This is a genomic window from Mesorhizobium sp. CA4 (assembly GCF_020165075.1).
In the GTDB taxonomy this organism is placed as follows: Bacteria; Pseudomonadota; Alphaproteobacteria; order Rhizobiales; family Rhizobiaceae; genus Mesorhizobium.
Genome location: NZ_JAIUHK010000040.1, coordinates 1 through 52854, shown reverse-complemented (window position 1 = coordinate 52854; position 52854 = coordinate 1). Strand labels below are relative to the sequence as shown.

The 52854-nt window shown below is 62.9% G+C and carries 41 protein-coding genes and 1 pseudogene; 21 read left to right on the top strand and 21 right to left on the bottom strand.

Annotation, left to right across the window (positions count from 1 at the left end):
- Positions 1-134: 134 nt before the first annotated feature.
- Positions 135-515, top strand: a complete 381-nt coding sequence (locus LB528_RS25760) for a DUF2285 domain-containing protein (RefSeq protein ID WP_224716760.1) — start codon at positions 135-137, stop codon at positions 513-515.
- Between the two features lie 247 nt (positions 516-762).
- Here the strand turns inward: LB528_RS25760 and LB528_RS25755 are convergent, their stop codons facing one another.
- The gene (locus LB528_RS25755; RefSeq protein ID WP_224716759.1) at positions 763-1068 is read right to left on the bottom strand and encodes a hypothetical protein; all 306 of its coding nucleotides are present in this window, start codon (positions 1066-1068) and stop codon (positions 763-765) included.
- Between the two features lie 344 nt (positions 1069-1412).
- On the opposite strand from LB528_RS25755, the gene LB528_RS25750 reads away from it, so the two are divergent.
- The 3 genes from LB528_RS25750 to LB528_RS25740 all read left to right on the top strand — a co-directional run bounded on the left by LB528_RS25750 (position 1413) and on the right by LB528_RS25740 (position 14553).
- The gene (locus tag LB528_RS25750) at positions 1413-1835 is read left to right on the top strand and encodes an AraC family transcriptional regulator (protein WP_224716758.1); all 423 of its coding nucleotides are present in this window, start codon (positions 1413-1415) and stop codon (positions 1833-1835) included.
- A gap of 702 nt (positions 1836-2537) precedes the next feature.
- Positions 2538-13892 carry an autotransporter-associated beta strand repeat-containing protein gene (locus LB528_RS25745; RefSeq protein WP_224716757.1) on the top strand — a complete coding sequence of 3785 codons (11355 nt, stop codon included), beginning with the start codon at positions 2538-2540 and terminating at the stop codon, positions 13890-13892.
- 115 nt (positions 13893-14007) lie between these two features.
- The gene (locus tag LB528_RS25740; RefSeq protein ID WP_224716756.1) at positions 14008-14553 is read left to right on the top strand and encodes an invasion associated locus B family protein; all 546 of its coding nucleotides are present in this window, start codon (positions 14008-14010) and stop codon (positions 14551-14553) included.
- Positions 14554-14743: 190 nt separating this feature from the next.
- Here the strand turns inward: LB528_RS25740 and LB528_RS25735 are convergent, their stop codons facing one another.
- The 5 genes from LB528_RS25735 to LB528_RS25715 all read right to left on the bottom strand — a co-directional run bounded on the left by LB528_RS25735 (position 14744) and on the right by LB528_RS25715 (position 18439).
- A complete protein-coding gene (locus tag LB528_RS25735) occupies positions 14744-15220 on the bottom strand; it encodes a DoxX family protein (RefSeq protein WP_224716755.1) in 477 nt (158 codons plus the stop codon).
- Entirely contained in the window at positions 15217-16014 is a 798-nt protein-coding gene (locus LB528_RS25730; RefSeq protein WP_224716754.1) for a DNA-binding domain-containing protein, read from the bottom strand. Before LB528_RS25730 ends, LB528_RS25735 begins: the two co-directional genes overlap by 4 nt.
- Positions 16001-17035 carry a DUF692 domain-containing protein gene (locus LB528_RS25725; RefSeq protein ID WP_224716753.1) on the bottom strand — a complete coding sequence of 345 codons (1035 nt, stop codon included), beginning with the start codon at positions 17033-17035 and terminating at the stop codon, positions 16001-16003. The genes LB528_RS25730 and LB528_RS25725 overlap by 14 nt, the downstream gene beginning before the upstream one ends.
- Before the next feature lie 43 nt (positions 17036-17078).
- On the bottom strand, positions 17079-17348 hold the full coding sequence (locus LB528_RS25720) for a DUF2282 domain-containing protein (RefSeq protein WP_140700495.1): 270 nt from the start codon (positions 17346-17348) through the stop codon (positions 17079-17081).
- Positions 17349-17581: 233 nt separating this feature from the next.
- Positions 17582-18439: a patatin-like phospholipase family protein gene (locus LB528_RS25715; RefSeq protein ID WP_224716752.1), complete on the bottom strand. Its 858-nt coding sequence runs from the start codon at positions 18437-18439 to the stop codon at positions 17582-17584.
- A gap of 193 nt (positions 18440-18632) precedes the next feature.
- Here LB528_RS25715 and LB528_RS25710 point away from each other — a divergent pair, with 193 nt between their 5' ends.
- From LB528_RS25710 to LB528_RS25685, 6 genes are all read left to right on the top strand, one after another.
- Entirely contained in the window at positions 18633-18911 is a 279-nt protein-coding gene (locus LB528_RS25710; RefSeq protein ID WP_224716751.1) for a hypothetical protein, read from the top strand.
- Between the two features lie 192 nt (positions 18912-19103).
- The gene (locus tag LB528_RS25705; RefSeq protein ID WP_224716750.1) at positions 19104-19379 is read left to right on the top strand and encodes a hypothetical protein; all 276 of its coding nucleotides are present in this window, start codon (positions 19104-19106) and stop codon (positions 19377-19379) included.
- Positions 19380-19549: 170 nt separating this feature from the next.
- Positions 19550-20464 (top strand): LysR family transcriptional regulator, encoded by a 915-nt coding sequence (locus tag LB528_RS25700; RefSeq protein WP_224716749.1) that lies wholly within the window; start codon positions 19550-19552, stop codon positions 20462-20464.
- A 192-nt stretch (positions 20465-20656) separates the two neighbouring features.
- A complete protein-coding gene (locus tag LB528_RS25695) occupies positions 20657-21139 on the top strand; it encodes a cupin domain-containing protein (RefSeq protein ID WP_224518173.1) in 483 nt (160 codons plus the stop codon).
- Between the two features lie 89 nt (positions 21140-21228).
- Complete coding sequence (locus LB528_RS25690) at positions 21229-22437, top strand: MFS transporter (RefSeq protein ID WP_224716748.1); 1209 nt, start codon at positions 21229-21231, stop codon at positions 22435-22437.
- 35 nt (positions 22438-22472) lie between these two features.
- Entirely contained in the window at positions 22473-22937 is a 465-nt protein-coding gene (locus tag LB528_RS25685) for a DUF302 domain-containing protein (RefSeq protein WP_224716747.1), read from the top strand.
- Between the two features lie 61 nt (positions 22938-22998).
- On the opposite strand, the gene LB528_RS25680 is transcribed toward LB528_RS25685, so the two are convergent.
- Entirely contained in the window at positions 22999-23910 is a 912-nt protein-coding gene (locus LB528_RS25680; RefSeq protein ID WP_224716746.1) for a LysR family transcriptional regulator, read from the bottom strand.
- A gap of 253 nt (positions 23911-24163) precedes the next feature.
- On the opposite strand from LB528_RS25680, the gene LB528_RS25675 reads away from it, so the two are divergent.
- The 5 genes from LB528_RS25675 (at position 24164) to LB528_RS25655 (ending at position 29757) form a co-directional block, all read left to right on the top strand.
- The gene (locus LB528_RS25675) at positions 24164-24946 is read left to right on the top strand and encodes a 3-hydroxybutyrate dehydrogenase (protein WP_224716745.1); all 783 of its coding nucleotides are present in this window, start codon (positions 24164-24166) and stop codon (positions 24944-24946) included.
- A gap of 22 nt (positions 24947-24968) precedes the next feature.
- Entirely contained in the window at positions 24969-26120 is a 1152-nt protein-coding gene (locus LB528_RS25670; protein ID WP_224716744.1) for a patatin-like phospholipase family protein, read from the top strand.
- Between the two features lie 33 nt (positions 26121-26153).
- Positions 26154-27548, top strand: a complete 1395-nt coding sequence (locus tag LB528_RS25665; protein ID WP_224716743.1) for an NAD(P)/FAD-dependent oxidoreductase — start codon at positions 26154-26156, stop codon at positions 27546-27548.
- A gap of 19 nt (positions 27549-27567) precedes the next feature.
- Positions 27568-28914 carry a dihydrolipoyl dehydrogenase family protein gene (locus LB528_RS25660; protein ID WP_224716742.1) on the top strand — a complete coding sequence of 449 codons (1347 nt, stop codon included), beginning with the start codon at positions 27568-27570 and terminating at the stop codon, positions 28912-28914.
- Positions 28915-29055: 141 nt separating this feature from the next.
- The gene (locus tag LB528_RS25655) at positions 29056-29757 is read left to right on the top strand and encodes a peroxiredoxin-like family protein (RefSeq protein ID WP_224716741.1); all 702 of its coding nucleotides are present in this window, start codon (positions 29056-29058) and stop codon (positions 29755-29757) included.
- Here the strand turns inward: LB528_RS25655 and LB528_RS25650 are convergent.
- The 11 genes and pseudogenes from LB528_RS25650 to LB528_RS25600 all read right to left on the bottom strand — a co-directional run bounded on the left by LB528_RS25650 (position 29741) and on the right by LB528_RS25600 (position 39778).
- On the bottom strand, positions 29741-30646 hold the full coding sequence (locus LB528_RS25650; RefSeq protein WP_224716740.1) for a LysR family transcriptional regulator: 906 nt from the start codon (positions 30644-30646) through the stop codon (positions 29741-29743). The two genes, LB528_RS25655 and LB528_RS25650, sit on opposite strands and share 17 nt — an antisense overlap.
- Positions 30647-30910: 264 nt before the next feature.
- Positions 30911-31045, bottom strand: a pseudogene (locus LB528_RS25645) (transposase); the annotation flags it as partial.
- A 118-nt stretch (positions 31046-31163) separates the two neighbouring features.
- Complete coding sequence (locus LB528_RS25640) at positions 31164-32075, bottom strand: ABC transporter permease (protein ID WP_224716739.1); 912 nt, start codon at positions 32073-32075, stop codon at positions 31164-31166.
- Entirely contained in the window at positions 32072-33172 is a 1101-nt protein-coding gene (locus tag LB528_RS25635; protein ID WP_224716738.1) for an ABC transporter permease, read from the bottom strand. Before LB528_RS25635 ends, LB528_RS25640 begins: the two co-directional genes overlap by 4 nt.
- The gene (locus tag LB528_RS25630) at positions 33169-34692 is read right to left on the bottom strand and encodes an ABC transporter ATP-binding protein (protein ID WP_224716762.1); all 1524 of its coding nucleotides are present in this window, start codon (positions 34690-34692) and stop codon (positions 33169-33171) included. The genes LB528_RS25635 and LB528_RS25630 overlap by 4 nt, the downstream gene beginning before the upstream one ends.
- A 2-nt stretch (positions 34693-34694) precedes the next feature.
- Positions 34695-35789: a BMP family ABC transporter substrate-binding protein gene (locus LB528_RS25625; RefSeq protein WP_224716761.1), complete on the bottom strand. Its 1095-nt coding sequence runs from the start codon at positions 35787-35789 to the stop codon at positions 34695-34697.
- Between the two features lie 26 nt (positions 35790-35815).
- Positions 35816-37195, bottom strand: a complete 1380-nt coding sequence (locus tag LB528_RS25620; protein WP_224518151.1) for an amidohydrolase — start codon at positions 37193-37195, stop codon at positions 35816-35818.
- A 1-nt stretch (position 37196) separates the two neighbouring features.
- Positions 37197-37856: a glutathione S-transferase family protein gene (locus LB528_RS25615; protein WP_224716737.1), complete on the bottom strand. Its 660-nt coding sequence runs from the start codon at positions 37854-37856 to the stop codon at positions 37197-37199.
- A complete protein-coding gene (locus tag LB528_RS25610) occupies positions 37853-38698 on the bottom strand; it encodes an aromatic ring-hydroxylating oxygenase subunit alpha (RefSeq protein ID WP_224716736.1) in 846 nt (281 codons plus the stop codon). Before LB528_RS25610 ends, LB528_RS25615 begins: the two co-directional genes overlap by 4 nt.
- The gene (locus LB528_RS25605; protein WP_224716735.1) at positions 38695-39345 is read right to left on the bottom strand and encodes a Rieske 2Fe-2S domain-containing protein; all 651 of its coding nucleotides are present in this window, start codon (positions 39343-39345) and stop codon (positions 38695-38697) included. The genes LB528_RS25610 and LB528_RS25605 overlap by 4 nt, the downstream gene beginning before the upstream one ends.
- Positions 39346-39508: 163 nt before the next feature.
- Positions 39509-39778 (bottom strand): acylphosphatase, encoded by a 270-nt coding sequence (locus LB528_RS25600; RefSeq protein ID WP_224716734.1) that lies wholly within the window; start codon positions 39776-39778, stop codon positions 39509-39511.
- Positions 39779-40222: 444 nt separating this feature from the next.
- On the opposite strand from LB528_RS25600, the gene LB528_RS25595 reads away from it, so the two are divergent.
- The 3 genes from LB528_RS25595 to LB528_RS25585 all read left to right on the top strand — a co-directional run bounded on the left by LB528_RS25595 (position 40223) and on the right by LB528_RS25585 (position 42621).
- A complete protein-coding gene (locus LB528_RS25595) occupies positions 40223-40531 on the top strand; it encodes a hypothetical protein (RefSeq protein ID WP_224716733.1) in 309 nt (102 codons plus the stop codon).
- Positions 40532-41228: 697 nt separating this feature from the next.
- Positions 41229-42203: an alpha/beta fold hydrolase gene (locus LB528_RS25590; RefSeq protein WP_224716732.1), complete on the top strand. Its 975-nt coding sequence runs from the start codon at positions 41229-41231 to the stop codon at positions 42201-42203.
- Between the two features lie 148 nt (positions 42204-42351).
- Positions 42352-42621 carry a hypothetical protein gene (locus tag LB528_RS25585; protein WP_224716731.1) on the top strand — a complete coding sequence of 90 codons (270 nt, stop codon included), beginning with the start codon at positions 42352-42354 and terminating at the stop codon, positions 42619-42621.
- An 820-nt stretch (positions 42622-43441) separates the two neighbouring features.
- Here LB528_RS25585 and LB528_RS25580 read toward each other — a convergent pair.
- Complete coding sequence (locus LB528_RS25580) at positions 43442-44320, bottom strand: hypothetical protein (RefSeq protein ID WP_224716730.1); 879 nt, start codon at positions 44318-44320, stop codon at positions 43442-43444.
- A gap of 125 nt (positions 44321-44445) precedes the next feature.
- Here LB528_RS25580 and LB528_RS25575 point away from each other — a divergent pair, with 125 nt between their 5' ends.
- Complete coding sequence (locus tag LB528_RS25575; protein WP_224716728.1) at positions 44446-45174, top strand: glycosyltransferase family 25 protein; 729 nt, start codon at positions 44446-44448, stop codon at positions 45172-45174.
- A 30-nt stretch (positions 45175-45204) separates the two neighbouring features.
- Here the strand turns inward: LB528_RS25575 and LB528_RS25570 are convergent, their stop codons facing one another.
- A complete protein-coding gene (locus LB528_RS25570) occupies positions 45205-46344 on the bottom strand; it encodes a glycosyltransferase (protein WP_224716727.1) in 1140 nt (379 codons plus the stop codon).
- Positions 46341-50081 (bottom strand): glycosyltransferase, encoded by a 3741-nt coding sequence (locus tag LB528_RS25565; protein WP_224716725.1) that lies wholly within the window; start codon positions 50079-50081, stop codon positions 46341-46343. Before LB528_RS25565 ends, LB528_RS25570 begins: the two co-directional genes overlap by 4 nt.
- Before the next feature lie 1042 nt (positions 50082-51123).
- Between LB528_RS25565 and LB528_RS25560 the strand changes: the two genes are divergently transcribed.
- Both LB528_RS25560 and LB528_RS25555 read left to right on the top strand, forming a co-directional pair.
- Positions 51124-51438, top strand: a complete 315-nt coding sequence (locus tag LB528_RS25560; protein WP_224716724.1) for a hypothetical protein — start codon at positions 51124-51126, stop codon at positions 51436-51438.
- A gap of 91 nt (positions 51439-51529) precedes the next feature.
- Positions 51530-52854: DUF4347 domain-containing protein (locus LB528_RS25555; protein ID WP_224716723.1), on the top strand; the 1325-nt coding region annotated here is incomplete at its 3' end.

The following is a 52854-nucleotide window of genomic DNA, read 5'->3' as shown; positions in this document are numbered from 1 at the left end:
ACCAGTTCCTATGCTGCCTTGCCACTTATGTCAACTTTTGGTTTTTCGGGTCATCGATTGCAACTTATTGATGTGCAGGCGAGGCGATACGAACTTCGGATTTAGCGTCTGCACCGGAGATCAACCCTGGGGTCGTGAACCTTGTCGAGGTTCCGCCGGATGTGCAAACGCGGGAGGGCAGCGGCATCATACCGCTGGACGACATGGCGCATGATCGGCTGCAAGCCATCGAGCGGTTCATCCGCTCGATCCACAGGCAGTACCTTCCCGACGCACTCTTGACCGCAACCCAGCGGCGGCGCCTTGTTCACATGCTGCGATGCCTCGATGGCCGGCAAGAGCGGGCATCCCATTTTGAAGTCGCGACCGCCTTGTTCGGTCGGCGACTGGTCAGCGCCGCCGACTGGCACGACTCGGCTTTTCGCTATCAGACGCGTCGATTAGTGCGCGACGGCTTGAAGATGGTCGAGCGCGGCTATCGCCAATTGCTGCGCGCGCGACGGCGCCTTTTCTGAAGAGAACCCGACGTCCCCTGGTTCATTTTTGCGTTGTCTGCAGGGCCGCCCTGGATCCTGAAGTGAACGGGAGCTTTGCGCCTCATGTCAGCCATTGAGCAAACTTTGCCTCGGCCCGGAAGCGGACACTTCAGGTGACATGCTGGAGGTCGCCGTGCGCAAAGAAGACGATGCGAAGTGAACGCCTATCCGCATGTCAGCGTTCGGGCATCCAGCCAGCCTCGATGCTTGGTTCGGCGCCTACCGCCTACTGGGCGCCAGGCGTCCATTCGGGCAGAGGGGCCAGGCTGCGGTTGAACTGCTTCCACCACATAGTCTCATCAATCTCGCAGCAGGCGCGAAGCATAGCGTGCGCCTTCTCAAAAGCCTGGGTAGCGAGATCATCGAATGTCATCTGCGCATCATATGGCACCGATACCACCAGCTCCTGACCGGTCTGTGTACCGCCTTCGTCGACTTGAAGATAAAGCCAAACGACAAAATGCGCGCCTTGGCCGCTTGCTTCCGCATTGCCGATCTTGATGCGGTCGATGCCTGCTGCGGTGACTTTCATGCAGGGCCTCTTCATTAGATTTCACAACAAACCCCAGAAGTCCGCTGCGATCGTGAAGGTTCCGTAGCAGTTGTCGGCATGGTGAAGAGCTGGTTAGGCCCCCGACCTTTCTTATGGACTTCACGTGGTTGGTGAAAATCAGGGATTGGTGAAAAATCAGGCCAACTGATTGCACCTGGGACATCCCTTGATTGCATTGGTCTGGCCGGCAACCTAGTCATGGGTCGGAAGGCATCGGGTGATTTCGGCAGATCGAGATCCGCCTCGGATCACCATTTTCTTGTCGAAGGAACCAATCGCACCCGTTCTGGTTGCTCAAACGCGGGTTGGGCATTGGAGGCGACTTGCGGCGCGACGACGACCTTCAGGAAACCCGGTCCGGGTTCCAGGCTGCCTGGCAGCCACAACAGAACATTCAAGGCGGGCTCTCAGCTCGCTGCGTACGAACCCTGCGGTCCTTCTTGACGGAGAATTTTTCCCGCAAGCTTTCGGTCGCCGAGATGGCGGCGGTGTGCGGGCTCTCAACCTCTCACTTTGCGCGCGCCTTCTCCAGAACGTTCGGGAAGTCACCCCATCAATATGTTCTCGATCTGCGGCTGGATCATGCCGAGAAACTGCTGAGCGACGGACGGCTGTCGATCGCCGATGTCGCACATCAGTGCGGCTTTGCCAGCCAAAGCCACCTCACCACGATGATGAAGAAGCATCGGGAAATAACGCCGATGCAGGCGCAAGCGGCAGCGTTTACTTTCAGGTCTCGAGCGTAACGTGGTCCGAGCATCTCGCCGGCTAAGTTACCGCTGGCTTACTAAAGCGATATCTAAAGTAACAAGGTGTTAACCGCTGCTAAGTCATCGCGATGTTTTCGAATAACACAGCAGATTCTTGAAATACTTAAGTCTTGGAATCATGTCTTTTGGAGCCAATTGAAACCATGCCGGGTTTCATACGGCTGATGCATGGGCACGCGATCATCGCCAAGCGCCTTCGCGGCCGAAACGTGCCGAGGAGGACGGGGGACATGCCGAGCTTTGCCCGACATTGCGGGTTGCGGCACGCGCCTGTCGCCGCAGATTTGCGAAGAGCCGCAGACATATTCGATGCACGGGCGCCGTCCGTTCGGGCGGCCGCTTGCGACCGTGATCGCTGAGGCGATGCTACGGCTTTCCGCAGATCCCTGGATTAGCAAGTTGTCCCAAAGGCGCGGGGTTTCCGGCAGACGCCTTCGGGGGCAGGGGCGCTCACCCGACGCCCAAACCGTGCAATTTTCTCAGGCGCCGGTTACTTGGTGCATCATTGCGCGTTGCGCTTTTCAGGGCAGGGTTTGCCGGATGGGGATTTCCGCCTGATGCCCGCGGTTGCATCCGCGGCAGCCGGCTTCGATCCGAATATCAAATTGCAATCGCATGTGCGCGCCAGATCGCGACCACTCGTCGCGAGACCCGCCAGGTTGGCGCCAAGGGGGAAGAATGAGCGTGCTCCAGGATAGTTCAGCCGAGATCCTCGGGCGCCGCAAGCGCTTGTCGGAAACCGGATCCCCTGTCACCGCATGCGGCCTGCGGCTGATGCGTGGCGGCCGGATGACCAAGTGGAAGGGCCATGTGGCGAGCTGCGCGCCGCATGTGCCGCAGTTGGCGACCGGGACGACAAAGGCGTGGGCCGTTGCGTTTTTGCCGGCTGCGCTGGTCATCGCGCTGGCTACCGGACAAGCTGGCGCCGCCAGCAGGTTCTTTGACCAGAACGGCACGACAGCCGGCCGGGGCGTCAGTGACCCCGTAAACGGTGGCAACTGGGACACGACATCGAATTTCTGGAGCCCGAACGGCGACGGCCTCAGCGGCCCTTACACAACCTGGAACAACGGCGCGCTCGACGACGCGTTCTTCGGCGGCACCGCCGGGACGGTGACGCTTCAAACCGGGATAACGGCGCACAATCTCACCTTCGAAACCGTAGGCTACACCCTCAACGGCAATACGCTGACGCTTGGGGGTGCCGCGCCGACGATCACGATGGGCAGCGGCGTCAGCGCGACTATCAATTCGGTCATCGCCGGCACTGCCGGCCTGACGAAATCGGGCGCCGGGACCTTGATTCTGGGCGGTGCCAACACGTTCAGCGGCGGCGTCATTGTCAATGGCGGCGCGCTGAACATCAATGGCGACGCCGCGCTCGGCAACCCCGGCAACGGCATCACCATGGCGAACGGCACCCTATTGCAAAGCACCGGCGCCCTGAATTCCAGCCGGGTGGTCACGCTCAGCTCCGGTAGCGTCACCATCGCCGGAGCCGGGGCAGGCTCGGCGCGGTTCACCGGCGCCGGCGGGCTCAATGTAGCTGGCGGCGTCACGCTCAACAACAATGGCAACGACTACACCGGCCGAACCAGCACGACTAACGGCGGTACGATTTCTTTCACTTCAATCGCCGACCTTGGCGTAGCGAGCGCCCTGGGTGCTCCTACAACGGTCGCGAATGGCACCGTTACCATCAGTGCTTTCCAGGGCGGAGGCGGGCAGGCAAACTATACCGGCGCGGGTAGCAGTTCCAACCGCAACTGGTTGCTACAATCCGACGGCCTAGGAGGGGCGGTTATAGCGAACGCCGGTACCGGCACGTTGACCTTGACCGGCGACATTGCGGCCACGAGCGGCGGCGCCGGTACTGGCTTCCAGGCCATGACTGCCGACCTGGTTCTGACAGGGGTGATCAGCAGCGCCAACACGCAGCAATTTGCCTTCCTGGGCAATAGCCCGTCTCGCAGCATCACGCTTGGCGCTGCCAACACCTTTGCCGGCTTGGCTACGATCGGCAATGTGACGGTGCGTGCGAGTTCGCTGGCGGATACCGGGACCGCCAGCTCACTCGGCACAGGTGCAAACGGTGGTATCAGCATCACCAATCTCGGTAATCTGGTTTATACCGGTGCGGGCGCAAGCAGCAATCGGGCCCTGGCGCTTTCGGGCAGTGTCGGCCTCGGCAATGACGGCACCGGCGCGCTGACCCTCAGCGGCGCGGCGACGTTTAGCGGGACCGGTAACACGCTTACTCTCGGTGGCAGCTTCGCGGGCGTCAACACGATGTCGGGTGTCATTTCCGGCGCCGCAAATCTCGTGATGAACGGTGGCTCTGCCGATGTTTGGCAGCTCACCGCCGCCAACAGCATGACCGGCAACACGACGGTCAATGGCGGCACGCTGCGCCTCGGCAATGCCCAGGCGCTCGGTCTGGCGCCACAGGCGCTCACCGTCAACGGCGGAAGCCTGGACCTCAACGGCAACGGCACGGCGTTCACGTCGCTGACCGGCACCGGTGGAAGCGTGGCGCTCAACGGCGGCGCCAATCTGACCGTCAACGGCACGACCAGCACGACCTATGCCGGCAGCCTCACGGGCACCGGAGGCCTCGTCAAGAACGGCACGAGTACCCTTACGCTCACCGGCCAGAGCACCTATACGGGCGCGACCACGGTCCAGGGCGGCACGCTCAAGCTGGACTTCTCGCCGGCGGGCGGGGTCACCAGCGATATGGTCTCTGCGTCGTCGACGCTGAACATGAGCGGCGGGACCCTCAACGTGACCGGGGCGGCGAACGAAGCGGATACGCAGACCTTCAACGGCACCAATATCACCGCCGGCAACAACACGATCAGCGCGACGTCGGGCGTCGGCGGCAGCGCCACTGTCAATCTCGGTGCCATCACCCACACCGGTGGCTTGGTCAACTTCACCCTTCCCACCAGCGGCAACATCACCACGACGAGTTCGACCCTGGGGGGCTGGGCCACAGTCAACGGCACCGACTACGCTCAGGTGGTCGGCGGCAACATCGCGGCGTTCACCGCTTACGCGAACAAGGATAACGCAGCCACCTGGGTGAACGGCGACGTCGTCAGCGACACAGCGGGAGCTGCCAATTCTCCGTATTTCGGAACCGTGACCGGCAGTGTGCAACTGGGCGGACTGAAATATACGGCCGCAGCAGATTCGACGGTGACCATCGGCGCCGGCAATACCCTGGGCATCGACGGCACCATCATCGTGGCGTCTTCGGTAGGGCCAAGGAACCTGTTCATCACTGGTGGTTCCCTGACCGGTCCCGCAGGCGGCGGGACGCTCGGTGTCCTGAACAACAGCAGCGCCAACTACAGAATTCAGTCGACGATCGTCGACAATGGCGGCGCGGTCGGCTTCACTGCGGCCGGCACAGGGCTGGTGACGCTGACTGGCGCCAACACCTATACCGGCGCAACAACGCTGAGCGGCGGCACGCTCGTGATCAACTCGGTCGCCAATGCCGGCGCGGCGAGCGCCATCGGTGCGGCAACGGCCAATCCGGCCAATCTCGTGCTCGAAAACGGCACCCTGGAGTACAATGGCGCCACCGCAAGTACCGACCGCGGCTTCACGCTGGTCAATGGCGGTCCATCGCGGACGATCCAGGTGGACGGCAGCGCCAACCTGACTTTCGGCGGGCTGGTCACGAGTCCTGACGATGCCGGTCTCACCAAGTCCGGCACCGGCACCCTCACTTTGGCCAACGGCGCCAACAATTATGTCGGCGTCACATCGATCACCGGCGGCGTTCTTTCCATCAGCACATTGGCCAATGGTGGCGTCGCAAGCGGCATCGGCGCATCGAGCAGCAATCCGGCCAACCTTCTGCTTTCAGGCGGTGGCACGCTGCAATACACCGGCGGAACCGCGAGTTCCGACCGCGGCTTCACGCTTGCCGGCGGCAACGGCGCGATTGATGTCAGCAACGCCGCCACTACGCTTTCCATGAGCGGCACGGCAATGGGCGCCGGCACCCTGAATAAGAACGGCGCCGGCACCCTCGTGCTGTCCGGCACCAACAGCTATTCGGGCGGGACCATAGTCAATGCCGGCACGCTGCGCGCGGGATCGGCCCAGGCTTTCGGGCATCCGTCCGCGGTAATGACGGTGAATACGGGAGGCACGCTCGACATCAACGGTGTTGCCGGTGTGGTGGTCGGAGCGCTGGCCGGTGCGGGGAATGTGGCCCTGGGCTCAGCCACGCTGACGATGGGCAACAACAACGGTACGTTCTCGGGCGCGATCAGCGGTACTGGCGGGCTTCTCAGGAACGGCCTTGGCACGCAGACATTGAGTGGCTGCAACAGCACCTACACCGGCGCAACCACCATCAATGGCGGCAGCCTGAGCGTTGACTGCCTGGCCAATGGCGGGCAGGCGAGCGCGATTGGCGCATCCTCCAGCGCTTCTGCCAATCTCTCCATTCATGGCACTCTGGCCTACACGGGCGGTTCGGTGAGCACGGACCGCGGCTTCACGGCCGGGAACGCGGCCATCAACGTGACAAACGCCGCAACCGTGCTGGAATTCACCGGGCAGGCCACCGGGGCACAAGGCCCCGGTTCTGGGTCCGTGACCAAGCAAGGTCCCGGCACGCTCGTACTGTCCAACGGCAGCAATAACTTTGCCAACGTCGCAGTCGGCGCCGGTACGATGCGCGCGGGCGCCGCTGAAGCCTTCGGGACAGGTAACCTGGATGTGACCGCCGGCGCGACGCTGGATCTCAACGGGTTCAGTCAAACTAACACTGGTCTCAGCGGCGCGGGCGCCGTGACGTTGGGCTCGGCGACGCTGACAATGAACAGCAACGGGGGCCCCTTCTCGGGTGCCATCAGCGGCAGTGGCGGCCTGCTGAAGACCGCGGGCACTCAAACCCTGACTGGCTGCAGCAGCAGCTATACGGGCAGCACGGTGATCACCGGCGGAGTCCTGGCGGTCAATTGCCTCGCCAATGGCGGCGTCAACAGCGCGATCGGGGCCTCGAGCAATGCGGCGTCCAATCTCGTGCTCAACGGCGGCACGCTGCAATATGTGGGCGCCGGCGGCAGCACGGACCGGCTGTTCACGCTCGGACCCTCGGCCACCAGCGCCCTCGATGCCTCGGGCACCGGCGCCATCGCCTTCACCAATACCGGGGGGATCGCATTCTCCACCCCGAACACCGCTCAGACGGTGACGTTGACCGGCGCCAACACCGGCAACAACAGCCTGGCGGCGCTTCTGGCCGACAACGGCACCGGCAAAACCTCGCTGACCAAAAGCGGCGCCGGCACCTGGATCCTTAGCAATCCCGCCAGCACCTATACAGGCGTCACGACGATTTCGGGCGGCGTGCTCGGCGTTAGCAAGCTCTCGAACGGCCTTCAGGCGAGCAGCCTCGGCGCTTCGTCCAGCGCGGCCTCCAACCTGGTGATCGGCAACGGTGCAACGCTGCGCTACACCGGCGCCGGCGACAACACCGACCGGCTGTTCACGCTTGCCGCCGGCTCGACGTCGATCGAATCCTCTGGCAGTGGCGCCGTCAATTTCACCAACACCGGCGCCGTGACCTATTCGGGCAGCGGGCCGCGCACGATCGGACTTGGCGGCACCAATACTGGCCTGAACACGATGGGCGGCCAGATCACAGACGGCTCGGGCGGCGCGACGACGCTCGGCAAGAGCGGTCCCGGCACCTGGGTGCTGACCGGCAACAACACGTTTACCGGCAACACGGTCATCAACGGCGGCAATCTGATGATCGGCAATGGCGGAACATCAGGCAATGCCGGCGCGGGCAACGTCATCATCGCCGATGCGACTTCGACGCTGTCGTTCAACCGCAGCGATACGTTCAACTTTACCGGCACGATCATGCCGGACAGCGGCGCCGGCAAAGGCACGATCGCGCAGATCGGCACCGGCACCACGGTGCTCACCGCGGCCGGCAATGTGGTCAACGCCACCAGGGTCGACGCCGGCACGCTGCAGGTGAATGGCCTGACCACGGCAACCGTGGCGATGAACGGCACCGGAACGCTCACCGTCAACGGCACGGTCGGCGCCGCGGCCGGCGCCGCCTCGACCTTCACCGGCGACGCGGGCGCGAGCACGATCAATATCAACAATGGCGGTACGCTGAGGGCCAATGGCGATCTCGGCGCCGGCAACGACACCGTCAATGTGAGCGGCACGCTCGCCACCGGCGCAGCAGTGCTGAACCTCGGCGCCGGCAATGACACGCTGGTCCTCAACGACACTGCGGTGTTCACTGGCGCTGGCGTCGACGCCGGCACCGGCGGCGAGAGCGGGGTGGGCGATACGCTGCAGGTGACCACCACTGCGGGGCGCTCGCTGGACGGCGCCAATGTCAGCAATTTCGAGACCCTCGCCAAGCAGGGCGCCGGCACGCTGACGCTGACCGGCAACCACAGCTACAGCGCCGGCACGACGATCTCGGCCGGCACGCTGCAGATCGGCAACGGCGCCGTCGCCGGCGCGCTGGCGACGCCGAGCGTCGTCAACAACGGCACGCTCGCCTTCAATCTGAACAACACCTACGCCTTCGACGGGGCCATCTCCGGCACCGGTTCGGTCAACAAGCTCGGCACCGGCGTGACCACGCTCACCGGCAACAACAGCTATGGCGGGGCCACCAACGTCAATGCCGGGACGTTGCTGATTAACGGCAACCAGTCGGGCGCCACGGGACCGACGGCGGTCACGAGTGGTGCGACGCTCGGCGGCACCGGCACGATCGGCGGCAGCGTCACCGTCGCCGACGGCGCCACGCTGAGCCCCGGCGGGGTCGGCAACGCTCCAGGCACGCTGAGCATCAACGGCAATCTGGCGCTGGGGAACTCCAACCTCAACGTCAACTTCGGCCAGGCGAACGTCGTCGGCGGCGCGCTCAACGACCTGATCAATGTCGGCGGCAATCTCACCCTCGACGGCACGCTCAACGTGACGCAGAGCCCGGGCGGCAATTTCGGACCCGGCACCTACCGCATCATCAGCTACAACGGCTCGTTGACCGACAATGGGCTCAACGTCACGGACCCGAACTATTTCGTGCAGACTTCCGTGGCCAACCAGGTCAACCTCGTCAACTCGGCCGGGCTGCAGCTCAGCTACTGGGATGGCGATGCCGGTCCCCATTCCAACAGCATCGTCAATGGCGGCAACGGCACTTGGCGGGCCGCCGGCGACCAGAACTGGACCGATGCCAGCGGCACCTTCGCCGCGCCCTTCGCCAACGCCAGCTTCGCCATCTTCCAGGGTGCTGCCGGGACGGTCACGGTCGACAACACCAACGGCCAGGTGCAGGCGGCGGGCATGCAATTCGCCACCGGCGGCTACCTCGTGCAGGGCGGCGACATCGGCCTGGTCGGGCCGCAATCGACGATCCGCGTCGGCGACGGCACTGCGGCCGGCGCAAGCTATGTGGCGACGATCACCTCCAACCTCATCGGCGCCAGCCAGTTGGTGAAGACCGACCTCGGCACGCTGGTGCTGTCCGGGACCAACAGCTACAGCGGCGGCACGGCGATCAACAGCGGCACGCTGCAGGTCGGCAGCAATGGCAGTCTTGGTGCCGCTTCCGGCGGTCTTTCGCTGAACGGCGGCACGCTGCACACCACCGACACCTTCACTTCTGCCCGCGCCGTAACCCTCAATGCCGCAGGCGGCACCTTCGACACCGACAGCGCGACCAAGCTGACGCTGACCAACACCGTGAGCGGCGCAGGCGCGCTGACCAAGGCCGGTGCCGGCACGCTGGTGCTGGCCAGCGATGCCACGCACAGCGGAGGCACGACGATTACGGCCGGCACGCTGCAGGTCGGCAATGGCGGCACCGCCGGCAGTCTCGCCGGCAATGTCAGCGACAACGGCACGCTGGCTTTCGACCGTTCCGATACTCTGTCATTCGGCGGCGTGATTTCCGGCACGGGTAACCTGAACCAGATCGGCACCGGCACCACCATACTGACGGGCGACAGCACCTACAGCGGCGGCACGACGATTGCCGCCGGCACGCTGCAGCTCGGCAATGACGGCACATCGGGCTCGATCCTCGGCGACGTCGTGGACAACGGCACTCTGGCCTTCGACCGGTCGGATGCCGTCACCTTCGGCGGCACCATCAGCGGCAGCGGCGGCATCAGACAGTTCGGCAGCGGCTCAACGACGCTCACCGCCAACAACAGCTACACCGGCGCGACGGTGGTCGACGGCGGCACGCTCTTCGTCAATGGCGACCAGTCGGCGGCCACCGGCCCGACCTCGGTCGATGCCGGCGGCACGCTCGGCGGCACCGGCACGATCGGCGGCGACGTCAGCGTGGCGGATGGCGGCTCGATCAACCCGGGTGCGGCCGGGGCAGCCGGCACGCTCACCATCAACGGCGCTCTTGGGCTGAGCGGCGGATCGAGCCTCAATTACGATTTCGGCCAGGCCAATGTCGTCGGCGGCGCCCTCAACGACCTGACGGTGGTCGCAGGCAACCTGACGCTCGACGGCACCATCAATGTTGCTGTCGCGCCCGGCGGCACCTTCAGCCCCGGCATCTACCGGGTCATCAGCTATGGCGGCACGCTGACCGACAACGGTCTCGATGTCGGCACGATCCCGTCGCCGGACTTCTTCGTCCAGACCTCGGTCGCCAACCAGGTCAACCTGGTCAACACCGCCGGCCTGCTGCTCAACTTCTGGGACGGCGACGCCGGACCGAAGAACGACGGCGCTGTCAACGGCGGCAACGGCACCTGGCAGAACTCGGCCGGCAATGACGACTGGACCGAAGCGACCGGTGCGATCAACGCGCCCTACCAGGACAACGCCTTCGCCATCTTCGCCGGGGCGGCCGGCACCGTCACCGTCGACAACGGCCTGGGACAGGTCAGCGCCGCGGGCATGCAGTTCGCCACGGACGGCTACCTGATCCAGGGCGATGACATCGCTTTGGTCGGGCCGCAGTCGACCATCCGTGTCGGCGACGGCACCGCGGCCAGCGCAACCTTTGTGGCGACCATCGCCTCCAACCTCACCGGCGGCACCCAACTGGTCAAGGACGACCTCGGCACGCTGGTTCTCTCGGGAACCAACAGCTACAGCGGCGGCACCGCGGTCAACGGCGGTACCGTGCGGATCTCCCAGGATGCCAATCTCGGCGCTGCCGCGGGCGGCCTGAGCTTCGACGGCGGCACGCTCAACACCACCGCGGACGTCACGAGCGCTCGCGCCGTCACGCTCGCCGGCGCCGGCACGTTCCTCACCGATGCAGCCACGACAACCACCCTGAGCGGCGGCATCACCGGCGCCGGCGCGCTGACCAAGGACGGCACCGGCACGCTGGTGCTGACGAGCAATGCCGCCCATACCGGCGGCACCACGATCGCCGCCGGCACGCTGCAGGTCGGCAATGGCGGCGCCCTCGGCAGCCTTGCCGGCAATGTCGTCGACAACGGCACGCTGGCCTTCGACCGTTCGGATGCCATCACCTTCGGCGGCGTCATCTCCGGCACCGGCGGCCTGAACCAGATCGGCACCGGCACCACGATCCTGACCGCCGCCAACAGCTATGGCGGGCAAACCAACGTCAACAGCGGCACTTTGCTCGTCAATGGCAACCAGGCCGGCGCCACCGGCCTGACCGCGGTGGCAGGCGGGGCGACGCTCGGCGGCACCGGCATCATCGGCGGCGATGTCACCATGGCGGATGGCAGCACGCTGAGCCCTGGCGGCAGCGGCAATTCCGCCGGCGCGCTGACCATCAACGGCAATTTGACGCTCAGCGGCGGCACCAGCCTGGCGTATAATTTCGGGCAGGCCAACGCGCCCGGCGGCGCGCTGAACGACGTCGTCAATGTCGGCGGCAATCTGACGCTCGACGGCACGCTCAACATCACGGCGACCGCCGGCGGCAGTTTTGGCCCCGGCGTCTACCGCGTGTTCAACTACAACGGCTCGCTGATCGACAACGGGCTCGCCCTGACGTCGCCCGACTATTCGGTGCAGACGTCGATCGCCAACCAGGTCAACCTCATCAACACGGCCGGGCAGCTGCTGACCTTCTGGGACGGCGATGCCGGCCCCAAGAACAACAGCGTGGTCGACGGCGGCAATGGCACCTGGCAGGTGGCCGGCTCCGGCGACAATTGGACGACGCCAGGCGGCGAGGTCAATGCGCCGTGGAGCAACGGCCAGTTCGCCGTCTTCCAGGGCACGCCCGGAACGGTGAGCGTCGACAACGGCAATGGGCCGGTCACCGTCAACGGCATGCAGTTTGCCGCCGACGGCTACCGCATCCAGGGCGATGCCATCACGCTGACCGGCGGACCGGCAATCATCAATGTCGGCGACGGCACCAGCGACAGCGCCGGCTACAAGGCGACCATCGCATCGGATCTTGTTGGAAATGCCGGGCTGACCAAGGTCGACTACGGCACGCTGATCCTTGCCGGCAACAGCTCCTATGTCGGGGCGACGACGGTGCAGGACGGAACCCTGGCGGCGGGCAAGGCCGGCGCCTTCAACACGACCTCCGCTTTCACGGTCGCTTCCGGGGGCACGCTTGACCTTGCCGGCTTCGACCAGACGGTGGCCTCGCTCAACAACAGCGGCGCGGTGCGGCTTGGTGCTGCGGCACCCGGCACGGTGCTGACGGTCAGCGGCGACTATGTCGGCAATGGCGGCAAAATCCTCATCAATGCCGCGCTCGACGGCGATGCTTCTGCGACCGACAGGCTGGTCGTGCATGGCAACACCTCGGGCACCGGCATCCTGGCGGTCAGCAATGTCGGCGGCGCGGGCGCGCAGACCAGCGAGGGCATCAAGATCGTCGACATCGACGGCAGCTCGGCCGGCACCTTCACGCTCGCCGGCGACTATGTCTTTGAGGGCGACCAGGCGGTGGTCGGCGGCGCCTACGCCTATCGGCTCTACAAGAACGGGGTGAGCACGCCGGCCGACGGCGACTGGTATCTGCGCTCCACGCTGATCAATCAGACCGGCCCGCTTTATGCGCCCAGCACGCCGCTCTACGAGGCCTATGAAGGCGTGCTGCAGAGCTTCAACGAACTGGGCACGTTGCAGCAGCGCATCGGCAACCGGGCCTGGGGCGAGGGCGCGACGCCGCAGGGCGCGGACGTGCCAGGCCAGGGTCCTGTAGACGGCAACGCCATCTGGGCGCGTATCGATGCCGCCCATGGCAAGTTCGAGCCCAAGACCTCGACCACCGGCACCGACTACGACGTGACAACCTGGAAGCTCAATGCCGGCGTCGACGGGCTGTTGCATGAGAGCGAGGCCGGCATCCTGTTGGGCGGCATCACCGTCCATTACGGCACCGTCTCGTCGGACGTGTCATCGACCTTCGGCACCGGCTCGATCTCGGCCACCGGCTACGGTGTCGGCGGCACGCTGACCTGGCTCGGCAACAGCGGCTTCTATGTCGACAGCCAGGCCCAGGCGACCTGGTATGACAGCGACATCAACTCGGCCGTGCTGGGCAAGCTTGCCGACGGCAACAAGGGCTTCGGCTATGCGCTGAGCATCGAGAGCGGCCAGAAGATCGCGCTGCGCTCCAACTGGTCGCTGACCCCGCAGGCGCAGCTGTCCTACTCGGCCGTCGACTTCGACACGTTCACCGATCGGTTCGGCGCGATCGTGTCGCCCGGAAGCGGCGACAGCCTGATCGGCCGCCTCGGAATCTCGGCCGACTACGAGGACCAGTGGGCCGACAGCGCCGGGCAGGTGAGCCGGGCGCATATCTACGGCATCGCCAACATCTACTACGACTTCCTCGACGGAACCGATGTCGATGTCTCGGGCGTGAAGCTTTCCAGCCAGAACCAGAAATTCTGGGGCGGCGTCGGCCTCGGCGGCTCGCTCGACTTCGGCGACGGCAAATACTCGGTCTATGGCGAGGCGCTGGCCAAGACCAGCCTGGCGAGCTTCGGCGACAGCAATGTCATCAGCGGCAAGCTCGGCTTCAGCGTGCGCTGGTAGCGGCGTCGGCGAGGCACCGGGCAAAGCCTGGTTGAGCAATAGAATGCGCGCTGTTGTGCGCATTCTCTGTCGTTCGCATTCCCGGCGGTCCGACTTTTTGAGAGATGGAAACGAGATGAAACGAAACAGACGAATTGGATATGCCACGCTGATCGCCGCAAGCCTGCTCTCGCTTGCGGCCGCATTCGCGCAGGAAACCGCGGCTCTCCCCGGAGGTGCGACCTCGCTCAGGGAAGGGCATGGCGACTGGACCGTCTCCTGCAACCTCGCCACCCAGAACGGCGCCGCCGTCAAGGTCTGCGCGCTCTCGCAGGAGCAGACCGACAGCCAGTCGCGCCAGCGTGTGCTGGCGATGGAACTGCGCCCGGCCGGCGAGGCCGTCCAGGGAACGCTGGTGCTGCCGTTCGGCCTGGCGCTGGACCAGGGAGTGACGCTGCAGGTCGACGACGGCCCGACCCTGCCGCCGCTGCGCTTCCGCACCTGCTTGCCCGGCGGCTGCATCGTGGATCTGAGCTTTGACGCCGAGACCTTGGCGACCTTGCGCGACGGCAAAAGCCTCAAGGTCAAGGTCGTTGCGGACGGCGGAAAGGAGACCAACCTGCCGCTCTCGCTGAACGGCTTTCCCAGCGCTGTCGACAGGACGGTGGCGCTGTTGAAGTAGGCGTCCTGTATCGCTGCTCCAGCGTTTCAGCAATGTGTTCGCAAAGCAGCTCCCCGGTGACGATGGTCACGCGGAGACGGATGCGTGCGCTCGCTCAGCCGCGCGGGTCAGGGCGCCGTTGAAGCTGTTGGGCTCAGGGTGAGCATGAACGATGAAGATGCGCATCGTGCTTTGCCATAGGTCGGGATGTTCACCTGGCGGATGCCGAGAGGTTTCGCTCAGCGATATAGTCGAGCGAGAAAATGCCGGCGCCGCGCGTCAGCACGAGGAGCAGCAACGAGGCCCACAACAGGTGTTCGGCCCAGTTTTCCGGATAGACGAAAATCTGGATGACGGAGACGACGCCGAGCAGCATCAGGGCCGCAAGGCGCGAGAACAGTCCAAAGAAGATCAGAACCGAGCCGGCGATTTCGGCCGCCGTCGCCAGAGGCGCGGCGATCGATGGATCGATAAGCGGCAGGTTGTATTCATTTTCAAACAACTGCAGCGTCACTGGCCACGAGGCGATTTTGCTCTGCGCCGATTGCCAGAAGACATGCGCCACCGCCACGCGCGCGGCGAGTTGGACGAGCGAAAATGGAACGTGTTCGGGCAGCTTGATGACGCGCCTGTAGAGGCCGACAAGGCCGGCCACGCCAGATGAGGAATGATATGATACTGCGATCATGACTGTCTCCATAAGTTTGAGTGGGAGTTCGCTGCGGCTCGCATAGCGGTGACGAGCCCGTCGCCGAAAAGACGCACGAGCGCGGATACGAGATCGAAGCCTGGATCGAGCGCGAGAGCGCGGCCGGCGGCGTGTTCAAGGCCGAGGCCACGCTTCAGGGAGTACAGGAAAGCGAGGTTCGCACGATCGAGCTGAACGAGCCGGATGCTGTCTCCCGCTCGCCACAGCGCCACGCGTTCGGCTCGTCTTGCCCAGGCACTATGCCCGTCGGAGGCGTCCTGCTGATGCGCCGTCCATACGGACAGGATCGACCAATGCGAAACGATCAGCCTGAGCGATGGCTGCACCAGGATGTCTAGAGAAGAGCCCAGGTCCATATTCTCGAAGTCTGCGAGACTACGGGGTGGCAAGGAAGCTGCATCGAGCGCTTCGGCGATGGCCCATTCGAGCCGTGCCGTTTCGGCAACGATCGGCATGTCGGACAGCGTGTCAATCGATTTGAGGAAGCGCGGGAAGCCGGCCCCATAGCGCGCCAGCCTCGATTCCGTTGGCGGATAGCGTCGGATGAACTCGCTCGCCGCGTAGCGGAAGAAACGTTCGTCGACCAGGCGAACCGTGACCGGAAAGACCGCCATCAGCACCGCTGTCAGCGAGCTGCGGGTGTTGTTCTGGTAGATGCGCAGGCGGGCCAGCGGATCGGCATTGCCCGCGGTCAGCAATCTCGCGGCGATCGCTGGTTCCATGGCCAGCACGGCGCGCGCCATGGTGGTCTGCAGGTGCTCAAGCGGCAGCATGGTATATATCCACAAGCGAGGGCGGCGCCGGGGAAACGGACGGTTTCGCGGCCCTGGCAGCCGCGAACGCCGCAAGGACGGGCATGCTGGTCGTCGTTTCGCCTTCGATCGGGAAGCGGATCGGCGTCGCCCGGGCTTCTGTCGTTTGCTCACGTCGCGCGGCTTGCTTGCGGTTGAACATGATCGATGCGGTCAGCATGTCGGCCCACATGGCTTCGCCAAGCAGCACATCGAGAACGGGAACGTCGGTGTCCCACTCGATCAATGTCGGGCGCGGCCCGAGCCGTTCGATGGCATGTCGATAGAGCGTCCACACGATCGGCGGCACGCGCGAGCCGTGATCGTCGATCAGCACGGTGTCGGTCCCGACCCGGTTGGTCGCGTGGCCGGCAAGGTGGATTTCGCCTATAGCCTCCGCAGGCAACGCGTCGATGAAAGCCTTGGCGTCATATTGCAGGTTGTGCGCGGAGACCTGGACATTGTTGACGTCGAGCAGCAGACCGCAGCCGGTCCGCGCCACGAGCGCCGCAAGGAACTCGGCCTCGTTCATCGAGGAGTCAGCGAATGCCAGATAGGCCGACAGGTTCTCGATCAGCACACATCGCTTCAGCGTGTCCTGCAGCGTCTCGACATTGCGGGCAACGATCGCCAGCGCCTCTTCGTCATAGCGCAACGGCAGGAGATCGTTCAGATAGGCGCCGTCCGCGACGCTCCAGGCGAGGTGCTCGGAAACCAGATCGGGCTCAAAGCGCTCGCAGACCTTGCGTAGCCTTTCGAGATGGTCGCGATCCAGGCCTTGCGCGCTGCCTAGCGACAGCCCGACGCCATGCACCGACAGCGGGTAGGTCTGGCGCAGCTTTTCCAACGCTTGGACGCCGGCGCCGTCGCCCATATAGTTCTCGGCGTGGACCTCGAGCCAGCCCGCGGACGGGCGCCGCGTCAGCATCTCAGCGATATGGGGCGAGCGAAGACCGATGCCCGCCGATGCGGGAATTGCGAGTGGCGAAAACATATTGGACATCGGTCTCCTCCTTCTGGTCTGATTGCTCGAGGTGGAAAGTCGGCTAGGCCTTGGGCTTGTCGCTGCCCCCGGAAATCTTCGCGCAGCTGCCGGCCGGCACGTAGAGCCAGGAGTCAGGCTGGTTGTCGGCGGTCGAAGTGCCGGCGCATGAATGGGTCGCGGTCTGGCAGTCATTCTGGCCGGCCTTGACGACGCCGTAGCACTTCTCGAAGGCGAAGCCGGGCTTGGCGGCGGGGCCGCTATATGCCGCCGTGGCGGCGAGCGAGGTGGCGGCCGCGAGGGCCGAGCCGATAAGGGTCTTGGTGTTGATCACAGGCTTGTCTCCTGGTTGGCGTTTCGACGGAAAGACCGGCCCTGAGGCCCGTCTGCAGATCAGTTTCCACGATCGCCCTGCCGAGCTGAAATGCTGTCTCGGCATGGAATTGATAAGCGGGCCACTATGTGCTGGAGGGCGGCGCGAAAAGGCCCTCCGGCCGGGAACCGGAGGGCCTGGCGCCTGCATTCGGGAGTATGCGAAGCAGGCGCGGCTAGGCGGGAGGGATGCGCCTAGATGTATTGGGTTCTGCAGTCGTTAGCCGGGCGCTCGTCGGTGCTGGAAAGATCAGCGGCAAGCCAGTCTTCGGCACATTGCCGTCCCCTGTCGCGAATGTCAGTCAGCTCGCCCCAGTCGATCCAGGGCCTCACAAGCAGCGGAGTGCCAGCTCGATAGTGGCTGTCGAAGATGCTGTGAACCGGGGCGCATCCGGGTACGCATTGGGTGGCGCCGAGGCTGCGATCCGGACACCGCGCCATGAATATCGACCGCTTGCCGGTGACCATCACACGATGGCAGACTCCCATCGATGCCGCAGGCGAGAATTGCGAGATGTCGCCGTCGCCCCAATAGAGATCGCCGTCGATCTCAATGGCCGCGGAAAGGAACGGAACAGTGGCTGCCGCCACGATCGCCTCGACCGACAACTGTTCGCCCGAGAATATCTTCACCGCATCTGTGCGAGCGTTGACGGCCGCCACGCGCAGCTTCACCGGGCAATCGTCGTCACGGATAGTCTTGAGCTCGATTGACTGTTCCAGCATCGATCGAAGCAGGCTCGTTCTGTCGATGGCCAACATCGAGGCATGGCTGACACGCCGCCAGAAGTTGGCGAGCGCCGTCCGCGCGCCGCGCCTTCCGCCGACGCTCAGCCCATAAGCAAAGACCGCCGCTTGCATCGCTGCAAAGCCCGACGCGGTAACCCCGCTCACGCTGCAGTTCGGCTCGTCCAGCAGCCGGTCGAGCACACCCCAGACGAAAGCGGCATGCGCGTCGTTTGCCAGCACGATCTCGATCGTCCGGGCCTTGGCATTAAAATCCGTCGCTGACGTGATCGATTGGATTGTGCTCACGGCGGACTGGGCAAGCATGGTCTGGTCTCCATCCCAAGATCGCCAGCAAAGGCGATTGGACAGAGACTGCCGTATCTTCTTGTTCACCCGAAATGCCAAGGTGGCATGAAGTCCATAGGCAGATTGCATTGGCTGCCGGACCTCACGTGCCGCAATCTTCATCCCGGTCAGGCTGGCACCATTGCCGGAGCCGCGCCTGCAAGGGAGATGAATGATGATGAGACAACCTGCGTGTGGGGTTGTGCTTGCGGGTTGTCTTGGCGCGGGCCCGGCGTCGGCTGATCCGTTCAGCGACCTCGCTGCATTGCCGACCTTCTATGCAGACGCCACGATGAAGACGATGAAACCGATGGCCGGGTTCAAGAAAGCCTGGCTTGCTCTGTCAAAGCATGACCGGGTCAAGATGACGAAGGCGTGCAACGACCCGGCGATGCGCAAGTCCCACGCACAATTCTGCGCCAACGTGCTTGCTTTGCGCGGAGCCAACTAACGAGTGCGCCCGGAAAGCATCTGCGGGATGCAGAAGCGGCATAGTCTTCATACGCAGATGGCATTGGCGAGTTGTCAGGCGATTGCGGCAAGGTTCACACCAGCAAGGAGGAACCCAGTAATTCTGAATTGCTGTCAATGCAATCAAACGGTAGTCGACAGGACGACCACCTAACCAGAGAAGGACTTGAAAATGAATCTCAAAGCTATCTGCCTCGGCGCCTTTGCCCTTTCCGTTCTTGGTAGCGTGGCCTTCGCCGGCGCGCTCGACGAGCCCTCCAACATGCAGCCCTTCTTCACCGATTCCGGCATGAAGACGATGAAGTCGAGCGCCGATTTCGAGACGGCGTGGAAGGCGACCCCCAACTCGACGCAGGGCGCAATGATGAAGGAATGCAACGACGCCGCCATGAGCAAGCCGCACGCGCAGTTCTGCGCCCAGCTCTTTGCCCTGGGCCATCACAGCTGATACCCCTCGGCATCAGCCACAATCGGACAGTTGGATGGCGGGCCTTGGCCCGCCATCGTCGCATGACGAAACGCTATCGACTTCATAGCCGCCGCGCATTGGCGTGATCCGGTTCATTGCGGCAATCTTCGAGCCGGCAAATGCATTTGTGCAGCCGAGGGACGATACGCATGGACATCCATCACATCCGCTATTTCCTGGCCGTCTGCGAGACCCGGAATTTCACGCGCGCGGGCGAGAAGTGCAACGTTACACAGCCGGCGCTCTCGCGCGCCATCCAGCAGCTCGAGGATGAGGTCGGCGGTCTGCTGTTTCGCCGCGAGCGGAACCTGACACACCTCACCGATTTAGGCGCTTTGCTCCGCCCCAGATTTCAGCAAATTCTCGATGAGGTGACCGGCGTGCGCCAGGAGGCGTCGAGATTTCTTTGCCTGGAGAATGCAAATCTCAAGGTTGGCGTGATGTGCACGATCGGTCCGCGTCGATTTACCGGCCTGCTGACGGATTTCAACCGGCGCCAGCAGGGCATTCAGCTGCAGCTTGTCGAGGGAGTGCCGGCGTCCCTGTCGCAACTGCTGGAAGCGGGTGAGATCGATGTCGCCATCATGGCGTCGAGCGACAGTTTTCCGGAAAGGTTCGATGTTACGCCTCTCTATCGCGAGCGGTTCGTGCTTGCGTTTCCCAATGGGCACCGGCTGGCCCGAAACGACAATGTCGCCATCTCGGAGCTCGACGGCGAGAACTATCTCAGGCGCCTGAACTGCGAATATCGCGACTATCTTGCGGGCCTTTGCAATGAACGTGGCGTGAAGCTCAGGATATCCTACGCCAGCGAACGCGAAGACTGGATTCAAAACATGGTCTCCGGTGGGCTGGGCATCTGCTTCATCCCGGAATTCAGCGCCGTGATCCCGGGATTGCAGATCAGGCCCGTCATAGATCCGGAGGTTTGGCGGGAGGTATCGCTTGTCGTTGTGGCTGGTCGCCGGTTCTCGCCGGCCACATCAACCTTCGTCAACAGCGTCAAGGCGCATAGCTGGCCGGAAAGCGGCATCGATCTGTCGGTAAGGAAAACGGCTGCATAGCAAGTCGAAGAAAAGAACCGACGCCATGATCTATGTCGTGGCACGAGCTCCCGCGGCGGTATGATGATCCACGATAGTTTTCAGGTATCGATTTAAGAGCCAGTCAGCATTTCTCTTTCGAGGACGCTCCGGTCACTCTCCTCGTCATGCCCCGCTTCCCGCGATTGGGCACCGACAAAGGAGAAATACCAGATGGCTACCAAGAAACTCCACCTTGCGTTCGCGCTGGGCATGCTGTCCGCGACCGCTGCATTTTCCGCGGCCCCGGCTTTCGCAGGCGACTGCCCCGCCGGCCAGGCCGCCACCACCGATATCCAGGAACATCCCAGCAAGCCGGTCGGCGTGACCGACACGGTGCTTTCCGCAATCGATCTAAGCAGCAAGGGCGACGCCTGGAAAGGCAACATGCTGCGCCTTCGCAAGCTCGTCGTTCAGCCCGGCGGCGTCGTGCCGTGGCATGAGCACAATGTCCGCCCTGCCAACATTATCGTCGTCGAAGGCTCGATCACTGAATACGCCAGCACCTGCAAGGTCGGCATCGAGCATCCGGCCGGCGACGTGACCGCCGAGTTCGGCCAGCTTGCCCACTGGTGGAAGAACAACGGCAAGGTCCCGGCCGTCCTCTATTCCGCCGACGTGCTGCCTCCCGCGATGCACGACGATCACATGATGTAAGCCGCTCGTCGCGGTGAAGATATCCCGGCATCGGAAACCAAAAAACGCGTCCTCGGGCGATGCCTGAGGACGTGGCAACGGAGCCCGTCATGACGACCAGTGAACATTCCCAACCGATGCGGCTTCGCATGGTGGCCGCGGATAGCTGGCGCTTCGGCCTGATCGCGCTGATTGCGTTCCTGACGCTCGTCGACCTGTTCGCCACCCAAGCCATTCTGCCTTCGCTGGTGGTGAAATTCGGCGTCAGCCGCGCCACCATGGGCTTCGCCGTCAATGCCAGCACCTTCGGTATGGCGGTGGCTGGTATCGCCGTCGCGCTTTTCGGGCGCGGTATTGATCGCCGCAACGGCATCTGGATCAGCCTGGCCATCCTGGCGATCCCGACGACGCTGCTGTCGCAGACAGACAATATTGTGGTCTTCGCACTGCTGCGCGTGGTGCAAGGCCTTTGCATGTCGACTGCGTTCACGCTCACCATGGCCTACCTGGCGGAGCATTTTTCGGCGCGGCAGACGACGAGCGCGCTTGCGGCCTATGTGACGGGGAATGTTGCCAGTAACTTTTTCGGCCGGTTGATGTCGGCGGCGGTGGCCGATGCGTTCGGCATCTCCACCAACTTCCTGACCTTCGCTGCGCTTAATCTGCTCGGCGCCGCTCTTGTCTGGTTCACGCTGCAAAAGACCTCGGCAATGATGCGCGCCGACCTGGACGGCCAGCCTTCCCGCGCCGCCTGGGAAGCCCCGTTGCGGAACATTGAGCTGCGGGCCTGCTTCGCGATCGGTTTTTTGATCCTATTCGTCTTTATCGGCACGTTCACCTATGTAAATTTTCAGCTCGTCGCGGTGCCGCTTTCGCTCACGCCGATGGCCTTGGGCGCCGTCTATTTCGTCTTCCTGCCATCGATGCTGACGACCCCGCTTGCTGGCCGAATCGCAGCGAGCCTTGGCCCCAGGGGAGGGATCGGAGCGACGCTTGCGCTGGCGATCGTCGGCTTGCTTCTGCTCCTCGCACCCAGTCTTCCGATCGTCCTCGCCGGGATGGCGCTGGTTGCCATAGGTACCTTCCTGGCTCAGGCGATAGCCACGGGACATGTCAGCCGGACCGCGTCGCGCGATCGCGCCGCTGCGAGCGGTATCTATCTCGCGTCCTACTACGCGGGCGGACTCGCCGGCAGCTTCCTTGTCGGGCAGATCTACGACCGTGTCGGCTGGACCGCATGTGTGATCGTGCTGGCCGCGGTTCTCGCCAGCGCGATTGCGATCGCGCGCGCGTTGCAAAGCCGAAGGCCTGAGACCTGAAATCGAAACTTAGCTATCCAACCAAGGAGACCGACATGACCAACCATATCAAAGCTCTGTTTGCAGGCGCCGCCATGCTGATGGCTACTGCCCTCCCGGGCGTCGCTTCGGACGGCGTCGTCACCGTAAGGAGCGACTATTCCGTCGCCGAAACCGTCGCTCGCATCAAGAAGGACGTGCTCAAGAAAGGCATCAAGTTCTTTGGCGTCATCGACCAGGCACAGCTTGGCAAGAATGCCGGCAACGACGTCAGGCCGTCACGGCTCGTCATGTTCGGCAATCCGGCGCTCGGCACGACCTTCATCACGTCCAATCCCGAGGCCGGGCTCGACTGGCCTGTGCGCGTGCTGGTCTATCAGACCGCGGACGGTTCGGTTTACGCCGCCTACAGTGATTTCGACTGGATCGCCAGGCGGCATGGAATCACGGATCGTCCCGCGCAGTTCAAGATGGCGACCGAAGTCATCCAGTCTGTGACCTCAACCGTCAAGAAGAACTGACGGACGGGGAGGTAGCCGGATATCCAGGGGCATGAAACGCATGCTGCCTGTCCCGGCAAACCTACTCGGCGGCGGACAGCGCCTTCACCCGCTCGCCGAACCATTTCTTCTGTGTGGCCTCTCGCACCAATGCGCCGACCGCGGGCGAATGCCTGCGGCCGCGCACCGTGACGAGATTGACCTCGCGCCAGAATTCCGGCTCCGTGATCGGCAGAGGCACCACGCCAGGATGCTTGACGGTATGCTCGGGCATGAAGCCGAAGCCAAGGCCGGCAGCGATCATCGCCAATGTCCAGTCGTCACGATCACTCCAGTAGACCGGACTGACCGTCACGCCTTGCTCGGCAAGGATGGCATCGGCGTAGCCGGCGAACTCGCAATTGTTGCGGTGGATGTAGCTTTCGTTGCTCATATCCTTCACCCGCACCACGCGCTGGTTGGCAAGGCGATGGGTCAGGTGAACAGCCATCACCATCTGCTCCTGGAACAGCGGCAGGGAGTGTACTTCTTCGTCGGGAGCGTCTGAAGGCAACGCGTAGATGGCAGCCTCAAGCTCGCCCTCGAGCAGCCTTTTCCTGAGGCTCACCGCGTCCGCATCGCAAAGATGCAACTCGACGCCTGGGTGGTGCGCGCGCACAGCCGCGATGAGCTCGATGATCTCGTCCGGAGCGATCGTGCTCATGATGCCGACCTTGAGGGGCATCTTCTTCAGGGTCACATATTGCTCGGCAATCTGCTTTGCCTGGCGTGAGTTCTCGAAGACGCCCTCGAGATAGGTCTCCACCATGCGGCCGAGCTCGGTAAGGTGAGTGAAGCGGCGCTCACGGTGGAAAAGCGGTCCGCCGAATTCATCTTCCAGGAGTTTGATCGCGCGCGACAGCGCGGGCTGCGTGACATTGCACTGCTCGGCTGCCCTGGTGAAATTCAGCTCCTTGGCAACGGCCAAGAAATATCGGACCTGGCTGATCTCCACTGCACGCTTCCCCTTGGGCGCGCGCATGGCGCACGACCCGCGTTGCCAGGCAATCTTACTAGCTGCCCTCGCGTCAAACAACCCGATCGCTCGATCGACATGCGGGGCTTGAGGCCAACGGTCTGACCGTCGGCTATCGAATCCATGTCTCAACGGCATTTCCGCAGCTTGCGGAGGTTCGTCATATTTGTCGTCACATCCAGAGCCGGCACGCACCCTGTTGCGTGTGGGGCTCAATCAGAAGGACAAGACGATGCTCAATGGCAAGACAGCGCTCATCACCGGTTCGACCAGCGGCATCGGGCAAGGGATTGCCGAAGCCTTCGCGGCCAAGGGCTGCAACATCGTTCTGAACGGCTTCGGCGACGCAGCCGAGATCGAACGCCTGCGGACAAAGCTCGCGGCCGATCATCGGGTCGCCGTTCGATACGACGATGCTGACATGAGCAAGGGCGACGCGATCACGGCGATGATGGACAAGGCCATCGCCGAGTTCGGCGCCGTCGACATACTGGTCAACAACGCCGGCATTCAGCATGTCGCGCCGATCGATGACTTCCCGATCGAGAAATGGGAAGCGGTCGTGGCCATCGATCTGATGTCCTCGTTCTATACGATCCGGCGCGCCTTGCAGGCGATGAAGGCGCGCAAATGGGGTCGCATCATCAACGTGGCCTCGGCGCACGCGCTCGTCGCCTCTCCCTATAAGTCCGCCTATGTCGCGGCCAAGCACGGTCTCGCCGGCCTGACCAAGGCCGTCGCGCTGGAGGCTGCCGAACAGGGCATCACAGTCAACGCCGTTTGCCCCGGCTACGTGCTCACGCCGCTCGTCGAGAAGCAGATACCCGACACGGCCAAAGCGCGCGGGATCACCGAGCAGCAGGTCATCAAGGATGTTCTGCTGGCTGCGCAGCCGACCAAGCACTTCGTCACGGTCGAGCAGGTTGCCGCGCTCTGCCTTTTCCTGGCTTCGGACGACGCGGCCTCGATCACCGGCGCCGTCATGCCGATCGAAGGCGGTTGGACCGCTCACTAGACCCGCACAAGGAGCGAAGGTGATGAACAAGATCACGCAAAACCTATCCGCCCCGGAAGCAGGACCGGCGATCGGCCATCAGGGCGAAGTCAAGCGTCAGACCGTCCTTGTCCTTCAAGGTGGCGGCGCGCTCGGCGCCTATCAGGCCGGCGTGTACCAGGCGCTGGTCGAAGGCAATATCGAACCGGATTGGGTCATAGGCACCTCCATCGGCGCCATCAACGCCGCGCTAATTGCCGGAAACGAGCCCGGCGATCGTCTGCCCAGGCTTCAGGAATTCTGGGATGGTGTGAGCCGGAGCAGCCCATTTGACGAGTTTTTCCGCATGATGGTTCCGAGCAACATCTTTGCCAATATGGGCACGGTGATGCGCGGCATCCCAGGATTTTTCGAACCGAACCCGAGCGCCATGTTTGGAGTGAACCGCGAGGTCGGTGTCGAGAACGCATCCTATTACACCACAGATCCGCTCAAAAGGACGCTGAACAATCTGGTCGACTTCGACTACCTCAATGGCCGCCACACACGGCTGACGGTCGGCGCGGTCAACGTCAACACCAGCGAGCTCAAATATTTCGACACGCGCGAGATGATCTTGTCGGCGGCGCACATCATGGCATCGGGCGCCTTGCCGCCAGCGTTTCCGGCGGTCTGCATCGACGGCGAGCCGTATTGGGACGGCGGCATCTATTCGAACACGCCCATCGAGGTCGTGCTGGATGAGCGACCCAGGCGAGACGCGCTGATCTTCGCGGTCAACATGTGGCAGCCCCGCGCCACCGAGCCGAAATCGATCTGGCAGGTCATGGGGCGGCAGAAGGACCTTCAATACGCCAGCCGCGGCCGGAGCCACGTTGCGCGGCAGGAGCAACTGCATCGATTGCGGCATGTCGTGCGCGAAATGGGAAGGCTCGTGCCGGAGGAGCGCCGCGAGGATCCGATGTTCAAGGAACTCGCCTCCTATGGCTGCCCGTCGGTGATGCACCTCGTGCGCCTGCTTTCGCCGCGTCTGGACGGCGAGGACCACACTAAGGACATCGACTTCACCCGCTCGGGCATCCGCACGCGCTGGCAGGCAGGATACGAGCATGGGCAGCGCGTCCTCGCCGACAAGCCCTGGGAATGCGAGGTCGACATGCTGCAAGGCATCGTCATCCATGAATCCCAAGAGTGATGCGCCGCGCCGAGGAAGATAGGGAGACCACCGATGCAGATCGTCACCCCCGGCATGCGGTTGATCCCGGAAGCCGTGCTCGCCAACAATGCTGCGCTGTTCCGCACGATCCCGGAGACTCCCTCGCATGCGGACAAGTCACTGCATCGCGTGGTCATTGTGGGCGGCGGCGCGGGCGGCTTGGAGCTGGCGACGCGCCTTGGCCGCAAGTTCGGCAGCCGGCGGCTTTCCGTCACGCTTGTCGACCGGAGCCGCATCCATATCTGGAAGCCGCTTCTGCATGAGGTAGCGTCCGGCGCCTTGAGCGCCTCGCACGACGCGGTTGAGTACATCGCCCATGCCAGCCGCCACGGCTACCGATACCGCATTGGCGAGGTCGTCGGCATCGATCGTGCCAAGCGCCAGGTCTTCGTCGCGCCCAGCTTCGACGATGACGGCCGCCAGGTCATCCCGCCACGTGTCCTGGGCTACGACACGCTGGTCATGGCCGTCGGCAGTGTCAGCAATGATTTCGGCACGCCGGGCGCCGCTCACCATGCCATTTCGCTCGACACCGCGGAGCAGGCCGCCCGATTCAACAAGCGGATGATCGGCGCATGCCTGCGCGCCAACGCGCAATATGAGCCGCTTTCGCCTGGTCAGCTTCATTGCGTCATCGTCGGCGCTGGCGCCACCGGCGTCGAACTGGCGGCGGAACTGCACAAGTCGATGCGGGAAATTGCGTCGCACAATCTCGACAACATCGATTTCGAACGGCTGATCCGCATCACTATCGTCGAAGCAGGGCCGCGGATTCTGCCTGCCCTGCCCGAGCAGATGGCGCGCGCCACGGCACGCTTGCTGATAAAGTTGGGCGTGCAGATACGCTGCGGGATCAAGGTCACTGAGGTGACCGAAGACGGCATCCGGCTGGGCGAAAAGCTCTTTGTCCCTGCCGAATTGGTCGTCTGGGCGGCCGGAATCAAGGCGCCGGAATTCCTGAAGGGCCTCGATGGTCTCGAAACCGACCGTATCAACCGCCTGATCGTCAATGAAACCTTGCGGACGGTCGCAGACGAGAATGTGTTCGCGATTGGCGACTGCGCGAACTGCATGCTGCCGGGCGAGGAAAGCGCCTTGCCGCCCCGAGCCCAGACGGCCCATCAGCAGGCAGACCACATGGCCAAGGTGATTGCAGCACGTCTCGCAGGGCGGGCCCCGCCGGCGTATCGCTACCGCGACTATGGTTCCCTCGTCTCACTTGCCGACTACGGTGCGTTCGGCAGCCTGATCGGCGGACTGAAGATCGAAGGTCTCGTTGCGAGGCTCGTCTATCGCTCGCTGCACAAGATGCATCTCAGGGCGGTTCACGGCTTCGCGAAGACAACGCTTGCTTCGATCGGCGAGATGATCGTCAGGCGCGTCAAACCGCGGATCAAGCTTCACTGAGCGCGGCGGAGGCGATGCGATGGAAAAGTATGACGTCGTGATCCTGGGCGGCGGTAATGCCGGAATGGGCGCCACGGTCGCGACGCGCGCCGCCGGACTCTCCGTCGCCATGATCGAGGCTCGCGATCTCGGTGGAACCTGTCCCAATCGCGGCTGCACGCCGAAGAAGGTGCTGGTTGCGGCGGCCCACGCGATCGACGAGATCGGAAGAGTCGGCACCCATGCAATCAAGATCGATCCGCCGAGGCTCGATTGGCGAGCCTTGATCGAGCGGGAAAAGGACATCATCCGGGACATTCCATCCCGACTGTCCGGACTGATGGCAAAGCGCGGCGTCGATGTCATCCACGGCGAGGCCGCCTTTGTCGCCAGCAACGCCATTCGCGTCGGCACCCGAGAGATCGAGGCCAGAAACATCGTCATCGCCACCGGCTCGAAGCCGCGCCCGCTGTCGATCCCAGGTTCGGAATTTCTGACCATATCCGACGATGTTCTGAGCGATCCTGTGTTGCCTCGCGCTGTCGTGTTCATTGGCGGCGGCATTATCGCTTTCGAACTAGGCCACGTCTATGCACGCGCCGGCGTCGAAGTCACCATCCTCGAGGCGCTGCCGCAACTCCTCGGAGGCTTCGACGAGGATGCCGTCGCCCAAATCCGTGCCGAGAGCGAGCGCCTGGGTATCAGCATCCATACCAAGGCCTGGGTCAAGAAGATCGAGGAGGTCGACGGGCGACTGCGGGTGAGCTTCGCGAAGGATGGCGCCGAATACCGGGTGGACGCAGATCGGGCCGTCAATTGCGCCGGGCGCGTTGCCAATGTCGAGGGCCTCGATCTCGGCGCCGGCGTCATCGTGCATCGCGAAGGCCGCATCGAGATCGACGATCATCTGAGTTCCCGTTCCAATCCGGACGTCTATGTCTGCGGCGATGCAGTGTGGAATTCTCCGCAGCTTTCGCCGATAGCGACCTACGAGGGCGGCATCGTCGGCCGCAACATCGTCGACGGCCCGAAACACCGGCCCGACTACAGTCACATACCCGCCTCTCTCTACAGCATTCCGGTAGTGGCAACCGTCGGTTTGACCGAGGCCAAGGCGAGGGAACACGGCTTCATCATCAACGTCCACTCGAACGACATGCAAGGCTGGCTTTCGGCCAGGACTTATGCCGAGCCGGTCGCATGGTCGAAGATCATCGTCGAGGAAACGACAGACAGGATCCTTGGGGCTCACCTGGTCGGCCATGCCGGCGAAGAGCTGATCCACATATTTGCGCTCGCGATGAAGCACGGCATCACGGCACGAGAGCTGTCTGAAATGGTCTGCGCTTTCCCGACCTTCACGGCGGATATCAAGAACATGATGTAACGCCTCGCCTCGGGCCAGCGAAGTCGGACACAGACCTGGCATGTGTCGATGCAGGTGGGGCATCAAATCCATGCAGGAAAAGCATGGCAACTGCCGAGGGGTTACGGTGGTAGGCTGTGTGCGACGTATGAAAGTGCAGACATGGCCGCCGACCAGGCAATGACATTCGAGCAGTCCGTCCAGGCAGCCATCGAACTTGATGCGCCTCTCAATGAACGGCTGGCGGTGGTTGCCGCGGCGGTCCGCCGCCTAAACTCGGAGTTCGCGGACGCTGTAGATCGACTGGTCGAACGCCTGGAGAAACAGGGTGCCGGAGCGGCGGCGCCAAAATCCGGCGATGTCATGCCGCCATTCCTGCTGCCTGACGACGATGGCAGGCTTGTCAGCCTCGCGGAAATCCTGGCCAAGGGGCCAGCCGTCATCACCTTTCAGCGCGGTCACTGGTGCCCTTATTGCCGCTTGAACGCCATCGGGATTGTCGAGGTGCAGCGCGAGATCGCGGAATTGGGCGGACAAGTGATTGCCATCATGCCGGAGCGGCGCAGGTTCGCCAAGGCGATGAAGGCTTCGGTCGGAGCACAGTTCCCGTTCCTGATCGACATGGACAACGGGTATGCGTTGTCGCTCAACCTCGCGATCTGGGTCGGCGCCGAAATGGAGCGGCTTATGGGCCTGGGGCTCGACATCCCCAACTATCAGGGCAACTCCAGCTGGTTTGTGCCCATTCCAGCCACCTTCGTTGTCCGAACTGACGGAATCATCACGGATCGCTTCGTCGATCCAGACTACCGCCGTCGCATGGACATCGACGACCTGATCGCGGCGCTCAGGCGGGCTCGCTGACGCCGAAGGATGTCCAGTCGGCCGCCCGTAGCAGATTAAGCAAAGTCGTCGCGACAGGCGAGCGCTGCCGGCCCGCAACCGCATAGACCGAAACGACCCGCGAGACGTCCAGATCGCGAAGCTTAAGCCGGCGTGTGGTCGAGGATCGCGGTGCGGTAAGCGTGACAAAGCCCACTCCGGCATTGGCCTCCAGCAGCGCAAGGAGATCCTGGTCGGTCTCGACTTCATGCGCAGTCCTGGGCGTATATCCCTTGGCGGAAAGACAACGCGCGAGTTCCTCGCTCGTCTCCCAATCAATCCGACTGAGCACGGGTTCAGCGGCGAGCTGCGCCAGCGCGACATCAGCCTTGTTTCGCCGGGCGAGCGGGTGATCCGAATTTACCGCGAGTTCGATCCCTTCCTGGAACAGCGGCCACACGTTCAGGCGATCCCAGGCCTGTCCGAGCGGACCGGCGATCGCCAACTCCACTTCGCCGCCTTTCAGCGCCTCTATCACAGCTGCCGGCGAGCCGCGGTGGATCTTGAGATGCACACCGGGATAGGCCCGAAAGAGTTCGGTGAATGGTGAAACCAACAGCGCAATATTGATGCTGTTGGAAATGGTGACGTTGAGCGGCGCAACGTCACTGCTTTGCACCGCCTTGGCTAGTGACTTGGCGGAAGTGGCTGCATCATAGCACTGTTGCAGCAACGGCAGCATGCGGCGCCCGAGTTCCGTGAGGTGCGAGTGCTGACGCTCGCGCCTGAGGAGCTCTCCACCTAGTTCCTCTTCAAGCGTCTTGATTGCACGCGTAAGAGCCGGCTGAGTGACGTTGCATTCCTCGGCCGCTCTCGTGAAATTCAACGTGTTAGACAGGGCCAAGAAATAGCGGACCTGCTGCATCTCCATGAAGTCTCGCCCCTCAGCGAAATGGTCGATTAGCGATTAAGCATGTTTGCAGACTACCGCAATGGTGAGGGCTCGGCAAAGCACATGCAGCTTAAGTGTTCGCTTTCGCCATTCCGGCCCTGAAAACCGCCGGTCAGCATTCGGCCCCACTCACGACATTCGCCATGCTGTTACTAAGCGTCTGCAATTGGGCAGCCGCGACGCACATCGGAGTTATATGGCGCCCTTCGCCGGGGGCTGTCCCGCATCCCGCCTTACGGTGGTGAGGTAGGCCAAGGGCTCTTGAAGCGGGCGCTCGGCAAAGGCCTTCAGGCTTTCGTCCAGCCGCTTGTTGATGGCCGAGATCGACGAGGCGGAGAAGGCATGCCCGCACAGCTCTTCCGTGATCGCCTTGACCTGCGGAATGGGATCAGCTCAGCATTTTAAGGCATGGACTGAGGATTGCGTGCAGCCCTTCATGCCCCAGGTATGGCGCGACCTGAGCTCAGATGTCGGGTTATTGCGCGCCCTGGCGGCACTATTGTTCGAAAGGCTCTCCCAGCGAAGCCACGCCGTTGAGCTTGAGCAGACGCCGGTTGGAAGAAATGACGCCCAGCACGATGATTGTCACAAGATAAGGCAGGCTCGATAGAAGTTGCGAGGAAACGTCGACCCCAGTTGTCTGGGCCGCGAGGCTTGCGAGGGACACGGCGCCGAAGAGGCAAGCACCAAGGAAGATACGGCTGGTAAGCCAAGTACCGAAGACGACGAGCGCGATCGCTATCCAGCCGCGCCCGGCGATCATGCCATCGGCCCAGAGCGGCGTGTAGACCACGGCCGCGTAGGCACCGGCGAAACCCGCCAGCGCGCCGCCGAAAGCGACCGCGGCGAAGCGCACGGCGATTACCGGATAGCCGAGCGCACGGGCCGCCTTGGGATTCTCGCCGACGGCGCGGATGACGAGGCCGGTCTTGGTGTAGGCGAACATCGCCCAAATGGCGACGGTCGCAGCAAGCGAAAGCCACACGACAATGTCTTGGGTGAACAAGCCGCCGATGACCGGGATATCTGAAAGCCAGGGCAATGAGAGCTTCGGAAGCCCTTTGACCGTGAGGCTCTCAAAGCTCTTGCCGAACAGCGCCGACAGGCCCTGGCCGAGGATCCCTATGGCGAGGCCCGTCGCAACCTGGTTCGCGCGGAATCCCAGCGCCACGACGGCAAAGACAAGGGAAAGAGCGGCGCTGGCGAGACCAGCGGCGAGGAAACCCAGGAGATGCCCGCCGCCTTGATAGACGATGATGAAGGCGATGACTGCGCCGAGGGCCATCAGGCCCTCCACACCGAGATTGAGGACCCCGGCGCGCTCGGCCACCAGTTCGCCGAGCGCCGCCAGAAGGAACGGCGTAGCCGCCGCCACCATCCCGGCGAGGACGAATTCCACGGCGTTCATGGCGTGCTTCCGTGGGCGGCATGGCGCCATTCGAGCCGATAGCGGACGAAGGCGATGGCGACAAGATAAGCAAGCAGCAGGCTGCCCTGGAAGACCCTGACCGCAGCGACCGGCAGATTTGCCGAGACCATGGCGTTATCGCCACCGATATAGAGGGCCGCCATGAGCAACGCGGAAAAGACGATGCCGACCGGGTGAAGGCCACCGAGATAGGCGACGATGATGGCGGCATAGCCGTAGCCGGTCGAGATGGAGCGCTGCAACTGTCCGAGCGGCCCGGCCACCTCGGCCGCTCCGGCGAGGCCTGCCGCGAAGCCACCGACGAGGAGCGAAAGCCAGATCGCGCGTCCTTCGTTGAAGCCGGCGTATCCGGCGGCGCGCGGCGCGAGGCCGCCGACCTGCAGCTTGTAACCCGCGAAACTCCTCTGCATGAACACCCAGGCGCCGAGGGAGAAGGCGCAGGCGACAAGCAGCGAGACGTTGACGCGGGTGCCGGGGATCAGGATCGGCACCATCGCGTCGTACTGGAACATCACCGATTGCGGGAAGTTGAAGCCGTTTGGGTCTTTCCAGGGGCCAAGAAGCAGGTAGTTGAGCAATTGCGCGGCAACGAGCGCCAGCATCAGCGATACGAGGATCTCGTTTGCGTTGAGCTTCACGCGCCAGAAGGCCGTGAGCGACGCCCACAGCGCGCCGCCCAGCGCGCCGATGACGAGCATGGAGGGCCAGATCCACTGGCCCGTTGCCTGCGGGAACCAGATGGGAATGGCCGATGCGAAGATCGCGCCGAGGATGAACTGGCCCTCGGCGCCGATGTTGAAGACCTTTGCGCGAAAGCCGATCGCAAGCCCCTGCGCGATCAGCAGGAGCGGCCCCGTCTTCAACAGGACTTCCGAGAACGAGGCCCAGGACAGGAAAGGCTCCAGAAGCATCGCGTGGAAAACGGCTACCGGATCGCGGCCCATCAGGATGTAGAGGCCGAGATTAAGCAGCGTCGCCAGGCCGAGCGCGACGGGCGGGGCGATCAGTTTGACGGGAAGCGAGGCATGCTCCCGGCGAACCAGAACCGGAAGGAACGGCCTGGAAAGAGCGCTCATGCCGGGACCTTGCTGGCCGTTGAATGCGCGCCGATCATGTAGCGGCCGATCTCCTCGGGTCTGGTGTCGCGCGTCACCAGCGGCGGGCTCAGCCGGCCCTGATGGATCACCTGGATCGAATCGCAAAGTTCGAACAGTTCCTCCAGCTCCTCCGAGATGACGAGGATGCCCATGCCTTCGTTGCGCAGGGCGACAAGGCGCCGGCGGATGGCGGAGGCCGCGCCGATGTCCACGCCCCAGGTGGGTTGCGCCACGAACAACAATTTCGGGGACAGCATGATCTCGCGGCCGACGATGAACTTTTGCAGATTGCCGCCTGAAAGCGCGCCGGCCTCCGCTTCGGAACCGGGCGTGCGCACGTCGTATTGCCGGATGCAGTTCTCGGTGAAAGCCTTCGCCCGGGCTGTGTCGACAAGGCCGCGTTTCAGCAGGCCGAACGGATGGGCGGTCAGAAGGCTGTTGAGGACGAGCGACATTTCCGGCACCGCGCCGCGGCCGAGCCGTTCCTCCGGAACGAAGGCGAAGCCCAGCCGACGGCGGGCAGCCGCATCGAGCGCGCCGACATCCTTTCCCATCATGCAGATGCAATCGGACTTTGCGCGCGGCAGCACCGTTTCGCCCGAGATCAGCGCCGCGAGTTCGCTCTGCCCGTTGCCCGATATGCCCGCTATGCCGAGGATCTCACCGGCACGCACCGTCAGGTTGACGTCGCAAAGCGGCACGGCGAAGGGATCGTGAGGCTGATGGTCCAGGCCGATGATTTCGAGGCGCTTTTCGCCGCCGGAATGCGCCAACGCCGGCATGGGCTGCGGCATGTCGCGGCCGATCATCATGCGGGCGAGGTCGTGCGCGTCATGGTCGCGCGGGTCCACATGGCCGGTGACGCGCCCGCCGCGCAGGATGGTCGCTCGGTCGCAGACCGCCCGGATCTCCTCCAGCTTGTGCGAGATGAACAGGATCGAAACGCCGCCGTCGCGCAGCCGCCGCAAAGTCTCGAACAGCTTGTCCACCGATTGCGGCGGCAGGACGGAGGTCGGTTCGTCGAGGATCAGGAGCTGGGGTTCGGTCATCAGGCAGCGAATGATCTCCACCCGCTGCCGTTCTCCTACCGAGAGCGCGTGCACATGGGCAAGCGGATCGACCTCGAGTCCGAAGTCGCGGCCGAGCGCGCGGATACGTTCCGCGAGATCCGATTTGCCCTTGGGCACGACCAGGCGAATGTTCTCCACCACCGTCAGTGTTTCGAACAAGGAGAAATGCTGGAAGACCATGCCGATCCCCTTGCGCCTCGCATCCGCGGGGGAAGCGAGGGCCAGGGGGGCTCCTTTCCAGGTCGCCATTCCGGCATCCGGCTGCTCGACGCCGTAGATCAGCTTCATCAGCGTCGACTTGCCCGCTCCGTTTTCCCCGAGGATCGCATGGATCGAGCGTGGAGCCACATCCAGATCGATGTCTCGATTGGCATGGATCTGGCCGTAGCTCTTGGAGATGCCGCGCAGCGACAGGAGCGGGACGGTCACGGTCACTTGGGCAGCGGCGTGGTGACACCCTTGACGTGCCAGTCCATGGCAACGATCTCGGCCCCGGTCATCGTCTTGCCGGCGGGCACGCCCTCGCTGCCGTCGGCTTTGACGATCGGACCAGTAAAGGGCGAGAAGCTGCCATCGGCGATCTTGGCTTCAACGTCCTTGATCCTGGCCATCGTGTCGGCCGGGACTCCCGGGTTCCAGTCAACGGCCTCGACCACCTTGTCGCCGACACCCAGGAAAGCGTTTGCGCCCTTGAAGGTGCCGGCGATGTGGGCGTCCACCGAGGCCTTGAAGAAGGGCGACCAGTCGGTCGCCACGCAGCCGAGATAGGTTTTGGGCGCGTATTTCTTCATTGACGAGTTGAGGTTGAAGGCGGGAACCCCGGCCTCCTCGCAGGCCGAGACGACGGAGGGCGTGTCCTGCGCGTTAGAGAAGATCACGTCGCATTTCTGCGCTAGCAGCGCCTTGGCGGCCTCCTGCTCCTTGGCCGGATCGAACCAGGAGTTCACCCATACGACCGAAACCTCGACATCGGGCTTCACCGCCTGCGCTCCCAGCGTGAAAGCGTTGATGGAGGTGATCAGCTCGGGAATGGCGAAGGCAGAGACCGAGCCGAGCTTGCCAGTCTTCGAAAGCGCGGCTGCCGCCATGCCCATAAGGTAGGTACCCTGGGAATATTGGGCCGCGAAGGGCGAGAAGTTCGGCGCCACCTGGAAACCGGAAGCGTGCAGCACGGTTACGTCGGGATTGCGGCGTGCGATCTGCAGGGCGCCGTTCTGATAGCCGAAGGAGCCGGCGATCAGGAACTTGTTCCCGTCGGCGACCGCCTTGTTCATGATCCGGTCGGCATCGGGTCCTTCCTGTATGTTCTCGATGATGGTCACCTTCACCTTGTCGCCGTAGGCTGCCTTCACAGGCTCAAGCCCGTCGGCGAGCGCACGGCCCCAGCCGACATCGCCGACCGGCGACGGGACCACGAGCACGATGCCCAGAGGTTCGTCGGCGGCAAGCGCGCGGCCGCCCACTGCCACGACGAGCCCAGAGGCGGCCGCGCCTTTCAGCAACGTTCTGCGGGTAAGATTTATCAGCATGTCGGTTCCCCTTGTTTTGGTTTCTAAAATTCCACCGTCGCAAGCGCCGCCTCGGCTTGCGCAAACAGCCTGGCCTCGTCGAGCCCCGGGAATTCGCCTTTGGCCCAGACGATGCGGCCGTTGATCATGGTCATGTCGGTCGGCGCGCCGATGCCCACCTTGGCCAGCAGGCTCAGCGGATCGTGCCGCGTGCCGACATAGTCCATGCGCCGCGTGTCGATGGCGAAAAGGTCGGCGGCCATGCGGGGCGCCAGCCTGCCGATGTCGCCGCGCCCGAGCAATGCCGCGCCTCCGGTCGTCGCATAGCCGAGAAAATCGGCCGGCGGCGGCACCGGATGATCGCGCGTCGACGCCGACAGGCACTGCAGCATGTAGGCGGAATGGATGCAGTGCATCAGGTTGGAATTGTCGTTTGAGGCGGCGCCGTCGCAGCCCAGACCCACACTGAGTCCGAAGGCCGACATCGCCGGAATGTCGGTGATTTCGGCGCCGACGAGATAGACCGGTTCGGGGCAATGCGCGATGCCAGTGCCGCTCGCGGCCATCTTGCGCAGCTCGTCGTGGGTCAGTTCCCAGCAATGGGCATAGAAGGTATCCGGCCCGCAGAAGCCGATATCCGCGCAATAGTCCACCGTCCGCATGCCGTGACGGGCCTCGATTACCGGGCTTTCGCCCTCGCCGACATGGGTATGCATGCGCACCCCGCGGTCGCGCGCCAGCGCCACCGATTCCACGAAGGTGTCGCGATAGCAGTTGACTGGCTGGCAAGGCGCGACCACGACCTGCCGCATGCCGAAGGGACCGGCATCATGGTAGGCGTCGATCAGCCGGGCGCAGTCCGCGATGAATTCGTCGGTCGTTTCCAGCATGGCGTCGGGGATGGTCGAGCCTTCCGATTTGGGCAGCGTGTTGCCGCCACGTCCGGCATGGAAGCGCATGCCGAGCAGTTCGGCTGCTTGGAACTGCCGGTCGATCAGCCGCTTGCCCGCCTGCCGCGGAAAGCAATACTGATGGTCGAATGCCGTCGTGCAGCCGTGCTTTATCAGCTCGGCCATCGCCGTGACCGATGCGTGGTAGAAGCATTCCTCAGTCAGCCGCGAGAAAATGGGATAGATGCGGTCGAGCCATTCGATGACCGACAGCTTCGTCCAGTCCAGATCGGCCCGGTTGCGCACGAAGCATTGAAAGAAGTGGTGATGGGTGTTGACGAGGCCGGGATAGACGAACCAGCCAGCGGCGTCCTGCGTGATTGTTCCAACGGGCAGGTCTGCCTTGTCGAGGCCTGCGCCGATGGCCCGTATTGCCGGGCCGTCGGTCAAGATATCGACATTGCGTCGGATGTCGGGACCGTTGCCCTCGTCCACGATGACCGCAGCGCAGCCCTTCAGCAAATAGCCCGCCACGTCAGGCCTCGCCGACTTTGAGAACGGGCGCGGGTGTCAGTTCGTGCAGCCGGTGGATGCCCGGCATCTCGATGAAGCCCTCGAGACTGCGGACCGCCCGTGACCAGAGCCGGATCGCGGGATAGGGGTCGAGCGAAACGCCGCCGTCCGGCGCCAGCGCAACATAGGGAAAGCAGGCAACGTCGGCGATCGTCGGTCGATCCGATGCGAGGAAGCGCTGGCCGCGGATATGCTGTTCGACGAGGCCGGCTTCCAGCTCCCGCAGAGCCGCTATTCCCTGCTCCCGAAGGGCGGCGATATTGCCCGGACGCAGCAGCATCTCGTGCAAGCGCGCCGCCCCAAGGCTCGCGGTCAGCCGGTGCGAGAAGGACAGCCATTGCTGGACGCGCGCCGTCCGCCCGGTCGTATCATTGCCCAGCCATTGGGGTGCCGCCTTCGCGGCGAGATAGACCAGCATGGCCGAGGATTCGGTCAGCACGAGGTCGCCATCCTCCAGGATCGGGATCGAACCCGCCGGATTGAGCGCCATGAGCTCAGGACCGCGATGCTCGCAACCGGGATGGAAGTCGACAGGGCGGATGTCGAGCGTCACACCGATCAGCGCAGCCATGAGGCGCACCTTGTAGCAGCTCGGCGACAGCGCGTAGTCGTAGAGCTTCATTGCGCCACCAGTTGCGCGCCGTAGGTGTAGCCGTGGCGTTTCAGCCAGCGCCGGTAGGCAACCGAGGTAAGGTCGGCGCGCGTGGGAATCTCCATGCCGGGATCGAGCGGCAGCAGCCTCGGAATCTGGTTTTCGAGGATCGACCGGTCCTGAACGAAGATCGTCTGCTGGAAATGGATCAGGTCGGTCATCGGTGTTTCGTCATCGAACAGCGCCATCCATGGCCAGACGTCGCACAGGTCTTCGGCAAGTGGCTGCACGAAAAGCGTGATGACATCCCATTCCGCCGGGCGAGGCGGGCAGGTCTTGTAGAGCACCGAGCAGGTCGGCGCGGGCACGCGGTACATATATTCCGTGGTGATGCCACCTTCCGCCGACTTGGCGGCCTGCGGCTGGTAGAACTTCACCTGAGTGGCCCAAACCTCGTCTTCGTCCTCTCGGATATCGACCTTGTAGTTCTGCACCTCCGTATACGGCTCGGCCCCCAGTATGTCGGTATGCACGAAAGGAAAATGCGCGATGTCCAGGAAGTTCTCCACCGCACGCAATGGCGAGCAGCGCACGCGCACCACCCCGACTTCGACGAGCCGGCGGCCCGGCTGATCGGCCTCGGGGATCGCAAACAGCGGCTTTTGTGGATCACCGAGCGATGACCAGACATGGCCATAGCGGATGCAGGCCGGCAGGTCACGTCCGTTGCCGCCCGTGACCTTCGCGTTTCCGTCTTCGCCGCGCCTCACCGCGATCGGCTCGCCCATCAGGGCCGTCCTGCGCCCATGCGCATCGAGCTGGCTAGCAAGGCTGACAGGGTACCATCCGTCGATCATCGTGTCGCGGGTCATCGGGCGATCCCGGCGCGTGCAATATCCTCGGCCGCCCGCCGCAGCGCCTCGGCGGCCCTCGACGCGGCGATACGCTCGTCCGGATTGCTGTCCTCGTCCACCAGAACATGCATCAGCGTGCGCGCCTGCCCATCGGGAGCAAGCAGCAGCCGGACGGCCCGGTCATCGTGGGTGTAGTCGAGCAGACCTCCAGCGGCCTTCGTGCCCGCGGCCGCCTCCAGCGCCACGATGCCCGCTTCCACCACCATGGAGCGGAGCGGCGCAAGGCCCTCGAACCGCGGCGGCCCGGCGGCGGGTTCGCCAACCGAAATCCATATGATGCCGCCGCCATCCTCGACGTGCTGCGTCGCGACACGAATCGTGTCCGGCGGCGTCAATGCCGGATGGGCCGGAATGCGCTGGCAGTTTCCCGCCTTGGCGTAGCTCCAGCCGTGATAGATGCAGGCCAGGGTCTCTCCGCGTACGAAGCCATGGGAAAGGCGCATGCCGCGATGGGGGCATCTGTCGGCGAAGGCCGCCGCACGGCCGGAGCGGGTTCGCCAAAGGGCAACCGGTCCGGCCGGAGATTGCGCCGGCATTACGGTTCCCGCCGGCAAGTCCGCGGAGAGGGCAACAGGCATCCATGAGCCGGTGGGATAAGGCGGCATGCATCAACTTTCAAAACGGCACCAGCATCTTCCCGCGAGAAGCTTCGCGGTCAAGGATATGCTAATACGCCCGGTTACGTTTGCACAACATTTCCTCACTGGCAATAATGCCTAAAAAAGGTGCATGACACCTCGGCAGGCAGAGGGCCGCAGGCCCAGAAACCTAGCCCGATTCGCTCTCGATCGGCGCCCGGCGTATGGTCTCGACCCAGACATCGATTGGTCCAAGAGAGCACCCCATTTCCATCATGTCGATGAGCTCGGCCGGACCGGCAATGTCGAGTTCAATGCGGTCGGGACCGGCAACGCATATTGCCTGCGTGAGCCCGAGCTTGGCGGCATGACGCTCGATCCAGGGAAGACAGGATGCCGCCTCGACATCGCCGAGGATCGTCATGCGCTCCCGCCAGGAACATCGATTTTGCTCGCTCATAGAAAACCTCGGCAATGAAGCTGATCTATCTATCTATCTATCTACATCGTGCTCAATCGCTGAAGCATCTGCTTTTGAGCGCGTCGTTACGCCAGACCTGAATTCGAAGATGGAATGACCGCTATGTCGCCTTGGAGAGGACAGCGTAAGGGGCAAAGAGAGCCGAGAACTTGATGAGGATGGGCAAGAGGAAGATCCAGAAGCCCACCGTGACGAACTTCGAGGTGGGGCCTTCCTCGCCATGCCCGGCTGCCGAGAGCAGGGCCGTGGCTGCGGCCCAGCCGATACGGATCGCGCGGCGCGCCGCCAGCCGCGATGTCGCTCATGCCGAGCGATCATCCATCGATCCATTCGTCCCTCGCGGTTTCGGCGTTGCGGGAACCTCGGCGCCACGGTCCGGTTATCTCGCTGCGAGGAGGCGCTCCATGAACGACGAAGGAATTCTTGCGCAGCTGGCTGGAGGAGAATGTCGGCAACTTGCCTGCCGATACCGAGGTCAGCGTTGCGATGTTGGCGCAGCAATTCGAGCAGGATGCCGACGCCGCCGGCTACGGTCGCGAGGTGCGCGAGCAGGAGGTCGGCAATATCGAGGACGCGATCCAACGCGCTCTCGATAAAACCGCCGCGGGAACCGGAGAGGTGGAATCCAGTCCCGATGAGGGGAATTCACTGGCGCCGGTTGTCGATGCCCTGGAAGCCGCCGAGCCCGAGACTTCGGGCGACGCAGAGGGCCGCCCGAAGCCGGCTGGCTAGCGGCTCTCCTTCTCCAGCTCGCGACCACCGCGTCCAGAAGCGCCTTCGGGCAGGTTTCTCCCTCGCGCAGGGCTTCGAACAGCGAGGCAACCCAGCTGTCGAGTGTTCCGCCGTGATCCTTCGACAGCTTCGAAGCAGCCTGCTTGAGCGCTTCGAATTCCAACAAGCTGAGTGGGGAATCGCTAGACATTATTCCTCCGTCGCGAGCGGACGCAACGCAACCGGGCGCGCGCCGCATTCCTAGGAGCGCAGCAATCCGGCCTCAACAACATTTGTTTCAGAAGCAGCTACCGGTTCCGCCTGCTTGCGGAGCCAGCGGCGGCTGCGCGACGCGTCCCGGCCGCTCGCGGAACAAAGGCGGGCCGCAGAGGTTTGGAGCTGCTTCCCGCAAGCCGCAGACACTTGGTCAGCAGAGGTATCCGATGACGAAGCCCCATCAAAACGACGGTCCCGCGCGACCGGCCCCAAGCAGCGACCGGACCGGCCGGCATACAGGGACTGACAGGGATTCGCCGCAAGAAGATCCCGCGGAAGGCTCGCGCAAAATTGTGGATCGCGAGCTCGCCCGGCAAAAGCAGCCGTCCGGGGCTGAGAACAAGGAACCCGAGCAGACCCTGCGGGATCAGGTCGAGGAAGAGACAAAGCTGCCTCAGAAAGGGTCGGCCTGATCGCGGCGAGCAGCGACCCGACTGCTCCCATGACGGCAAAGTCCAGGCGAAAACTGCTTCTGTTGCTTGCGGCGGCGACGACTGGGCTGGCGCTCTACAACAATCTCCTGGCGAGACGGGCATTGGCCGGACGGCCGCTCGGGCGCTTCATCCATCTCCGCGGAACGAAGCTGCGTTTCTTGGAGGCGGGCCATGGGCAATCATTGCTGCTCCTGCACGGCAACGGCGCTTCGGCGGAGGATTTCACGACAAGCGGCATCTTCGGCGAAGCCGCTGCCAGGTATCGCGTGCTTGCCTTCGACAGGCCGGGCTTCGGCCTGAGCCCACGCCCGGCGGGCGGGCCTTGGACCGCTGGCGCCCAGGCCGATCTCATCCAGGCCGCGGCCGAAAAACTCGGCGTCGAGCGCTACATCGTTGTCGGCCATTCCTGGGGGGCCGCCGTAGCGCTCGAGATGGCGCGCCGGCATCCCCGATCCGTCGCCGGTGTGGTCGTTGTCGCTGGCTATCATTACCCGCCGCCAAGGCTGGCGCTTGCCATCTCCGCGCTGCCGGCGGCGCCCCTGATCGGGACCGTGTTGCGTCACGCCATACTGCCTTCGCTGGTCAGGCTGAACTGGCGCTGGGCGATGAAGAAGATTTTCCACCCGGCAACGATCGCGACGCCTTTCGCGGCAACGACAAGGGGATTGGCGAGCCGGCCATCGCAGCTGTGGTCCATCTCTGCGGAATCCTTCCTGATGCTGGCCTCGGCACTGTTCCCAAATCGCCGGTACGCAGAGATCGCCGTTCCTGTCGGGATAATTGCCGGCGCCGGCGATCAGCTGTTCGACGCCAAGGCCGAGGCGCTGCGGCTACAAACCGAGATAAGCCACTCACTGCTGGATATCGTCCTGGACGCCGGACATATGGTGCATCAAAGCAAGCCGCAGGCGGTTCTAGCCATGATCGACAAGGTTGCCGCTCTCGCGAGCGTTGCCGGCCCGGTCTCTGGGACCGCTCTATGATGCGACAGCTCCAGACGCGCACCGTCTTGTGTCGATCGGTGTCGCGGCTGCGAGCGCAAAGGGGCAGCCAAGTGGGTAGCGAAGATACTTGCGTATTTTATAAAATAATGAAATACGACGTGCTCTTCCGTTGGGGAATGTGCAGGAGATGTATTTTCCGCAGTTTTTCGTTGGGATGGTCGCGACACTCGCCGCCGTGGCAGCGTGGGTTTTCACTGCTACCGGATCAGTGTGGTTTGCCGGCGTTTGGACCGTAGCAGCAGCACTGCTTTTGCAGGTGGGGTACTTCGGGCTGCTTATCGGCCTGACATACCAAAACCCGCGCATTGACCAGCCGGGCGCACAGGCCGTTAAAAGACAGCCAGCCAACAGTCGAGATAACGCTTCTAAAGACCTTCGTGGCGCTCGCCGCCATTGATCGCCAGATCAGCCCCAACGTTGGAATTGAGGCCGTTTCTCTGTTGGGAAAGCCCTGCCTGTCGTGGCCAGGCTCGCCCATTCTGATTGGGGGTCATCGCACTGTTCGACCGGGATCTGCCCGACTGCCGCGCGAAGAATTCAAGCTCTCCGAACTGTCCGCGTTGGCCGCCAGCCCCGCTGTGACGCTTGAGACGCAGTGGCGGATGCGATGTTTGGCGCGGGCGGCCCGGCCGGTAGCGGGGTAGACCACGAGCCGGGCCTAACCGACGCAGGCTTGTTGGGCATACCGCCGGCTAAGCAATTTTATCAGCAGTCACTGATGTTTCCGCCATGTGAACGGATGACGTGTATCAGCCTCGAACACCAAGCTCGGCATAAATTTTGCTTCACCTCCAGCGGCGGAGGCGAAACGATGACACTTGCACGCGAACTGTTCGAGACTGATCTAACTTTCCATTGCCCCGGGTGTGAAACTGCGGTGGTCCGAAAAGGATCGTGGATCAAGAGCGCCAAGGTCTTCATCTGCGACGCCTGCAACACGCAAACTCGCCTCACATATGGACTTAAGCTCGCCATCTTCGATGCGCATCTGCATCCCGACGCGCCGCCTGGCTTGCCAGCGACCAGAGGGCAGAGCCGGCGCTAAAGAAGCCTGGCATCATCCCGGCATGTCGTGCTGCCGCAGCCATAGACCGCGGCGGCGAGCATCACGGCTGGGGCAAATCAGGGAGTGCGGCTTGGCGCTTCCAGCAGTCGCCCAGGCCCAAGGCGCACCAAATCCGCTACCGCGATTGGTTCTCAGTATCCCGGCATGCTCCTCACTTGGTGCCAGGCGGTATTCCCAAAAGCTCGCCTAAGCGGACCGGCAAGTGAGGCGAGGCATGCAACTCGGCACAGCTGTCTTTCCATCGCTGGAGATATTCGTCGGCCGGAATGCCGCTGCGGCCGGGCCAGCGGTTGAGGGCGGCAATTGCCTCGATGGATTCTGAAACCTGCTCGTATTCTTTTAGAACGGTCAAGGACATCGCTTGTGCGAATGGATTAAGACCCGGAATTTCGATCTCGCTTCGGTGACCGGCAAACCATGCTGCGGGGTCGCGGGTGAGGCCCTGCGTGTCGGCGAGTGCCTCATAGCGTTTGATGATGTTCTGGCGGTATTCGGCAATGGCATCGCCGAAGGCGTTATCGCCGGCGAAGGGCGGGTTTTGTTTCCAGCCCTTCGCCAGATGCCCTAGGCCACGCAGCGAGAAAGCCTCCACAATCGCTTCTTCCAACCATTGGCATGGGGGCGCCGGCTTGGCGTCGGCCTGCCAACTGTTCGCAAAGACATGGCCGAGCTCATGCCCGAACTGATAGGCCAGCTTCGACCAGTCGCGTTCGCCGATATCGACGATGATCCACGCCATGCTGCTGCCGTCCGGATGAAGCCAGATGGCAGGCTGTCCTGAAGTGTGCTCGTCGACGCGAAGCCGCGCCGGCTGGCGGTCGGAAAGAAGACGGACACCATCAAGGCAAGCATGACGCATGCGATCAGCGACCTGTTCGGCCGCGCGCGGAAGCATATGCCCCCAATCGCCAGCGAGTTCGATCGGGGCGGTGAGGAGGGTAGGAGACCGACTGTCATGAAGCCCGTTTGCCACCATCGCATAGGGGACCTTTCGAAAGGCGTCTTTAGCGGTGGAGGCCGCTATAACCAAACTGCCGGCCACCGAGCCAAGTATCCGAACAAGATCTCGCCTTAACACTGTTATTCCCGATATCGGACAAGCCGAAACTGGAATAGCATCGAGGATCTTCAAGAGGCAGGGGTGAGCAGTCGATCATGGACCGCGTACGCGTGATCAATCTCGATCGCAGCTTGGATCGACTGGCAAAATTTCGCACAGTGAACGCCCATCTGAAAAATGTGGAGAGATTTGCCGGTGCGGATGGACGCAGCTTGGATCGCGGTCGGCTTGTCGAGGAAAACATCATATCACAGGATCTGGAATACACGGCTGGCAGCCTGGGCTGCGCCGTGTCTCACATCGCGTTGTGGAAGGAGGCAGTGCAACGAGATCAGCCTATCACCATCGCAGAGGACGACGCGATTTTTTCGCGTCACTTTGAAGTTGAAATGCACTCGCTTGTGGCCTCCGTCAAAGCTGATTGGGACTTCATCCTGTGGAGCGCAAGTTTACGGTGCTATGCTTGGCTAGACGCCCTTCCAGGAGGAACCGGTGCAAGGCTCGAATTTTTTTCCGGTGAAGTGATGGGTAACATCCAAAATTTCCAAGAAGCACAAACCGAACCCCGCCTTCTTCGCGCACGCTATCTTCTGGGGCTCGTTTGTTACTCGATTTCCCCCCGTGGGGCGCGGGCATTGCTCGACTGGTGCTTGCCGATACGCCCCATGATCGTGGATTTTGCCGGATTTGGCCTCAGATTAAGCAACACGGGAATAGACTGCCTGATGAACGGAGTCATGCCTTCGCTGAAGGCATATGTCTGCCTCCCACCGCTTGTGATCAGCAACGAACAGCCCGAAGAGTCGGTGCGCATCAATACATGAGGTGCCCAGGTGAGATGTCTTCCACCTCGGTTAAGCTATTCCGGTCTCCGATGAGTTCATCTGGCTCTCCGGGCCAAGAGATGAGCTAAGGTCGCTTTCTCGATCCTCTTTGCGCCGCCGAACGAAGAAATCGAAGTTACTCTTAAGTCGCTCGTTGCCTGGGTCAAGTTGCAGCGCCAACTGCCCCCATTCGACAGCACGGTCCATGACATTCAGGCGCCACGATGCAATCGCCCCCAGATCGTATAATCGAAAACCCCAGCAACTCGCGTCATCCAGATAGCTTCCAGTGCGGCGCGTCCTCTCGATCCCGTTGCTGCAGGCCCAGAACAGATTGAGCCAGTCGGCCTTGCCATGAAGCTCCTCGGCAAGGTCAAGCCAGATCTCACGCCGGTGCGGCGCTTCCATCCGCGCCTTGTCCAGCCAAGCCAACCTTTGCTCCGGTTGCATGCGGGCGATATAGCGCATCGCCTCCGACCGCTCCTCGTCCCATCTGCTTGTCGGCAGGGCTAGGTAGCGCTCAAGCAGTTCGACCGCCCGCTCTTGTTGGCCGGCCCACATCAAGTCCCGTCCGAGCCAGAAACAGATCTGCGCGTCTTCGGGATCTTCCTTGTGCGCCACTTGCATCAGCGGCAGGTAGTTGCTGCGCGTCGGCTTGGATAAATCTTGCACCTCGTACATCACAATGTCGCTGCTGTTCGCCGTCACCTCCTTCTCCCCGGCGAAGACGAGTGCCTCATGGACCGGGCGCTTAAAGCGATATCCCCATCGGTGATGAAAATTCTTCGTCGACCAGCCTCGCAGCGGCTTCGGGTCGTCGACACTGGATCTGTATATGGTCTGGCAATAGAGGGCCGTGGTGTCGGGGGTCCAGGCAGCCTCGAGCTTCTGTCGCCAGCCGGCTTCGAGAAACCGATCCATGTCCATCGTACAGCACACGTCGACGTCGTCGGGGAGCAGCGCCATGGCGGCATTGCGGGCATCATCGAAGCGCCAGGGGCGGATTGCTATCTTGTGCACCGTGACCCCAGCAGCGGTCAGCCGTTCCACTGTATCGTCGGTGCTACCGGTGTCGGCGACTATCCGATAGTCCGCGTCGGCGGCGGAATTGGCCCAGCGTTCCGCGTTGGCTGCTTCGTTCAACGCGATGGTGTAGACTGCGACTTTCACGGCGCCGTCCCCACCTGTGCGACTTTGTCATGTCGAAATTCCAGACTTGCGCGCTTGCGGATGGCTACGAGCCCGCCGAGCAATTGCGCCCGGTCGAGCTCATAGTGGCTATCGAAGAACAGGATTTCGGCGAATTGGCCGGCAACCGCGCTGACACCGAGCGGATCGATCGACCGCACGGCCCCGCATTCCTTGATTTCCTGCAACAATGTCTTGGTAGGCGTGATCTTGGTGATGTCTTCGCCAGGCGGCTGCCAGTCGAGGTCCTCGATGAAATACCAGCCGCCATCTCGAAGCAGCGGAAAGAACTCGCGCAGTGTCAGTTGTTCGTCGAAGGATGCGTGACTGCCGTCGTCGATTATCGCGTCGAATGAGGCAGGTGCGAGCTTCGCGGCCACTCCGCGAAGATCCTCCGCCTTGGACTGATCGCAAACGAAGGATTTGAACCTCTCGTTGTTGAGCCGCGAAAAATCCGTCAGGTCAACGCCGATCACCTCGCAGAAAGGAAAATAGTTCTGCCACAGCGCAACGGAAGGCGTCTCGGTCTGGCCCTCCGACATCACGCGACACAGCCCTATCTCCATAAGCCTCCGCAAGGATAGCCGGCGGCTCGACAGCAGGCGATCGTAGATCCTGGCGTATGCATGACGGTTGCCGATATGCCGGTTTTTGTCAGTGTTGAAGCGGTCGGCGAGATTTGTGAGTGCCGGGAAACCATCAGCAGGTGTGATTAGCTGCGAGATCAAGGGCTCCCCATCGCCGTTGGTCCGGGCTTCGTTGCGCGCCGTCCAAAGGTGGATGCCGAAAACGCGATCGTCGTTCAAATAGTCTGCCAGTTCCGCGATCGGCTTTTCAAACCTGTCCGTCTCCGTCCAGTCGATCGAGTTGAAGAACATCGGGCTGAATACCTGGCCGTGCAACTCGGAGCCGGCATCCGAGGCGATGTAGTCGGACAGCAGCTTTGGTCCGATGTCACCGAATTCCTTGCCCGCTGCAGCGTGGAAGCGCTCGATGGACATTTCATAAAGCGCCCTGAGGTGTCGGCTGTAGGGCTTGGCGTAGATAACGTTGCCGCAAACAAAATGACCCTTGTGCGATCCACGCCATTGCAGATTGAAGAAATGATCGCCGCTGAAGGGAAACGGCCGCAGCATGACGACGTCGGAATCCATCCATAGCCCGCCATGCTCGTAGAGCACGGCGTAGCGGAAGATATCGCTGAAGTACCTGATCTCGGAACTGGAGACGATGCGCTCGAACATGGTGCGAGGCATGATGTCGTCGGCGGCGCTGACCTCAACGCCATGCGGCAGCAGGAACTCCAATCTCTTCGGAGAATAACTCCACACGCGCACCGGATGGCCGGCCGCCCTCATCGAGGTGGTGGCGGCGATCAGAGTGCTGTGCTCGACCTTGTCGGAAAGCACCTCATAGAAGCAGTGGATCTGCGGCAGCGCCGTGCCGTTGCTGATGAACGGTAGGATGCGCCGGTCGAAATCCCGCGATTGCCTTTGCCGTTCCGCCGGCGAGTCGACCGCTTCAAGGAATGGCGCGAACTTGCGAAAGAATTCCTCTGTTGTCCCGCCCGAACGGAAGGCGAAAGACGTCGGCTCGACGGGTGCGCCGGCGCCGTTCGCGCCTCCGCTGCCGCTGTCAAACCCGATCTGGCCGGAATTTCCGGCGCCAGGCGAGTTGAGGGATGGCGACGGCTTGACGCCAGCACCGGCAACGCTCACCCCCGAAGCCAGCTCCGCAACGTCGTCGAGCAATACGGTGACCTGGTCGGCCTGCACTGTCGCAATCCAAGACTCGCTGTCGCCTGCGCCGTAGGAGATCATGAGTCGCTTGGCGTCTGGATGCCAGGCGAGCCCGGCAGCGAACTCCGGGCCCTTGTCATGGAAGTAGAAGGGCCGCGAAACTTTGGCCAGCCGGTGGGCATCGTCGAACCAGACGAAGCGGTGCTGGTGATAACGCAGGCCCTCGTTTGGCCCGGCACGTGCCTCGTATAGCAGCGCCAGCCAGCCGCCGTCGAACACAACCGCCTGCGAGCTGCCGCTGAACTGTGGCGCGGCGATCATCGGCTCCTGCTCCGAAACCGTACGCCCGTTCTCGTCCAGTATCTTCGTGGGACCGCACAGAGAGACAAAACGGAGCCGGTCGCTGCCGTCAGAAATGGGCTCGACCAGCGGCATCCAGTTCTTCTCGTGCTGCCGTTGGCCGGCCGGGTGAATGACGCGCCAGTCGGTAAGGATATGCGATCCGAGGCCAGTGTCTTCGATTCTCGCCAGTACCTGCTCGCACGATCCATCCGGCGCGAGCTGCCGCACGCAAGCAATTCCCCAAAGCTTGTCGCGCCAGGCGAACAGCCGCATGTCCGCAAAACCGAGCACCCGATCGTAGGGGGGCGACGGCAGATCGGACGGCTGCAGCACTTCGCTTGCGTCCTTCGTGACGAGATCGCTGTCGAGGCGCAGGAGGAAATTGCGCGTGGTGATCGGCGCGCCCGCGGGCGTTGCGTATTGGCCGCCATTCGTCAGCGTGCAGTTGACGGTCGGCTGCAGCAGCACGATTCCATCGCCCAGGCGCGCTACCGAAGGGTTGGTTGCCACATAACCCACTGGCGCGGCAAAACCGATCCGTCGCGCCTTAAAGGATGGCATGATCTCATTCGCCGGCCGCATGTAAAAATAAAGATTGGATCGCGCCAAGTCTCTCGGCCCGTCGCCGATTTCCCGATTAAGCGCAAGCCAGTTGCAAGCCGCGAAACCGCGGTCCTTGCGCGCCGGATCGCGGGCGTAGTTCGCGGCAATCGAATACTCCTCCCACAGTCCTGCGGTGTAGACAAAGTCCTCGAGGAACAGGATGTCCTGCTCGGGTCGCTTGATTGCCAGTCCGGCTTCCGAAAACAGCACGCTCGCGTCGTTCATGCCCTTCTCGCGATAGTGGTGGGCAAGGTCATAGAGCGGCTCGGCGCGCTGCGGGCGCTCGTTGAACGCGGCGAGGGCCTGTTGGATGAAACCGGCATCGTCGCCCATCTTTTTAAGGCACCGAGCCTCCTGGAGACGGGCGTTCCATGCCTCCTCGTCCCAGCCGCCCATTGCGGCGCGTTTGGCATACGCCACCGCCGCCTCCGCCGTCCGCCCGGCGTCACGGTAGGATTGCGCCAGGTAGAACCAGTAGCGATGGTTTTCCGGATCCTTGTCCAGAGCTCCCAATAGAAGCTTTATGTCACGCTCGAACTTGTCAACGCGGTTCGAACCTGTGGCATGGTCCTTGTACCAGATACCCCGCAGTTCGTGCACGCCATCGGGCACGTCTATGTATTCATGGGTCACACCGTGATAGCGCGCGCCCGATGTGCGCCTCACCAGACGCGTGTTCCAGTAGGCGAGGCCGGAATCCGACTTTTGGAGGAGCCGATAGCCCGGCGCATCGAGCTGTTCTCGAAACCTGTGATCCTCAACGATGAGCTCCATGTCGGCGTCGTCGAAAAGCAAGTAGTCGTAGCCGAGGCTCGAGGCGTAGGCATGCTCGAGGGCCGCGTTGCGCGCCTGCTCGAAATTGTGGAACGGGAACTCATGCAACTCGCCGGGTATGTTGCGGGCGGCAAAGAAAGAGCGGATGAAATCCTGCGTCCCATCGGCCGAGCCGGTGTCGCCAATCACCCAGCAGTCAATGTGATCGGCAACCGCGCCGAGACAGCGCTCAAGATTGGCCATCTCGTTCTTGACGATCATATTCAGGCAGAGACGTTTTGCGGTACTCATTCGCTGACTCTGGACTCCACGGAACATTGTGAGCAGAGGCTTTGGTGATTGTCTCGCGGTGTCATATGAGACAGCGGTTTATTCGGATGCGCAACCATCCGTATCCTTACGAAACGCCCGAGCTGCTGCTTCGGTCGTTTGGATGATTTCGTAAAAGCGCTGGACCGGTTTTGCCCGATCCGCTCCGCTCTCGCTCCTTCCGTGCGGCTCTTGAGACATCCTGCGGCGGCATCGCGCTCTGGACAGGCCCGCTGCAACTTCCGGTGGAGCCAACTGAGCTGACCGGCACCAGCTGGTCCGCGGGCCGTGTTCCGACCTTGCCGCATTTTTTTGGTTGCACGGGAGCGGCTCGATCTAAACGCCGGATTTCCCACAACGTTTGGGCTTTGGACTGCATTGCTAGGTTGACCGCATGGCTGTTGCTGCTCTCGTGCAATTCGTAATTTATTAACGAAGCTATTTACAAGTTTATAATTTTCGAATTTACTAATATCTAATTAAGGAGAGGGTAATCGCGGCCGTGCGGGAGACCGTCGGTGCGAATGTCTGCGAAGCTTGGGTTCGGGAGTACAGCCACTTGATGCGTGAGGGCGCAGCATCGTGGTTGACCAGGATGTTGTCATTCCTTGGTGGCTTCCAATTAAGTATCCCCTCGCAAGCGGGTCGGTTCCCTCACTAGTCGTAGTCGAAAGATTGCGATGCGCGTGATGGAGTCCACGGTGGTTCGAGTGATATCCCCCGCCCAGCGACGCTGTACCGATGCGGCAATCCGTCTGGCTGCACCCCCCATTGATACGAATCTCTCAGCTCCCAACGACTTGCGAGCAGCCGTCAGTCGGTCGTTCGCTGACGCGCTCCAACGAGTGAAATCACTCCTTGGAATTGGCCGATTTTCAGGATCCGCGAGCCCGAGCCGCCTGGTTCGATCGCGGGCCCGCGGCACCGACTGAAACATCAAGGTACGAAACAGTAAATGCGGCGGCGCAGCCGCCGGCCAATCAGGAGGACTGTGATGAGCTACACGGCAGGCTTTGCGGTAATGGAAGTTACCGTTCGGGGCGTCTTGCCCATCGGCGATATGACCGAGAATGAAACCTATTTCATTCTCGATACCGCCAAGAGCGCGATCGTTGGCCAGGTTGTCCTTCCTAAGGCCGTCAAGCGAAGCCTGGCCGTTGCGCTCACCGTGAAAGTCCCAAGCACCGCCCGATCGCTCGCTATTGGCACGTTTGACGATGGCGGGAATTTTGAGGCCGTCAGCTTCCTCCGTGTAGAAACTCCCGCTGTCGGGCATCCTGGCGGCGCCGTGGGTCCATCCGGAAGATGACTGTTCCCAAGCCCCTTTTCGCGAGCGCTCGCTGGCCGCGCCAACGGGCGATTTTCCATTGAATTGAATTCAAAGCCAACAGGAGCCAGTCATGGCCCGTGCCTCTGAAATTCTGTTTCTGGACCCCTCAATCTCCGATCTCGACACCGTTCTCGGCAATCTTAGGCCTGAGGTTCGGGCGGTCGTGCTCGATGGCCGCCGCCCGGCGGCGCAGCAGATCGCGGCTGAGCTCGTGGGGCAGGAAGCACTAGATGCGATTCATATCATGGCGCATGGCGCGCCGGGACGGGTTCAATTCACCGCGGGAGAGTGGTCCACCGCCACGCTGAAAGATGCCGTCGCGGATTTCACCGCAATAGGCAGGGCGCTCACTGCCGAGGGCGAGCTGCGGCTGTGGAGCTGTCGAACGGCGGCGGGCAGTTCGGGCCAGATTTTCGTTGCGGCGCTGGAAGCAGCGGTCGGGGCGGATATTCGCGCATCCAGTGCGCCGGTTGGCGCGGCCGCCTTGGGCGGCGCCTGGGAGCTGTCCGCCAGCGCGTCCACTCCCTTGCCGCCGCTGACCTCGAACGGGTTGGCGCAATATGCCGGGGTCCTTGCTGCGGGCGACCTGACGCTCAACGGCACTATAGATTCTGGGTCCAGCAAAAATATCAATACATACTACCTTATTGATACTAATAGTACGGAAGCTACCACAGACGACACAGTCGTTGGCAGTTTCAATCTTCCGTCAGCGGCTAATTCAGCAGCGCCAAACTTCTCGATAACGATAACTGTCCCAAACGCCACTCATACGTACCTTATCTACGATTCCGGATTTCATCTATACGGCACACTTACGCCTGTTGTTCCTGCCACCAATCCTCCAACCTATACTTTTACGACGACGGCTATCAACAGCCCCGGGGGCTCAGGAAATGATGGCAACCACTTTACCGGGGGCCTTCTGACCGTCACGTCCAGCGGTGCCCCAGGTGCGACAGGCCCGGCAGGTCCAACGGGGGCGACCGGAGCTACGGGCGCGACGGGTGCAACAGGCGCCACGGGCGCCACCGGAGCCACCGGTCCGACAGGTGCCTCGGGCGCGACAGGTGCCTCGGGCGCGACCGGGGCGACTGGCTCTACGGGCGCCACTGGTTCGACGGGAGCAAGCGGAGCCACAGGCGCGACCGGAGCGACTGGCTCGACAGGTGGCACGGGCTCGACCGGGGCGGCCGGAGCCACGGGTGCGACCGGCGCGACGGGCTCGACTGGAGCAGCGGGTTCGACGGGAGCAACCGGAGCCACGGGCGATACCGGAGCGACTGGCGCGACTGGCGCGACTGGTGCCACCGGCTCGACCGGAGCCACAGGTGCGACCGGCGATACCGGCGCAACTGGAGCGACTGGTGCCACCGGCTCGACCGGAGCGACTGG

What these genes read in the sequence shown, in the direction of transcription:
- LB528_RS25755 (WP_224716759.1), bottom strand. Translation starts at nt 1,068, where the DNA reads ATGAAAGTCACCGCAGCAGGCATCGACCGCATCAAGATCGGCAATGCG.
- LB528_RS25745 (WP_224716757.1), top strand. Translation starts at nt 2,538, where the DNA reads ATGAGCGTGCTCCAGGATAGTTCAGCCGAGATCCTCGGGCGCCGCAAG.
- LB528_RS25740 (WP_224716756.1), top strand. Translation starts at nt 14,008, where the DNA reads ATGAAACGAAACAGACGAATTGGATATGCCACGCTGATCGCCGCAAGC.
- LB528_RS25735 (WP_224716755.1), bottom strand. Translation starts at nt 15,220, where the DNA reads ATGATCGCAGTATCATATCATTCCTCATCTGGCGTGGCCGGCCTTGTC.
- LB528_RS25730 (WP_224716754.1), bottom strand. Translation starts at nt 16,014, where the DNA reads ATGCTGCCGCTTGAGCACCTGCAGACCACCATGGCGCGCGCCGTGCTG.
- LB528_RS25725 (WP_224716753.1), bottom strand. Translation starts at nt 17,035, where the DNA reads ATGTCCAATATGTTTTCGCCACTCGCAATTCCCGCATCGGCGGGCATC.
- LB528_RS25715 (WP_224716752.1), bottom strand. Translation starts at nt 18,439, where the DNA reads ATGCTTGCCCAGTCCGCCGTGAGCACAATCCAATCGATCACGTCAGCG.
- LB528_RS25710 (WP_224716751.1), top strand. Translation starts at nt 18,633, where the DNA reads ATGATGATGAGACAACCTGCGTGTGGGGTTGTGCTTGCGGGTTGTCTT.
- LB528_RS25705 (WP_224716750.1), top strand. Translation starts at nt 19,104, where the DNA reads ATGAATCTCAAAGCTATCTGCCTCGGCGCCTTTGCCCTTTCCGTTCTT.
- LB528_RS25700 (WP_224716749.1), top strand. Translation starts at nt 19,550, where the DNA reads ATGGACATCCATCACATCCGCTATTTCCTGGCCGTCTGCGAGACCCGG.
- LB528_RS25695 (WP_224518173.1), top strand. Translation starts at nt 20,657, where the DNA reads ATGGCTACCAAGAAACTCCACCTTGCGTTCGCGCTGGGCATGCTGTCC.
- LB528_RS25690 (WP_224716748.1), top strand. Translation starts at nt 21,229, where the DNA reads ATGACGACCAGTGAACATTCCCAACCGATGCGGCTTCGCATGGTGGCC.
- LB528_RS25685 (WP_224716747.1), top strand. Translation starts at nt 22,473, where the DNA reads ATGACCAACCATATCAAAGCTCTGTTTGCAGGCGCCGCCATGCTGATG.
- LB528_RS25675 (WP_224716745.1), top strand. Translation starts at nt 24,164, where the DNA reads ATGCTCAATGGCAAGACAGCGCTCATCACCGGTTCGACCAGCGGCATC.
- LB528_RS25670 (WP_224716744.1), top strand. Translation starts at nt 24,969, where the DNA reads ATGAACAAGATCACGCAAAACCTATCCGCCCCGGAAGCAGGACCGGCG.
- LB528_RS25665 (WP_224716743.1), top strand. Translation starts at nt 26,154, where the DNA reads ATGCAGATCGTCACCCCCGGCATGCGGTTGATCCCGGAAGCCGTGCTC.
- LB528_RS25660 (WP_224716742.1), top strand. Translation starts at nt 27,568, where the DNA reads ATGGAAAAGTATGACGTCGTGATCCTGGGCGGCGGTAATGCCGGAATG.
- LB528_RS25655 (WP_224716741.1), top strand. Translation starts at nt 29,056, where the DNA reads ATGGCCGCCGACCAGGCAATGACATTCGAGCAGTCCGTCCAGGCAGCC.
- LB528_RS25650 (WP_224716740.1), bottom strand. Translation starts at nt 30,646, where the DNA reads ATGGAGATGCAGCAGGTCCGCTATTTCTTGGCCCTGTCTAACACGTTG.
- LB528_RS25640 (WP_224716739.1), bottom strand. Translation starts at nt 32,075, where the DNA reads ATGAACGCCGTGGAATTCGTCCTCGCCGGGATGGTGGCGGCGGCTACG.
- LB528_RS25635 (WP_224716738.1), bottom strand. Translation starts at nt 33,172, where the DNA reads ATGAGCGCTCTTTCCAGGCCGTTCCTTCCGGTTCTGGTTCGCCGGGAG.
- LB528_RS25615 (WP_224716737.1), bottom strand. Translation starts at nt 37,856, where the DNA reads ATGAAGCTCTACGACTACGCGCTGTCGCCGAGCTGCTACAAGGTGCGC.
- LB528_RS25610 (WP_224716736.1), bottom strand. Translation starts at nt 38,698, where the DNA reads ATGACCCGCGACACGATGATCGACGGATGGTACCCTGTCAGCCTTGCT.
- LB528_RS25605 (WP_224716735.1), bottom strand. Translation starts at nt 39,345, where the DNA reads ATGCCGCCTTATCCCACCGGCTCATGGATGCCTGTTGCCCTCTCCGCG.
- LB528_RS25600 (WP_224716734.1), bottom strand. Translation starts at nt 39,778, where the DNA reads ATGAGCGAGCAAAATCGATGTTCCTGGCGGGAGCGCATGACGATCCTC.
- LB528_RS25590 (WP_224716732.1), top strand. Translation starts at nt 41,229, where the DNA reads ATGACGGCAAAGTCCAGGCGAAAACTGCTTCTGTTGCTTGCGGCGGCG.
- LB528_RS25585 (WP_224716731.1), top strand. Translation starts at nt 42,352, where the DNA reads ATGTATTTTCCGCAGTTTTTCGTTGGGATGGTCGCGACACTCGCCGCC.
- LB528_RS25575 (WP_224716728.1), top strand. Translation starts at nt 44,446, where the DNA reads ATGGACCGCGTACGCGTGATCAATCTCGATCGCAGCTTGGATCGACTG.
- LB528_RS25565 (WP_224716725.1), bottom strand. Translation starts at nt 50,081, where the DNA reads ATGATCGTCAAGAACGAGATGGCCAATCTTGAGCGCTGTCTCGGCGCG.
- LB528_RS25560 (WP_224716724.1), top strand. Translation starts at nt 51,124, where the DNA reads ATGAGCTACACGGCAGGCTTTGCGGTAATGGAAGTTACCGTTCGGGGC.